General features: G+C 37.3%; 66 protein-coding genes and 2 riboswitches. Of the genes, 54 read left to right on the top strand and 12 right to left on the bottom strand.

The genetic code is table 11. The features are described 5' to 3' along the window. Window positions 1–3 precede the first annotated feature (3 nt). Complete coding sequence (locus HNQ80_RS26070) at window positions 4–432, bottom strand: hypothetical protein (protein ID WP_243183407.1); 429 nt, start codon at window positions 430–432, stop codon at window positions 4–6. 32 nt (window positions 433–464) lie between these two features. Continuing rightward, a complete protein-coding gene (locus HNQ80_RS18880; RefSeq protein WP_184312239.1) occupies window positions 465–908 on the bottom strand; it encodes a cell wall hydrolase in 444 nt (147 codons plus the stop codon). A 278-nt stretch (window positions 909–1,186) separates the two neighbouring features. Between HNQ80_RS18880 and HNQ80_RS18875 the strand changes: the two genes are divergently transcribed. From HNQ80_RS18875 to HNQ80_RS18845, 7 genes are all read left to right on the top strand, one after another. Beyond that, a complete protein-coding gene (locus HNQ80_RS18875) occupies window positions 1,187–1,633 on the top strand; it encodes a GNAT family N-acetyltransferase (protein WP_207727095.1) in 447 nt (148 codons plus the stop codon). A 34-nt stretch (window positions 1,634–1,667) separates the two neighbouring features. Further along, window positions 1,668–3,038, top strand: coding sequence for a D-serine ammonia-lyase (locus HNQ80_RS18870; RefSeq protein ID WP_330602956.1), 1,371 nt, complete (start codon window positions 1,668–1,670; stop codon window positions 3,036–3,038). Window positions 3,039–3,163: 125 nt separating this feature from the next. Beyond that, window positions 3,164–4,324: a DEAD/DEAH box helicase gene (locus HNQ80_RS18865; RefSeq protein ID WP_184312237.1), complete on the top strand. Its 1,161-nt coding sequence runs from the start codon at window positions 3,164–3,166 to the stop codon at window positions 4,322–4,324. Between the two features lie 33 nt (window positions 4,325–4,357). Continuing rightward, a complete protein-coding gene (locus HNQ80_RS18860) occupies window positions 4,358–5,299 on the top strand; it encodes a phosphoglycerate dehydrogenase (protein WP_184312236.1) in 942 nt (313 codons plus the stop codon). A 38-nt stretch (window positions 5,300–5,337) separates the two neighbouring features. Then, on the top strand, window positions 5,338–5,715 hold the full coding sequence (locus HNQ80_RS18855; RefSeq protein WP_184312235.1) for a CoA-binding protein: 378 nt from the start codon (window positions 5,338–5,340) through the stop codon (window positions 5,713–5,715). 153 nt (window positions 5,716–5,868) lie between these two features. Further along, the gene (locus HNQ80_RS18850; protein ID WP_184312234.1) at window positions 5,869–6,822 is read left to right on the top strand and encodes an ROK family protein; all 954 of its coding nucleotides are present in this window, start codon (window positions 5,869–5,871) and stop codon (window positions 6,820–6,822) included. Window positions 6,823–6,845: 23 nt separating this feature from the next. Further along, window positions 6,846–8,189, top strand: coding sequence for a glucose-6-phosphate isomerase (locus tag HNQ80_RS18845; RefSeq protein WP_184312233.1), 1,344 nt, complete (start codon window positions 6,846–6,848; stop codon window positions 8,187–8,189). A gap of 327 nt (window positions 8,190–8,516) precedes the next feature. On the opposite strand, the gene HNQ80_RS18840 is transcribed toward HNQ80_RS18845, so the two are convergent. Continuing rightward, window positions 8,517–9,098, bottom strand: a complete 582-nt coding sequence (locus HNQ80_RS18840; protein ID WP_184312232.1) for a YdcF family protein — start codon at window positions 9,096–9,098, stop codon at window positions 8,517–8,519. Window positions 9,099–9,102: 4 nt separating this feature from the next. Next, complete coding sequence (locus HNQ80_RS18835) at window positions 9,103–9,597, bottom strand: GNAT family N-acetyltransferase (RefSeq protein WP_184312231.1); 495 nt, start codon at window positions 9,595–9,597, stop codon at window positions 9,103–9,105. 392 nt (window positions 9,598–9,989) lie between these two features. Between HNQ80_RS18835 and HNQ80_RS26530 the strand changes: the two genes are divergently transcribed. The 15 genes from HNQ80_RS26530 (at window position 9,990) to HNQ80_RS18760 (ending at window position 20,696) form a co-directional block, all read left to right on the top strand. Further along, window positions 9,990–10,232, top strand: coding sequence for a carboxymuconolactone decarboxylase family protein (locus tag HNQ80_RS26530; RefSeq protein ID WP_184312230.1), 243 nt, complete (start codon window positions 9,990–9,992; stop codon window positions 10,230–10,232). Between the two features lie 18 nt (window positions 10,233–10,250). Next, window positions 10,251–10,520 carry a carboxymuconolactone decarboxylase family protein gene (locus HNQ80_RS18825; RefSeq protein ID WP_184312229.1) on the top strand — a complete coding sequence of 90 codons (270 nt, stop codon included), beginning with the start codon at window positions 10,251–10,253 and terminating at the stop codon, window positions 10,518–10,520. A gap of 133 nt (window positions 10,521–10,653) precedes the next feature. Beyond that, on the top strand, window positions 10,654–11,373 hold the full coding sequence (locus HNQ80_RS18820) for a zinc dependent phospholipase C family protein (RefSeq protein ID WP_184312228.1): 720 nt from the start codon (window positions 10,654–10,656) through the stop codon (window positions 11,371–11,373). A gap of 90 nt (window positions 11,374–11,463) precedes the next feature. Next, the gene (nfsA, locus tag HNQ80_RS18815) at window positions 11,464–12,201 is read left to right on the top strand and encodes an oxygen-insensitive NADPH nitroreductase (protein ID WP_184312227.1); all 738 of its coding nucleotides are present in this window, start codon (window positions 11,464–11,466) and stop codon (window positions 12,199–12,201) included. Between the two features lie 79 nt (window positions 12,202–12,280). Further along, window positions 12,281–13,039 (top strand): peptidylprolyl isomerase, encoded by a 759-nt coding sequence (locus HNQ80_RS18810; RefSeq protein WP_184312226.1) that lies wholly within the window; start codon window positions 12,281–12,283, stop codon window positions 13,037–13,039. A 120-nt stretch (window positions 13,040–13,159) separates the two neighbouring features. Further along, window positions 13,160–14,845: a LytS/YhcK type 5TM receptor domain-containing protein gene (locus tag HNQ80_RS18805; RefSeq protein WP_184312225.1), complete on the top strand. Its 1,686-nt coding sequence runs from the start codon at window positions 13,160–13,162 to the stop codon at window positions 14,843–14,845. 18 nt (window positions 14,846–14,863) lie between these two features. Beyond that, window positions 14,864–15,631 carry a LytR/AlgR family response regulator transcription factor gene (locus HNQ80_RS18800; protein ID WP_184312224.1) on the top strand — a complete coding sequence of 256 codons (768 nt, stop codon included), beginning with the start codon at window positions 14,864–14,866 and terminating at the stop codon, window positions 15,629–15,631. Then, the gene (locus tag HNQ80_RS18795) at window positions 15,628–15,963 is read left to right on the top strand and encodes a hypothetical protein (RefSeq protein WP_207727094.1); all 336 of its coding nucleotides are present in this window, start codon (window positions 15,628–15,630) and stop codon (window positions 15,961–15,963) included. Before HNQ80_RS18800 ends, HNQ80_RS18795 begins: the two co-directional genes overlap by 4 nt. Before the next feature lie 324 nt (window positions 15,964–16,287). Further along, the gene (locus tag HNQ80_RS18790) at window positions 16,288–16,782 is read left to right on the top strand and encodes a YajQ family cyclic di-GMP-binding protein (RefSeq protein ID WP_184312222.1); all 495 of its coding nucleotides are present in this window, start codon (window positions 16,288–16,290) and stop codon (window positions 16,780–16,782) included. Window positions 16,783–16,872: 90 nt separating this feature from the next. Then, on the top strand, window positions 16,873–17,793 hold the full coding sequence (locus HNQ80_RS18785; RefSeq protein ID WP_243183404.1) for a DMT family transporter: 921 nt from the start codon (window positions 16,873–16,875) through the stop codon (window positions 17,791–17,793). A gap of 106 nt (window positions 17,794–17,899) precedes the next feature. Further along, window positions 17,900–18,145 carry a DUF1292 domain-containing protein gene (locus HNQ80_RS18780; RefSeq protein ID WP_184312221.1) on the top strand — a complete coding sequence of 82 codons (246 nt, stop codon included), beginning with the start codon at window positions 17,900–17,902 and terminating at the stop codon, window positions 18,143–18,145. A 19-nt stretch (window positions 18,146–18,164) separates the two neighbouring features. After that, window positions 18,165–18,575 (top strand): DUF6762 family protein, encoded by a 411-nt coding sequence (locus tag HNQ80_RS18775; protein WP_184312220.1) that lies wholly within the window; start codon window positions 18,165–18,167, stop codon window positions 18,573–18,575. A gap of 94 nt (window positions 18,576–18,669) precedes the next feature. After that, window positions 18,670–19,719, top strand: coding sequence for a 23S rRNA (adenine(2503)-C(2))-methyltransferase RlmN (gene rlmN / locus HNQ80_RS18770; protein ID WP_184312219.1), 1,050 nt, complete (start codon window positions 18,670–18,672; stop codon window positions 19,717–19,719). A gap of 154 nt (window positions 19,720–19,873) precedes the next feature. Continuing rightward, window positions 19,874–20,287 carry a hypothetical protein gene (locus HNQ80_RS18765; RefSeq protein ID WP_184312218.1) on the top strand — a complete coding sequence of 138 codons (414 nt, stop codon included), beginning with the start codon at window positions 19,874–19,876 and terminating at the stop codon, window positions 20,285–20,287. A gap of 61 nt (window positions 20,288–20,348) precedes the next feature. Beyond that, window positions 20,349–20,696: a hypothetical protein gene (locus HNQ80_RS18760; RefSeq protein WP_184312217.1), complete on the top strand. Its 348-nt coding sequence runs from the start codon at window positions 20,349–20,351 to the stop codon at window positions 20,694–20,696. Window positions 20,697–20,717: 21 nt separating this feature from the next. Here HNQ80_RS18760 and HNQ80_RS18755 read toward each other — a convergent pair whose 3' ends face one another. Next, complete coding sequence (locus tag HNQ80_RS18755; RefSeq protein WP_184312216.1) at window positions 20,718–21,548, bottom strand: RMD1 family protein; 831 nt, start codon at window positions 21,546–21,548, stop codon at window positions 20,718–20,720. 192 nt (window positions 21,549–21,740) lie between these two features. Between HNQ80_RS18755 and HNQ80_RS18750 the strand changes: the two genes are divergently transcribed. From HNQ80_RS18750 to HNQ80_RS18740, 3 genes are all read left to right on the top strand, one after another. Next, window positions 21,741–21,941 carry a cold-shock protein gene (locus HNQ80_RS18750; RefSeq protein ID WP_184312215.1) on the top strand — a complete coding sequence of 67 codons (201 nt, stop codon included), beginning with the start codon at window positions 21,741–21,743 and terminating at the stop codon, window positions 21,939–21,941. Between the two features lie 140 nt (window positions 21,942–22,081). Then, window positions 22,082–22,912, top strand: a complete 831-nt coding sequence (locus HNQ80_RS18745; RefSeq protein ID WP_184312214.1) for a nitroreductase family protein — start codon at window positions 22,082–22,084, stop codon at window positions 22,910–22,912. A gap of 12 nt (window positions 22,913–22,924) precedes the next feature. Further along, complete coding sequence (locus HNQ80_RS18740) at window positions 22,925–23,728, top strand: PepSY domain-containing protein (RefSeq protein WP_184312213.1); 804 nt, start codon at window positions 22,925–22,927, stop codon at window positions 23,726–23,728. A gap of 14 nt (window positions 23,729–23,742) precedes the next feature. On the opposite strand, the gene HNQ80_RS18735 is transcribed toward HNQ80_RS18740, so the two are convergent. Further along, entirely contained in the window at window positions 23,743–23,988 is a 246-nt protein-coding gene (locus HNQ80_RS18735; protein ID WP_184312212.1) for a hypothetical protein, read from the bottom strand. A gap of 185 nt (window positions 23,989–24,173) precedes the next feature. Between HNQ80_RS18735 and HNQ80_RS18730 the strand changes: the two genes are divergently transcribed. The 4 genes from HNQ80_RS18730 (at window position 24,174) to gap (ending at window position 28,644) form a co-directional block, all read left to right on the top strand. Continuing rightward, window positions 24,174–25,424: a M14 family metallopeptidase gene (locus HNQ80_RS18730; protein ID WP_330602953.1), complete on the top strand. Its 1,251-nt coding sequence runs from the start codon at window positions 24,174–24,176 to the stop codon at window positions 25,422–25,424. A 194-nt stretch (window positions 25,425–25,618) separates the two neighbouring features. Next, window positions 25,619–26,026: a universal stress protein gene (locus HNQ80_RS18725; RefSeq protein WP_184312210.1), complete on the top strand. Its 408-nt coding sequence runs from the start codon at window positions 25,619–25,621 to the stop codon at window positions 26,024–26,026. A 127-nt stretch (window positions 26,027–26,153) separates the two neighbouring features. Continuing rightward, window positions 26,154–27,110 carry a TIGR01212 family radical SAM protein gene (locus HNQ80_RS18720; protein WP_184312209.1) on the top strand — a complete coding sequence of 319 codons (957 nt, stop codon included), beginning with the start codon at window positions 26,154–26,156 and terminating at the stop codon, window positions 27,108–27,110. A gap of 523 nt (window positions 27,111–27,633) precedes the next feature. Continuing rightward, a complete protein-coding gene (gap, locus tag HNQ80_RS18715; protein WP_184312208.1) occupies window positions 27,634–28,644 on the top strand; it encodes a type I glyceraldehyde-3-phosphate dehydrogenase in 1,011 nt (336 codons plus the stop codon). Window positions 28,645–28,676: 32 nt separating this feature from the next. On the opposite strand, the gene HNQ80_RS18710 is transcribed toward gap, so the two are convergent. Further along, window positions 28,677–28,904 (bottom strand): SelT/SelW/SelH family (seleno)protein, encoded by a 228-nt coding sequence (locus tag HNQ80_RS18710; RefSeq protein ID WP_184312207.1) that lies wholly within the window; start codon window positions 28,902–28,904, stop codon window positions 28,677–28,679. A 225-nt stretch (window positions 28,905–29,129) separates the two neighbouring features. On the opposite strand from HNQ80_RS18710, the gene HNQ80_RS18705 reads away from it, so the two are divergent. The 5 genes from HNQ80_RS18705 to HNQ80_RS18685 all read left to right on the top strand — a co-directional run bounded on the left by HNQ80_RS18705 (window position 29,130) and on the right by HNQ80_RS18685 (window position 34,135). Then, window positions 29,130–29,627: an AbrB family transcriptional regulator gene (locus HNQ80_RS18705; protein ID WP_184312206.1), complete on the top strand. Its 498-nt coding sequence runs from the start codon at window positions 29,130–29,132 to the stop codon at window positions 29,625–29,627. A gap of 31 nt (window positions 29,628–29,658) precedes the next feature. Continuing rightward, window positions 29,659–30,990, top strand: coding sequence for an MATE family efflux transporter (locus tag HNQ80_RS18700; protein ID WP_184312251.1), 1,332 nt, complete (start codon window positions 29,659–29,661; stop codon window positions 30,988–30,990). 272 nt (window positions 30,991–31,262) lie between these two features. After that, window positions 31,263–32,540, top strand: a complete 1,278-nt coding sequence (locus HNQ80_RS18695) for an ArsB/NhaD family transporter (protein WP_184312205.1) — start codon at window positions 31,263–31,265, stop codon at window positions 32,538–32,540. A gap of 161 nt (window positions 32,541–32,701) precedes the next feature. Beyond that, a complete protein-coding gene (locus HNQ80_RS18690; RefSeq protein WP_184312204.1) occupies window positions 32,702–33,505 on the top strand; it encodes a GTP pyrophosphokinase in 804 nt (267 codons plus the stop codon). A 30-nt stretch (window positions 33,506–33,535) separates the two neighbouring features. Beyond that, complete coding sequence (locus tag HNQ80_RS18685) at window positions 33,536–34,135, top strand: kinetochore Spc7 family protein (protein WP_184312203.1); 600 nt, start codon at window positions 33,536–33,538, stop codon at window positions 34,133–34,135. A 61-nt stretch (window positions 34,136–34,196) separates the two neighbouring features. Here the strand turns inward: HNQ80_RS18685 and HNQ80_RS18680 are convergent, their stop codons facing one another. Further along, on the bottom strand, window positions 34,197–34,775 hold the full coding sequence (locus HNQ80_RS18680) for a flavin reductase family protein (protein ID WP_184312202.1): 579 nt from the start codon (window positions 34,773–34,775) through the stop codon (window positions 34,197–34,199). Window positions 34,776–34,961: 186 nt separating this feature from the next. Here HNQ80_RS18680 and HNQ80_RS18675 point away from each other — a divergent pair, with 186 nt between their 5' ends. From HNQ80_RS18675 to HNQ80_RS18650, 6 genes are all read left to right on the top strand, one after another. Beyond that, on the top strand, window positions 34,962–35,657 hold the full coding sequence (locus HNQ80_RS18675) for a metallophosphoesterase (RefSeq protein WP_184312201.1): 696 nt from the start codon (window positions 34,962–34,964) through the stop codon (window positions 35,655–35,657). Window positions 35,658–35,828: 171 nt separating this feature from the next. Further along, entirely contained in the window at window positions 35,829–36,269 is a 441-nt protein-coding gene (locus HNQ80_RS18670; RefSeq protein WP_184312200.1) for a hypothetical protein, read from the top strand. Between the two features lie 74 nt (window positions 36,270–36,343). After that, complete coding sequence (locus HNQ80_RS18665; protein WP_243183399.1) at window positions 36,344–37,498, top strand: N-acetylmuramoyl-L-alanine amidase; 1,155 nt, start codon at window positions 36,344–36,346, stop codon at window positions 37,496–37,498. 268 nt (window positions 37,499–37,766) lie between these two features. Then, window positions 37,767–37,845: riboswitch (ZMP/ZTP riboswitch) on the top strand. A 282-nt stretch (window positions 37,846–38,127) separates the two neighbouring features. Next, on the top strand, window positions 38,128–40,356 hold the full coding sequence (pflB, locus tag HNQ80_RS18660; RefSeq protein WP_184312199.1) for a formate C-acetyltransferase: 2,229 nt from the start codon (window positions 38,128–38,130) through the stop codon (window positions 40,354–40,356). A gap of 19 nt (window positions 40,357–40,375) precedes the next feature. After that, window positions 40,376–41,107, top strand: coding sequence for a pyruvate formate-lyase-activating protein (gene pflA, locus HNQ80_RS18655; RefSeq protein ID WP_184312198.1), 732 nt, complete (start codon window positions 40,376–40,378; stop codon window positions 41,105–41,107). A gap of 249 nt (window positions 41,108–41,356) precedes the next feature. Then, window positions 41,357–41,911 (top strand): hypothetical protein, encoded by a 555-nt coding sequence (locus HNQ80_RS18650; protein ID WP_184312197.1) that lies wholly within the window; start codon window positions 41,357–41,359, stop codon window positions 41,909–41,911. A 28-nt stretch (window positions 41,912–41,939) separates the two neighbouring features. Here the strand turns inward: HNQ80_RS18650 and HNQ80_RS18645 are convergent, their stop codons facing one another. Next, entirely contained in the window at window positions 41,940–42,710 is a 771-nt protein-coding gene (locus tag HNQ80_RS18645) for an SDR family oxidoreductase (RefSeq protein WP_207727092.1), read from the bottom strand. 137 nt (window positions 42,711–42,847) lie between these two features. Here HNQ80_RS18645 and HNQ80_RS18640 point away from each other — a divergent pair, with 137 nt between their 5' ends. The 3 genes from HNQ80_RS18640 (at window position 42,848) to uraA (ending at window position 45,161) form a co-directional block, all read left to right on the top strand. Further along, window positions 42,848–43,177 carry a DUF1904 domain-containing protein gene (locus HNQ80_RS18640; protein WP_184312195.1) on the top strand — a complete coding sequence of 110 codons (330 nt, stop codon included), beginning with the start codon at window positions 42,848–42,850 and terminating at the stop codon, window positions 43,175–43,177. A 79-nt stretch (window positions 43,178–43,256) separates the two neighbouring features. Further along, window positions 43,257–43,808 carry a DUF6648 family protein gene (locus HNQ80_RS18635; RefSeq protein WP_243183398.1) on the top strand — a complete coding sequence of 184 codons (552 nt, stop codon included), beginning with the start codon at window positions 43,257–43,259 and terminating at the stop codon, window positions 43,806–43,808. Between the two features lie 99 nt (window positions 43,809–43,907). Continuing rightward, on the top strand, window positions 43,908–45,161 hold the full coding sequence (uraA, locus tag HNQ80_RS18630; RefSeq protein WP_184312193.1) for a uracil permease: 1,254 nt from the start codon (window positions 43,908–43,910) through the stop codon (window positions 45,159–45,161). Window positions 45,162–45,208: 47 nt separating this feature from the next. On the opposite strand, the gene HNQ80_RS18625 is transcribed toward uraA, so the two are convergent. Further along, complete coding sequence (locus HNQ80_RS18625; RefSeq protein WP_184312192.1) at window positions 45,209–45,403, bottom strand: PHD finger domain-containing protein; 195 nt, start codon at window positions 45,401–45,403, stop codon at window positions 45,209–45,211. A 189-nt stretch (window positions 45,404–45,592) separates the two neighbouring features. Here HNQ80_RS18625 and HNQ80_RS18620 point away from each other — a divergent pair, with 189 nt between their 5' ends. The 3 genes from HNQ80_RS18620 to HNQ80_RS18610 all read left to right on the top strand — a co-directional run bounded on the left by HNQ80_RS18620 (window position 45,593) and on the right by HNQ80_RS18610 (window position 46,959). After that, window positions 45,593–46,303 carry a PrsW family intramembrane metalloprotease gene (locus HNQ80_RS18620; RefSeq protein ID WP_184312191.1) on the top strand — a complete coding sequence of 237 codons (711 nt, stop codon included), beginning with the start codon at window positions 45,593–45,595 and terminating at the stop codon, window positions 46,301–46,303. 179 nt (window positions 46,304–46,482) lie between these two features. Next, the gene (locus tag HNQ80_RS18615; RefSeq protein ID WP_243183396.1) at window positions 46,483–46,689 is read left to right on the top strand and encodes a spore coat associated protein CotJA; all 207 of its coding nucleotides are present in this window, start codon (window positions 46,483–46,485) and stop codon (window positions 46,687–46,689) included. A gap of 12 nt (window positions 46,690–46,701) precedes the next feature. Further along, window positions 46,702–46,959, top strand: a complete 258-nt coding sequence (locus HNQ80_RS18610) for a spore coat protein CotJB (RefSeq protein ID WP_184312190.1) — start codon at window positions 46,702–46,704, stop codon at window positions 46,957–46,959. Window positions 46,960–47,097: 138 nt separating this feature from the next. Here the strand turns inward: HNQ80_RS18610 and HNQ80_RS18600 are convergent, their stop codons facing one another. Next, window positions 47,098–48,543: a recombinase family protein gene (locus HNQ80_RS18600; protein ID WP_184312188.1), complete on the bottom strand. Its 1,446-nt coding sequence runs from the start codon at window positions 48,541–48,543 to the stop codon at window positions 47,098–47,100. Window positions 48,544–49,026: 483 nt separating this feature from the next. Beyond that, window positions 49,027–49,113: riboswitch (cyclic di-GMP riboswitch) on the top strand. A 142-nt stretch (window positions 49,114–49,255) separates the two neighbouring features. Between HNQ80_RS18600 and HNQ80_RS18595 the strand changes: the two genes are divergently transcribed. The 4 genes from HNQ80_RS18595 (at window position 49,256) to HNQ80_RS18580 (ending at window position 52,028) form a co-directional block, all read left to right on the top strand. Next, window positions 49,256–50,221, top strand: coding sequence for an HD-GYP domain-containing protein (locus HNQ80_RS18595; protein WP_184312187.1), 966 nt, complete (start codon window positions 49,256–49,258; stop codon window positions 50,219–50,221). Between the two features lie 265 nt (window positions 50,222–50,486). Beyond that, entirely contained in the window at window positions 50,487–50,798 is a 312-nt protein-coding gene (locus tag HNQ80_RS18590; RefSeq protein ID WP_184312186.1) for an ArsR/SmtB family transcription factor, read from the top strand. 48 nt (window positions 50,799–50,846) lie between these two features. Next, a complete protein-coding gene (locus tag HNQ80_RS18585; protein ID WP_184312185.1) occupies window positions 50,847–51,338 on the top strand; it encodes an SRPBCC family protein in 492 nt (163 codons plus the stop codon). Between the two features lie 324 nt (window positions 51,339–51,662). Then, window positions 51,663–52,028 carry a DUF3221 domain-containing protein gene (locus HNQ80_RS18580; protein ID WP_184312184.1) on the top strand — a complete coding sequence of 122 codons (366 nt, stop codon included), beginning with the start codon at window positions 51,663–51,665 and terminating at the stop codon, window positions 52,026–52,028. Between the two features lie 198 nt (window positions 52,029–52,226). On the opposite strand, the gene HNQ80_RS18575 is transcribed toward HNQ80_RS18580, so the two are convergent. Continuing rightward, window positions 52,227–52,691 carry an HD domain-containing protein gene (locus HNQ80_RS18575; protein ID WP_184312183.1) on the bottom strand — a complete coding sequence of 155 codons (465 nt, stop codon included), beginning with the start codon at window positions 52,689–52,691 and terminating at the stop codon, window positions 52,227–52,229. A 608-nt stretch (window positions 52,692–53,299) separates the two neighbouring features. Here HNQ80_RS18575 and HNQ80_RS18570 point away from each other — a divergent pair. From HNQ80_RS18570 to HNQ80_RS18555, 4 genes are all read left to right on the top strand, one after another. Continuing rightward, complete coding sequence (locus HNQ80_RS18570; RefSeq protein WP_184312182.1) at window positions 53,300–54,586, top strand: SPFH domain-containing protein; 1,287 nt, start codon at window positions 53,300–53,302, stop codon at window positions 54,584–54,586. A gap of 28 nt (window positions 54,587–54,614) precedes the next feature. Further along, window positions 54,615–55,325 carry a hypothetical protein gene (locus tag HNQ80_RS18565; protein ID WP_184312181.1) on the top strand — a complete coding sequence of 237 codons (711 nt, stop codon included), beginning with the start codon at window positions 54,615–54,617 and terminating at the stop codon, window positions 55,323–55,325. Between the two features lie 40 nt (window positions 55,326–55,365). Next, window positions 55,366–56,052, top strand: coding sequence for a hypothetical protein (locus tag HNQ80_RS18560; RefSeq protein ID WP_184312180.1), 687 nt, complete (start codon window positions 55,366–55,368; stop codon window positions 56,050–56,052). A 560-nt stretch (window positions 56,053–56,612) separates the two neighbouring features. Continuing rightward, window positions 56,613–57,516, top strand: a 904-nt coding sequence (locus tag HNQ80_RS18555) for a DNRLRE domain-containing protein (RefSeq protein ID WP_184312179.1), incomplete at its 3' end; no start/stop codon positions are given.

Below are 57,516 nucleotides of genomic sequence, written 5' to 3'. Positions count from 1 at the left end.
GGATTAATAGTAAATTCTTACAAATTTAATAGAATATATGTCACACAATACCAAATCGTCGGTTTCAGGCTCTCTGATAATGACATAACTGATGCCTACATCGACGAGGGTACCTTCTCTATCGACGAACATATTTGTGCCAATAAGAAAGTCAATTTTTACATACCTGCCAATTTGTGTCTTAAGATATCCTTGTGTATAGCTAATATCTTGCTCGACTGGGGCGCCTGGTTCGATTTCAAAGTCAGGTGGAATGGTAGTGTCAATTGGTGTTGGCAAAGGAACTGGGGGAACGGCGGTGGTACCTGGTGTGGCAGGGGTCATTGGCATCATTGGCATTATGGGCATTCCTGGTGTCATGGGCATACCAGGCATCATAGGGCCCATAGGCATCTGACGGTAGTAATAGCTTGGATAATCTTGACGAAACATATATCATCCTCCTTAAATATAATTATGATTGATTATGTCTGTGCATAAAGCTCTGTTGGATTATAGAAGCAGTGTTGTATTACACGTACCTGGAAGGTACCAGAACCGTTGCGTGGGAATGTTTGTATGCATGTAGGCTGAAACGGGTTGAAGTACCATAAGGAATAACCCACAGTAAACAATCGGTTGCCAGCTATGGCCCAATCGGCAATATCATAGTGAATCTGCTCTGGTGGGTTTGACCAGATCGTTTGAGGATTGGGTTTACCTGCTAAAACAGAGCGCATGCAATCAAATTGTCCTTTTTGATACATTACTTTTCGGAGATCACCTTGGCCGATACGGTGGTATTCGCCATAGGGAACCCGGACTCTGTTCATGATGACAGTAGCAACGGCTTTCATACCATTTTCTCCTTCGCCACCTGCTTCACATCGAATCATTCTTGCCAGCAATTCTCTGTCGGAATAAGCCATGATTTTATCACCTCGATTTCTCGTATACGCAAAAAATCTATACTACCCAAAGATAGAACAAAACATAAAATGCATTCAGGGAACCATAAGGAAGCTGTCTTGCAGCCATCGAGAAAAACATAGGGCTTCCTCAATAAATTGACGCAGTCAATTTTGTTCTGATACTACTACAATATTCATTATGATTGAAAAAAGTACTAAATATTATGGAGGAATCTACAAGAAATCAGGGAAATATATATAGGGATATTACATTTCAAGATATAGCGTCGAGGGGGATGAAAAGGAGCATGACATTGAGGATCAGAGTGTTTAACGATTCGCTGGAGGATGCGACCCAATTAAAGGGAATAGATCAATTGACATTCCAGGACTGCAAATATAGTGAAGAGAAAATTATCGAAATCGCCAAGGATCAGCGAAATAAGATATTTGTTGCAGAAAAAGATAGAGAAATAGTAGGATTTATCAGTCTCTTACAGGTACAAACCTTACACTATAGAGGATTATGGGTAGATTTGATCGCTGTAGCACCTGCTTATCAGCATATGGGCATAGCCACCAAGCTATTGGAACAGGGGAAACAATATAGTGAGGAATTGGGTGTGGATTTTGTTAGTGGATTGGTAGCTATCCAAAATATTGGATCTCAAGGAACATTTAAAAAGAGCGGCTTTCGCCCTCAGGAGAAGGATTTTAATCTGTTCGTGTGGGAAAGAAAATAATAAAGAAGTAGATAGACAAGTAAGGATTCAAAAAATGAAAAAGAGACAGAGAAAGGATGAAGTATACATGGGACAAGGCTATATTTATAATAGGACCCTAAATGAATGGAGGATAGATTTTCCATTACTTAAGGAGCTGATGGCATATGAACCGATCCTCTGGGAGAACCCTAAAAAAGATACAGTGAAAAATCACCTTCCCTCTCTAACTCTGACAGAAGAGGATATCATGGATGCAGAAAAAAGGTGGCAGAGATTTGCACCCTTAATTCAAGCGCTTTTCCCAGAAACAGAGGGTAGCCAAGGTATTATCGAATCTCCTCTAAAGGAGATTTCTAAAATGAAGTTATATTTGGAAAGTAAAAATGAAATGAAGATTCCAGGCAGATTATTCCTCAAATGCGATAACGAGCTGCCAGTGGCAGGCTCCATCAAAGCCAGGGGTGGGATCTATGAAGTACTGAAGCATGCGGAGACCCTGGCGATAGAGCATGGTCTATTATCCCATAAAGATAATTATGCCATCATGGCATCAGAAGACTTTAGGAGATTTTTTCAGAAATATGGAATCGCCGTTGGCTCCACAGGTAATCTAGGGCTGAGCATTGGAATTATCAGTGCAGCCATTGGCTTTCGCGTAACAGTTCACATGTCTGCTGATGCCAAGGAGTGGAAAAAGGTTCTTTTGAGAAAAAAAGGTGTTCAGGTGATTGAATATGCGTCGGATTATAGCAAGGCTGTAGAAGAGGGGAGAAAACAATCGGATCAGGACCCCATGAGTTATTTTGTTGATGATGAGCAATCAAAGGAATTGTTTTTAGGCTATAGTGTTGCAGCCTATCGTCTAAAAAAGCAGCTAGAAGAAAACGATATTAGGAGCGATAAAGATCACCCTTTGATTCTTTATTTGCCCTGCGGTGTTGGTGGTGCTCCGGGTGGTGTTACCTTTGGTGCGAAGCTCCTTTTCGGGGAAGATGTGTATTGCTTCTTTGCAGAACCCACCCACTCACCCTGTATGCTATTGGGTTTGATGACAGGCCTTTATGAAAAGGCAAGGGTTCAGGATTTCCATATGGATAATGTGACGGAAGCCGATGGTCTTGCGGTAGGAGCACCCTCAGCTTTGGTAAGTCGGATGGTAGGGCCTTGGATTGACGGGGTTTATACTGTGGATGATTCAGAGCTATATTCCATCGTGACCAAGCTGAAAGATTTAGAGGATATTAAGATTGAGCCATCCTCCGCTGCCGCCCTCCTAGGATTTAAACGTTTTAAAGAGAATAGTGCTTCCATAGAAAAAATTGCCCTGGAAAATGCAACCCATATTGCTTGGGCTACGGGAGGGCTCTTTGTACCTGAAGACCTCATGGAAGAATTCTATAAAAGAGGTATGGAAAAAAGATAGGAAATGATAAAAAGATTCATTGAAAAATAGAGAGTTTTTTAACTTGACTTTGCAAAAACATGGTGGATATGGTATAAAGCTTTATAGGGTATAATAGATTTATAAAGCAGAAAAGGAGAATGTCTGTGAGAACATTTAAAGATTATAAACTGAAGGAATTCATAGCAAAGAACTTAGAAAAAATAGATATCATACAGCCTAGCGAAATACAGGAAAAGACGATCTTACCCATTTTAGAGGGGAAAGATGTAATTGGTAAGGCAAAAACAGGTACGGGTAAAACTTTGGCTTATTTGCTGCCGATGATTCAGAAGATTGATCCTCAAAAAAGAGAGTTACAAGCGTTGGTTTTGGCACCAAGCCGTGAGCTAAGCTTACAAATTCAGAGAGAAGCTGAAAATATCATTCAGGATACGGAAATCAGGATTCAGTCCATCGTAGAGGGGATGGATATCGAACGTCAATTGGAAAAGCTAAAAGAAAAGCCTCATGTGATCATTGCGACACCAGGAAGGCTAGTACATATCATTGGTCTCAAAAAAATAAAGATGCATGGAGTGAATATTATTGCTTTAGATGAAGTGGACCAGATTTTGGAACAAGGATTGGGTGAAAAGGTCAATGCAGTGATACAAAGCACATTAAGGGATAGACAATTGCTGAGCTTTTCAGCCACCATGTCCGACGCAGCCAAGGAGGTTTTGTATCAACTGATGAAGGAACCCCAATATATCAATTTAGATGAAGCGCAACCGATCCCTAATAAAATTGAGCATCAGTATGTTGTAAGCAAGACCCCGAAAAAGACAGAAACCTTAGAGGAATTGCTACAAGCGATTAAACCTTCTAAAGCACTTATCTTTATTAATAAAAATGAGAACGTGGATCGTTTTGTAAAGGATCTTCATCGAAAGGGATATTCCATCGGAGGAATTCAAAGTAGGACGAAAAATCAGGACAGACAGCATTTGCTGGCTTCTTTTCAAAAAGGAAAGCTAAAGCTATTGGTTACCACTGATTTATTTACAAGGGGAATGGACTTTAGAAATGTATCTCATATTTTTAATATGGATCTGCCTTTAAATAAAATTGATTATCTCCATCGAGCGGGGCGAACAGGCAGAATGCATAGAGAAGGTGTGGTTATTAACATTGTAAAGGACCGAGAAAAATTCATCATGTATAAAATGATGAAAGAATTGAATATACAAGTGAAGCCAGTGACTATTATCAATAGTAAAGTGGTTCCAGTGGATAAAATCATTCAAAGGAAGAAGAAGGATTAGCGATTTTAATCATGTATAGTGGGGGAGAAAGAAATGAAGGTTTTGTTTACCTATGATTATGGTCAAAAAAAGATGTCTTGTGTTCAAGATTTGGGTTATGAGGTTGTTTATGTCTATGAAAAGGACGTAAGGCTGAATGAACAGACAAAGGATGCAGAAATTCTCGTTTGCTACAATCCGTTCCCTCACCTGGATATTCAAAGGATGGAGAGCCTAAAATGGATTCAACTCTCCAGTATTGGTATTGATCAAGCGCCCGTTGCATATATCCAAAGGACAGGGATTACTTTGACAAATAACAAGGGTGGCTATAGTATTCCTATAGGAGAATGGATTGTCATGAAGATCTTAGAGTTGCTGAAAAACAGTGGTAAGCTCTATGGACTACAGCAACAGAAAAAATGGGCTTTGGATACAACTCTCCTTGAACTCTATGGAAAAACCGTAGGATTTATTGGTACGGGAAGCATTGCAGGGGAAGCTGCCAAAAGACTTCAGGGTTTTGGAACGCGGATATTAGGGTTGAATACATCGGGTAAAGACACACCTTTTTTCCTTCGTTGCTATCCCATGGATGAAATGGAAGAAATGCTTAAAGAATGTGATATTGTCATACTGACAATTCCATATACGGAGAAAACCAAGCACTTAATCAATGATCAAACCCTTGGTTGGATGAAGGATCCAGTATATTTTATCAATGTATCACGGGGAAACATTGTGGATGAGGGTGCGCTGATAAAAAATCTAAACAATGGAAAGATTAAAGGTGCGGCCTTAGATGTTTTTGAAGAGGAACCCTTACCTGTTAGCCATCCTTTTTGGGACTATAAAAGTGTTATTGTAACACCTCACAATTCTTGGATATCTGAAATGAGAAATGAGCGACGATTTGCTTTGATCCTTGAGAACTTGCGACGATATAAAAACGAGGAGGCACTCCTAAATGTGGTGGATTTACAGAAAGGCTATTAGGGATAAAGAATATATAAATTGAGATAGGAGGCGTGTTTATGCTAGGTCAAGAAATGCTGAATGAAAAGAAATGGGCGGTGGTAGGGGATGTGTTAAATCCTTCAAAGTTTGCCTGCATTATCAAGAATAGGCTGATTGGCAACGGTTACCAAGTATTTCCAGTGAATCCAAGAAGTCAGAGTCCAGAGGTATACCATTCCCTTGGTGAGATCAAAGAAGGCATTGATGTCATTGATCTTTGCATCAATCCTCACACTGGGTTGGATATTGTCAAAGAGGCAGCTGCATTAGGCATAGAGAAGATATTTATACAACCCGGTGCTGAGAGCGAAGAAATTATTGACTTTTGTAAAGAAAAAAATTTGCAAAATTATTTGGGATGTGTTCTCGTAGAACTGTCAAAAAGGGGAATGTAGACGTTGAAGAGCAGGGAGAATCCTGCTCTTTATATTTCTTAAACAATAAGATTTTTCTGGGACACTTTTTGACCTATATGTCCTTATCTGTTACCATATGATATAATGAATTATAATATTTTGGAAATTGTTGAAGGGGTAGGAGGAATCAAAATGTTTATTGGTGTAGATTTGGGAGGCACAAGCATCAAAGTAGGTGTTGTTAGCCTAGATGGAAAGATACTTTATCAAAATTCGAAGCCTACATATGCGGGAAGGGACTTTCAACTGATTATTCGTGACATGATTGAACAGATTGAAGATGCCATAGATTGTGTGAATATTGGCATAGACGAAATAAGATCCATTGGAATCGGTGTGCCTGGCATTGCGGAAGCCCACACAGGTAAGGTAATCTATTGCACAAATTTATCCTGGTATAATATTCCTCTAGGTGAAGAAATCTCACGACATTTTGGAAAACCCGTTTATGTTGAAAACGATGCCACAGTGGCTGCCTTGGCAGAATATGTTGCTGGATCTACCAAGGGAATAAAAAATTCTGTCTTCTTGACGATTGGTACTGGAATCGGTAGCGGCATCATTATCAATCACAAAATCTATAGCGGAAGCCACAGTGCTGGTTCGGAATTTGGTCATATGATTATCGGAGAAAATTTCTATAATTGCAATTGCGGTGCCAATGGCTGTTTTGAGACCCTAGCTTCAGCAACGGCTTTAATTCGATATACAAGAAAGAGAATTGAAGAGGGGTATAAAGATACAAATATTTTGAGAATGGCCAATGGCAAGATAGAAGATATAGATGCCAAGATTATCTTTGATGCTGCCAAGGCAGGAGACTCCCTGGGAGTAGAGGCAGTAGATCGAATGATCAAATATTTATCTATTGGAATAGTTAATATCATGAATAGCTTGGATCCAGATCGAGTTGTGATTGGAGGCGGGGTATCCAAGGCAGGGGATTATTTCATCCAACAGGTAGATGATGCAGTTCGGAAATTGGTATTATGTAAAGAAATACAATATGGAGATATCGTTTTAGCCCAGTTGGGGAATGAGGCTGGCATCATTGGAGCTGCATTTATCGGTGAAAATATTATATAAAGACAAGGCTAGGAGGAAAAAGGATGAAGGAGATTCAATTTAGGTATGATAATGCCAACATAAAGGATCATGAGATCAATTATTATGGAGAAAAGGTGAAGCAGTGCCATAGAGCCCTCCACGACAAAACTGGCGCGGGAAATGATTTTTTAGGATGGGTGGATTATCCATTAAACTATGATAGAGAAGAATTTAGCAGAATTCTTAATGCAGCCCAGAAGATCGAAAAAACTTCAGATGTATTTATTGTAGTAGGCATTGGAGGGTCTTATGCTGGTGCAAAAGCAGCAATAGAGTTACTAGGGCACACTTTCCACAATATAGTGTCAAAGGAAAAAAGAACTTCCCCAGAAATCTACTTTGTAGGGCATAACTTAAGCGGTACATATTACAATCATTTGATGGAAGTATTAAAGGACAAGGAAATCAGCCTTTGTGTTATTTCTAAGTCCGGAACCACTACAGAGCCTGCCATTGCCTTCCGTTTATTAAGAACCTATATGGAGCAGAGGTATGGAGAGAATGGAGCAGCAGAGCGCATTTATGCCATTACGGATGCCAAGAAGGGTGCATTGCGCCAACTGGCAACAGAAAAGGGCTATGAGACCTTTGTAATCCCCGATGACGTGGGAGGAAGATATTCTGTTCTCACTGCCGTAGGGTTACTGCCCATAGCAGTAGCAGGAATTGATATTAAACAAATTATGGAGGGTGCCAAGGATGCCTATGATCTATACGGCGTAGACGATCTATTTCAAAATCCTTGTTATCAATATGCTGTGCTAAGGAACATTCTTTATGGAAAAGGAAAGGAAATAGAAGTATTGGCTAGTTACGAGCCTTCTCTTCGTTACGTGGCAGAATGGTGGAAGCAGTTATATGGAGAGAGTGAAGGTAAGGATGGAAAGGGAATTTTCCCTGCATCCGTAGAATTTTCTACGGATCTGCATTCCATGGGACAATTACTTCAAGATGGAAGAAGAAATATTTTTGAGACCGTGCTCACCATAGAGTCACCTAGAGAGGATATTGTAATTCCGGAAGACGAGCAGAACCTAGACGGATTGAACTTCTTGGCAGCTAAATCCCTAAATCAAGTGAATCATCATGCTTTTGAAGGCACCATGCTTGCTCATACGGATGGTGGTGTGCCGAATTTAGTCATAGGCTTGCCGGAAGCAAATCCTTACTATTTTGGAAAACTGATTTACTTCTTTGAAAAGGCCTGTGGCATGAGTGGGTATCTCTTAGGAGTGAATCCTTTTGACCAGCCTGGGGTAGAGGACTATAAGAGAAATATGTTTGCGCTTTTGGGAAAACCAGGATATGAATCCTTGGGGAAAGCGTTAAATGAGAGATTAAAATAAGACGCTGTTAACATTCTCGAATAATATAATGAATGCGTATTTGTAGAATGATAGGGCGAAATAACATCGGTTGGATAGGGGGCGTCCAACCCTACAAAAGATCGATAATTGCTGAACATCAATAGGATGCGCTAATAATAAAAACCAGCCAAAATGGCTGGTTTTGTTAATATATAGGAAATTATGGTTTTCAATTTCTTAGATATGAGGTGTGCAGAGGGGATTCCCCTTTGCCGTATTCAGGAAGGTCCTCAGGAACCTGCATTGCAGGCGTCGAAGGAAACCTAGGGTTTCCTAGCGAAAACAAATTGCCGATAGGCAACTTTGTTATTTTTTTATGATAAGAAATTTAATTACGGCAAAAAACTCCCTTACATAGTACTTTAGCTTTGTAAGCATGGAGGGATGCATTTTTGCTGGTGAGCCGCTGACGGGAATGGAAAAGTGTTTTCCGATTTCTAAGGCTCTGTAAACATGAAAAGTATTGGTTACGATGACAGCACTCTGAAAACCTTCTCGATCCATGATTTCCTTGCTATACTTCATATTTTCGTAAGTGCTATAGGAGTTTTCCTCCAGATAAATGATGTCTTTTGAAATATTATGACGCATCAAATAGGCCGCCATAGCATAGGCTTCTGTTGCTAATTCATCGTCACCCTGAGCGCCACTGACAATAATATATTTCCCGTACCCTTGGCGATAGAGGGCGACAGCTTGGTCCAAACGATACCTAAGCAAAGGACTTGGTTGATCACCCCATAAGTGGGCACCTAAAACGATGATTACATCGGAGGGGCGAGGTTTTTCATTGGCAGCTGTGTACAGGATATTTGCTTCAATAATGGCAAAAACACTAATGAAAAAAGCAGTGATTAGAATAATAGATACTCTAAATCCCTTTCCCATGACTCTACTTAATAAAATCGGATTCCATAATCTGGAATAGAATCTCGTCATAGAATTGATTGTTTCTAAATATACTTTCTTTAAGTCTACCTGCCTCTTTAAAACCAATAGAGGTTAATGCCCGAATAGATCTCTCATTGTTGGAATGAACAAAAGAAATCACACTATGAAGCCGCATTTCTTGGAATGCGATGGACAATAGGGACCTAATAGCAAAGCCTCCATATCCTTTTCCTATATTTTCATGATCGAATATATAGACATCCATCTGACACTTCTTATCAGTACGGTTAATATTCTTTAGAAAACAGATACCAATGGTGGTTTTGTCATCCATGATGTAAAAATATCGTGAGCCCTCCTCCAAAACAGCAACCAGATATTTATAAAAGGAATAAACTTCGTCAAATCTTGGGGTATAGGCGGATAGTTTTGTTAGACGATGATAAATATCCTCTGTTTCTCGATAGGTAACATGTTGAATTCGCTTGAGCTCCAAAATATGCATCTCCCTTACATGTTTATGTAATAATAATACTATTATTATATTGAATTGCTTATGGATTGTAAATTGAAGAAACCAGTGATTATGAACGATAACAAGGCTTGAGGGATCAAATAATGAAATGATTACCCAAAGAACCCAGATATACTCCAAACCTAGTCATATCGTTTCACCTTTCGTCAAAGGTTATTCTTTTTCATTGATCTTTATGAATGAGGGGCAATAGATCTAAAGAAAGAAAAAAGTCAAAATAAACTCATTTATATCATAAAATATGGAAGTCATAGATTTGACACATAAGAAGCTTTGTGAGATGATTGAAAAGAGAGAACCTTCATGTCAAGATAGAATATAGGAATTAAACATGAAACGAGGAGGGATTTCTAGTGGCGAGAATTAAGCCCTTGACACCGCAAGAGGTTGATCAGGAAAGCAAGGAGATATTCGAGACTTTTTTGAAGCAGCGGGGAAATGTACCAAATATGTTTAGAACCCTAGCCCATAGACCAGAACTTTTAAAAACTGCGTATAAACACTTTTCTACAGTATTGAATACAGGGACGGTAGACATCCGATTAAAGGAAATGGTTGCAGTGAGAGTATCTCAGCTGAACCAATGTGAGTACTGACTGGCATCTCATACTGTTTTGGCAAAACAGTTTGGTGTATCAGAAGATGCAATCTACGCAATGGCAGATAAGGAGGATAATCCAGCCCTTTTTACGGATAGGGAGCTGGTGGCTCTAGAGTTTGCAGAGGTAATGTCCAAAGACGCTAATAATGTTAGCGATGACCTATGGAATCGATTGAGATTACATTTTGATGAAGGCGAAGTCGTTGAAATCGCTTGTGTTATAGGTATCTTCAACTATTTTAATCGTTTCAACAATGCATTGAATGTGGATGTAACAAAGTAATCGTTTCGCAATGAATACATAATCTGATGATGATAATAGCCAAAAAACTTCTGCCTTAGCATAGAAGTTTTTTGGCTATTATGCTATGAACGAGGGATACTAACAGTAATAAAACGAAATGAAGGGTGATCATATGAGCATTTTAGAAACAACCTATGGCAATTTTCTTCAGGCTGCTTTTACAGTACTAAATCCATTTAAAAAAGCAGTGATCAGAACCCAATGTAAGGTTCATAAATACCTTAATGTCCAGGCGCTGGAGGTTTTGAAGAATGATGGCTATAAAGAAGAGTACAACTTTTTTAGCAGCCATATTATGCCCATCAATGATGGAGCCTATTGGGCAGATCAGGATTTTAAAAGCAGTGGGCATTTTTATAATCCCCATACCAGAAAAGGATTATATGGAAGGGAAAATGCTGCTAATCTAGGGAAAGAGTATTATGAGAGAGCTCTATTTCTTTGGAGTATTGGAGAATTTGACAAGGCCATGTTCTATTTTGGTGCAGCTACCCATATCATTCAAGACATGACAGTCCCTCAGCATGCCAATATTAGATTATTGGATAATCATCGTCAATATGAAACATTTGTGAAGCGCACCTATCGCTATATAAAGGAATTTAAGGCAGAAAAAGGAGCCATATTATTTGACACGATCAGTGAATATATAAGATTTAATGCCAGGGTAGCCATGAAGATATATAAAAAATTTAGAGTCATACAAGAAAATGAACACCGATATTATCGTACCACCAAATGTATATTACCCTTAGCTGAGAGAACAACCGCTGGGTGTATGGTGATGTTTTATAAAGATATAATTATAAAACCCCATGAAATTAAGCATTAAGTGAAGGAAAAGAATAGACCACCCTCCTTTGAACTTTTTCTTCCAATCGGATATAATGAACATAATTGATAGGAAAAAGGAGGAAATACAATGAATGATGTGATAAGACTGTTAAAGTCCCATCGTTCTATCCGTAAGTTTACGGATCAAGGAATTGATGAGTCAGTGATACGGGAGATTATTGAATCCGCTCAATGGGCTTCTAGCTCTTCTTTTGTTCAAGCATATTCCATTATCGGCATTAAAGATCAAGCAAACAAGAGATTACTCGCTCAATTATGTGGAGAGCAGTCTTATATTGAGACGTGTCCTGTTTTTTTGGTATTCTGTGCCGATTTAAATCGTTTGGAAATGGCTTGTACAGTTCACGGGATGAAGATGGTAGGAGAATACACGGAGTCCTTCATTATGTCCACCGTAGATGCAGCTTTAGCAGCTCAGAATGCCATGATAGCAGCTGAATCCCTGGGACTGGGAGGCGTTTATATCGGTGGGATTCGAAACAACCCTGAGGAGGTTAGCAAGCTTCTAAAGCTGCCTGAATTTGTTTATCCTGTTTTTGGTATTTGCTTGGGATATCCTGCGCAAGATCCTGGAAGCAAGCCAAGGCTGCCCTTAGCGGTGATTTATAAAGAAGAATTTTATAACAATGAAAATGATTTGAAGAAAATTGAAGACTACGATCAAAAAATCAGTGCCTATTATGTAGAGCGAACTCAGGGTAAGAGAAGCGATTCATGGACCCAGCAGATGGCTGAAAAAATGCAAGCGGAAACAAGACCTCATATGAAAGAATATCTAAGAAATAGAGGATTTGAAATGAAATAAGGATAGAAAAGGATGTTAGACGGATTCAAAGCATTGTGCTATGATAGAGTAGAAAAATAATACATAAAGGAGATTAGGCATGACAAAACAGATTATTGCCACAGTAGGTAGCAAAGAAATTACTAAGGATGATTTAAATATTGCACTGCAGCATGCCCCGAAGAATCAAGCCATGCAGTTTAATACACCAGAGGGTAGAAAATACTTGTTAAGTGAAATGATAACTCAAGAAATGCTGTATTTAGATGCAAAGGATAAAGGGTTAGATCGCAATGAGGACTTTTTAAAAGAAGTAGAAACGATGAAGGAAAATCTTCTAAAGCAATATGCCATTAATTATTTGTTAAAGGATGTAACCGTATCTGAGGTGGAAGTAAAGGCATACTATGATCAGCATCCAGAGCAATTTGTTGCAGAGGAATCCATGCGTGCTCGACATATTTTAGCCAATGACGAAGCAACAGCGAAAATGATTTTGGATGAAATCCATGGCGGTAAGAGTTTTGAAGATGCTGCAACTCAATATTCTGAATGTCCTTCAAGGGCCCAAGGTGGAGATTTAGGCCACTTTGAAAGAGGAAAAATGGTACCAGAGTTTGAAGAGGCAGCTTTTGCCCTTGAAGTGGGTGCAATAAGCGATTTGGTAAAAACTCAGTTTGGATACCATATTATAAAGGTTGAGGAACGAAAAGGTCCTCAAACAATTGCCTTTGATGAGGTAAAGGGACAGATCCAAGATTATCTCCTTAGAAATAAACAAAATCAGCTGTATAGAGAGTATACCAATCAGCTTAAAAATCAGTATGAGATCGTAATCAATGAAGAGTTACTGAAGTAATGAAAAAAATCACCAGAGAGCATCTGGTGATTTTTATTGTGCAAAAAAACAATTGCTTTTGAATATCCATTTAAAAAAAACTGGAATATGATAAAATGGAATTAGGCGAGGGGGTGGACCATGGAGGTTTCTAAGATTGTGGTTGCATTGACGGATAAGATATCCGTTATTTTAGTGGTCGCTTTTTTGCTGTCAAAAACAAAGCTCTTTAGGATGACATTGGTAAAGAGTAAATTTATGATAAAGGATAAATTTTTTTTGACAATTATTTTCTCAATATTCGGAATAATAGGGACTTATTTTGGAATACCTATTCACAATGCCATTGCCAACAGCAGTATGACAGTGGTGGCAGCAGCGGGTTTGCTAGGCGGCCTAGTAGTAGGAATTGGAACAAGCCTGATAGTAGGTATATACCGTCTTTATATGGGGGGATATGTAGCGTTTGCCAGTGCCATTACCACATTGCTGGCCGGAATCGTTAGTGGTATGCTAAATCAACATTTTTTAAAGCAGAAAAAGAAAGGTACTTATGGATTCATTGTAGGCCTTAGTTCACAAATACTTCTTTTCGGAATGATCTTACTTTTTGCCAAACCGTTTGAAGCTGCTTGGACTCTTGTAAAAATTATTGCACTTCCCATGATGGCAGTGAATTCCTTTGGAGTAGCCATATTTATTTCTATCTTGGATAATATTTATCAGGAACAGGATCGCATCAGCGCCAAAGCGGCTCAGCTGGCCTTAGAGATCGCCAATAAGACCCTTCCCTATTTGAAGCATGGATTGGATTTTAATAGTGCTCAGCGAGCGGGTGAAATTATTTATCAAATGGTAGATCATATTTCTGCTGTAGCCATCACAAAGGAGGATACCATACTGACTCATGTGGGCCTGGGGATTGATCACCATAAACCAAAGGATCATATTATGAATCGTAGTACGAGAGCGGTTCTGGAAATGGGAATCTACGGCGTGCTTCAGAATAGAAAGGAGATTGGATGCAGTTGTAGAGACTGCAAGCTCATGGCAGCTGTTACAGTGCCTCTAAAAATGAAAGAGGAAATCATCGGTACTTTGGTTTTATATAAGGAAATAGAAAATAGTATTACAGATGTGGATATTCAATTGGCATTAGGGTTGGCCCAGTTGTTCTCAACACAGCTTGAAATTAGTGAGGCAGATGAAAAAATTCGTTTACTGGAAAAGGCAGAGCTTAAAGCATTACAAGCTCAAATTAATCCCCATTTCTTATTTAATGCCATAAATACCATTATTTCTTATACACGGACGGACATCGCCATTGCGAGAAAGCTTCTTTTAGATCTAGGGCATTACTTTAGAAATAATTTACAAAAGGTAGATGAGTTTATCGACTTTTATGATGAAATCAAGAACGTGCAATCTTATTTAGCCATAGAAGAAGCACGATTTAGCCATAGATTAAAGGTAAATTATGATATCGGACAAGATATTCGGTGCCAACTACCACCCCTGATCATACAACCTATTGTCGAAAATGCCGTAAAACATGGCTTACTTCCGCGAAAGGAAGGTGGAACCATTCAAATTATAGCCAGCCAGAATGAAATGGGCACTCATATTGCCATAGAAGATGATGGAATGGGTATGGATGAAGAAAAGATAAAGAACATTTTAGATGAAAACTGTAACAATAGTGGTATTGGTATTCGTAATGTGGATAGACGCCTTAAAAAGATCTATGGCATCACCTGCGGATTGTCAATGATGAGTGAAATAGGAAAAGGCACAAAAGTGCATTTCATGATTCCTAGGGATGAATAATAGAAGGGGGATAATCACTTGCGTACGATTATAGTAGATGATGAACTGCCTGCGGTAAGAGAGCTTAAGTTCCTGTTAAGTAAATATCCTGAAATTGAAATTATAGGGGAAGCCTATGATGGGGAAGATGCGCTGGAATTGATAAAGAAACAGAAACCTGATATTGTTTTTTTGGATATACATATGACCAACAGAGATGGGATTGCAACGGCACGGGAACTAATAACCTTGAAGTCAGTACCTTTTATTGTTTTTGCTACTGGTTATGATCAGTATGCCTTGCAGGCTTTTGAATTGAATGCTACAGATTATCTTCTAAAGCCCTTTCGGGAAGAACGTATTGAAGCCACCATTGTCAGGATCATGAATCAAATTGAAAAAAAGAAAACTATGGCGAAGGGGTTATCAGAAAAGGATACGGAAAAGCTGCTGCATCAGACGATCAACCTAAAGCTTGCAGATAAGCTGGCTGTGTGGGAAGCTGAAAAAATCAAGATCATTGATTATCATGAAATTCTTTATATCTCGGTGGACGGAAGACAGTGTACAGTCCATACCCAGCAGGAAAACTACATGGCCTATATGAATCTGAAGGACTTAGAATCTAAACTGCCGAAGGACAGGTTTCTTAGAACCCATAGGGCGTATATCGTAAATCTAAGTAACATTGATGAGATAAAGCTGTGGTTCAATCATACTTTTCTAATCCAAATGAAGAATTGTAAGGATCAAATTCCAGTAAGCAGAACTTACATCAAGGGTTTTCGAAATGCAATCGGCCTGTGACAGCTTTATGGCAAGACAAGGGCATTTTATGCCTTAATTTTATCGTTCTATGTTATAAAATCCATCTTTTAAAAAGAATCGACTATGATAAAGTAGAAGATCATATGAAGGAGATGGGTAAAATGGTGGCAAAGCTTCATGAGATCAATGGAGATACAGCAACAATTGTCACAGAGAAAAATTATACCGTCATCATACCAGTTCAAATGATTCCCCAAGGTGCAAAACCAGGTGATCTTATATATTTAGAGTTTAAAGCTGAGCCCAATCATGAAATGAGCTTTAAAAGAATTATTGAATTGGAAAATGACTATATCCATCGCTATTATTAAAACATGGATTCTTCTGTATGAAACTTTTGTCGGATATTTTGGAAGTAAAACCTATAAGTCGAAGATATCGTGCAGCACGTAAATCGTGAATTATGATATCCAGAAAGACTTATCTGTAGCCTTCCAGGGAAGTATCTGACGAAAGTTTTTTATCTAAATATTCTATATTTCTTGGGAAATATTGCAGAGAAAGAGTGAAATTATGGGAAGATGAGAAGCTAATAACTGTATAAGTATGGAAAAAAAGCAGGATAATAATTGTAATTATTCCAAGAATTCATTAAAATAGAACTAAGGATAACTAAGAAACAAGGAGGATTTTTCATGGCAAGTAACTGTTCATTCGATGTTGTTTCAGAAGTAAATCTTCAAGAAGTAGACAATGCAGTAAACCAAGCGAAAAAGGAACTAGCTCAAAGATATGATTTTAAAGGAAGTAAGGCAGAGATTGATTTAGATAAAGATGAGATTAAGATTGCTGCAGAAGATGAGTTTAGGATTAAAAACATCATAGATATAGTACAGTCAAAAATGGTGAAAAGAAATGTACCGTTAAAATCATTGGATTACGGAAAAATAGAGCCTGGTTCTGGAGGTTTAGAACGGCAGATTATAAAGATCCAAAGAGGGATTTCAAAGGAAAAGGGAAAGGATGTAGTAGCTGCTATCAAGGCTTCGAAACTTAAGGTACAGGCTCAGATCATGGATGATCAGGTACGGGTAACAGGCAAGAACAAAGATGATTTACAAGCTGTCATCCAATTGCTAAAGGAAAAAGATTTTGGTGTAGAATTGCAATTTACAAACTTTAGATCATAATCATTACGGGGCCCTAAATATTAGGGCTTTTTATTTTTATTTTATACGGTACAATAGAGATAGAAGACATAGATAAAAAGGGGGAGAAGTATGGGAAAGGATCAACATAGAATACATATGCTGATGGTGCTGTGTACAGTATTTTGGGCAGGCGCATTTATTGCTGGGAAAATAGGAATAAGGGAATTTCCGCCATTTTCTTTGGCATTTTTTAGATTTCTATTTGCTACCATGGTTATTTTTGTTGTGATGATCAAATATGAAGAAAAAAGTTGGAGATTGCAAAAGGAAGATTGGCCATATATGCTGGCCCTGGGACTTATTGGTATGTTTGGCTATCATGTATTATTTTTTATTGCTTTGAAATATACTTCTGCTATGAACTCTTCTATGATTGGTGCAACCAATCCGCTAATCACTGGCATTCTTGCTGCTATATTTCTAAAAGAACATTTAAGCCTAAAGAGATTTGGGGCAATTTTACTGGCATTTTCAGGGATTGCATTGACGGTTTCCAACGGAGATATAACGGTGTTCACATCTTTATCCTTTAACATAGGAGATTTATTGATGCTTTTAGCGGTATTATGCTGGGCTGTGTATTCCATTATCAGTCGAAAAATAACGGATCGTTATTCCCCATTGATCTTAACTTCCTATAGTTTCCTGGTATGTTTGATCCTGCTGATTCCTTTTGTTCTATGGGAGAAACCATTGGAATATCTTCCGAAGGTAACCTGGATGGGATGGACTTCTGTATTGTATATGGCTATTTTTGCATCTGTTATTGGATATTTGGTACAGCAGATTTCTATCAAAACCATCGGTGCCAGCAAAACGGCAGCTTTTATCAATCTGGTACCCGTGTTTTCTATCATTTTATCAGCATTGATTTTACATGAAGAGATTACGAGTATCAAGCTGTTGAGTGCAGTGATTATCATAACAGGCGTCTATTTAAATACGAAGTTAAAGAGTATAGGTGCGGATGTTTTAAGCAACAGCAAGTAATCATTATAAATATCTTTCTTTCAAAAAGATTTTCCTTATAATTTACTAGACCTCTGGACAGTTTATAGGTATAATCATTATACAGAAACAGGAAAGGTGGATTACCATGGAAGAGAAAAAAATTGTAACCTTCGTAGATGAGGACGGAAAAGATGTGGAATTTGAAGTAGTTGATTATGTGGAGCTGGAGGATGACCGATATGCTCTTCTAGCACCCGTAGGAGACGAGGATGATGCCTATGTCTATAAAGTTGTTGAAGTAGATGGCAAAGAAGAATATGTGGTTGTTGACGATGATGATGAATTCGAAAGAGTGTTAGAAGAATATGAATCCCTTTTTGATGTAGAATAGAATCTAGGAGGAAACAGTGTTGGAAGCTTTGGTGTTGATGTTGATGGAAAAAGATCCTGAGACGGGTGTATTTTCCAATGAGGTCGGAAGTTATACGATCCAGGAGCATGGTAACTTGGTCGAAGGTATTTATTTGATACATAAAGAAGAGCAGGACTTGGTGTTTCTAAAACTCACAACGGATCGAGACGTAGATGATTGGGAATACGATGCTGTCCTTGATTATTATGACATGGATGTTATGAAAGAGACTGTCTTATCTATTGAAGAGTCAGAGGGATATAATCCTGTTTGGGAAGTGTCTTTTGAATTTATGGATTCTCAAGATGGAATGGAGAGCCTGTTAGCTGCAATTTTAGGAAAACATAGGCTCATTCTTGATGAGGTTTATGAGGCCATAAAGGACAAAAAAGAAGAGTATGAGGAATAGGAATAAAACCTTGGGAAAGATTCTTTCCTAAGGTTTTTGTTTATACAACAAAGGAAATAATAATATAAAGATGGATAGACAAGGAGTAAGACAGATGGAAAAAATTGATTTGAAAAATTATACACTAGAAGAACTTGAGGGATTCTTAGAAAGTCTGGGTGAAAAGAAATTTCGTGGAAAGCAGATTTTTCAGTGGATACATAAGGGTACCATAACCATAGAGGAGATGACCAATCTATCAAAGGAACTACGGGAGAAGATGCAACAGAAAGCCTACATCGGAAATTTAAAAACAGAGAGTGTTTTGATTTCAAAAGTAGATGGAACTAGAAAATATTTATTTGTTTTAGAAGATGGGAACATCATAGAAAGTGTACTCATGCGATATGAACATGGAAATACCGTATGTGTATCTTGTCAGGTGGGTTGTCGGATGGGATGTACATTCTGTGCATCTACCCTAGAGGGCGTTGTTCGGAACCTGACGGCAGGGGAAATTTTAGATCAAATCATCGCCATTCAACGAGATATCGGAGATCGAGTTTCCAATGTGGTTCTCATGGGGAGCGGTGAACCTTTGGATAACTATGAGGAAGTATTGAAGTTTTTAGCTTTGGTTAATCACCCGGAAGGGCTAAATATTGGATTAAGGAGCATCACCATATCTACGTGTGGACTTGTTCCTAAAATGATGGATTTGGCAGATCGAAAAATACAAGTTACCTTGGCGATTTCTCTGCACGCACCCAATGATATATTAAGAAACACAATGATGCCTGTGAATAGAAAATATCCCATTGAAGAGCTACTAAAGGCTTGTAAGTACTATGTGGGGCAAACAGGGCGCAGGATAACCTTTGAATATGCCATGATTCGAGATGTGAACGATTCAGAAAAGCATGCTTCGGAACTAGCAGGGCGAATTAGGGGATTATTATGTCATGTAAATCTAATTCCACTAAACAAAGTCGATGAAAGAGAATATGAATCAGCGCAGCTGGATCGGGTTCGGAAGTTTCAAAGCATTTTGAAAAAACATGGAGTAGAAGCTACCATCCGAAGAGAGTTAGGCAGTGATATCAATGCGGCTTGCGGGCAATTGAGAAGAAGATATATGAAGGAACAGAGTAATCGTCAAGGATAAATAATTTGTAAAAAAATGTCGCTGTTTTGATGAAATAATATATTTTCAGGAAGGATTTTTCAGTGGGTTATAGAATAATACTGTAAAGAATATTATGAATATATAATATATTCTTTATGGTAAGTACTCAATAATTCCAAAGGGGGAGATTAAAATGGTTAAATTAATTACCGGAGGACTAGGTACTGGCAAGACGAAATGCATGATTGAAATGGCGAACAATCTGGCATCTCAAGAGAAAGGCAATATAGTCTTTATTGATGATGACAATCGGCATATGTACGATCTGAAGCATCAAGTTCGATTTATTAGTTTACATGAATACCCTATCAACGATACAAAAGGATTTTTAGGATTTTTATGTGGTGTCATTTCTGAAGATCACGATATCCGAACAATATTTATTGATGGGTTGATGAAAATCGGAAATATTTGTATTGATGAGTTGTCCAGTGTTTTGAAGGAGATAAAAACGCTTTCCCAAAGGTTTGATATAGATTTTGTTTTGAGTGTAAGCTGCGATGATTACGATTTGCCTGAGGAATTAAAAGAGTATACTGTTGCGTAAAATAGGGCCATAAGCCCTATTTTATATTGCAAGGAATAAAAGAGAAAGGTTGGAGCAATAGATGAATTATAAAAAAGGTGATTTTGAGCTTGAAAGTGATTACGAAGTTAGAGTGCTTCGAGAAGAACAGGGGGATCTAGATCTTTATATGGATATGGATGACCGAGTCATTAACCTTTTTTTACCTTCGAGCAATGGAAACCCCATATCAAGGTTACAGTTACCAAAGGTAAAGGGTATTTTGATAAGGTTCTGGGACCATGAGGATAGCCATACTGCCACGGTACATTTCCTAAGAAATATTGATTTGCAATCCCATTTTCTGAACTTTGAGCTTCAATACAAAGGATATAAAATTGTTATACAAAACAAAGCGTATTATATAGATTTTATTTGTAAAGAAAAATAAGCAGATATCATTAGAGATCGTTTAGCGCAATGCATGAAATAGTTTTTCCCCAAGACTAAATAAGATCTCAAATAGAATCAAGAAGATAATCATCCATTCCAAACGGTTGCTCCGCTTTGCATGGGTTAAGCTACCAAAGGCCTCGGTGATATCACCGAGGATCTCTGTTTTATGACGAATGTTTCCATAGCGATCTTCTAGTTCAAACAACTCACTTAATTGACTAAAAAGTTGGGCTGCTTCATCATTATTCCAAGTGATTTCTGGCTTGTCCAGAAGCATGATATAAGAGATGGTATTGTATTTAAAACCTAAGATGCGTGACCAAATTTTAGCTAGCTTTTCTTCTGATAGCTTTAATTGGCCCTTTGCTAAGAAATCCATGATATCTTCGATTTCATCAGATAGAATCTCTAATCCAGCTTCGATTTTTTCTAAAGCCACGGATTTTGCAAGAACTGTAGCAACGATTTCTAAGTAATAGTTCTTTACCTCTGGGACAATCATAAATTCATTACCAATGGAAAAGGAGTCTTCTATACCAAGATCAATTCGATAATCATCGACGAAAGAAAAAGAAGCGTGGTTGTTTAAGCTTTTCTCAATTCGTTTTAAATAATTAATGATATCCATAATCTCATGGTGCGTTAGATTAATAAAAACAATACTGCCAAAATGATAGATATATACCAGTTTATTTGCCGGTTCTTTTAAAATACCCTTTAAGAAGTTTTCATTGAGAAAGAGGGGATCTTCCCACTTGAATTTTTTGTGAATGCCAAAGTGCTCTGCAATTTTATTTAGACTGATCTCGTTTGACAATACTACAGCTTTGAGATTTGCTGAATTCATCATATCATCCTCTCAACATCTTTACAGAATTAGAATCATTGTTTATTAACATTGTATCCATATTAATACATCCGCCATTCATGTAGAAAAAAATATAGATATGGGTTTATTTTCTATGGAAAGGGTAATAATAAGAGATATAAAAAACTGTAAATTATTGTCTAGTAAGACGCATTAGGAGGAGTTTGTAAAATGAAAGAAGGAACAGTAAAGTGGTTTAACAATGACAAGGGATTTGGCTTTATAGAAGTGGCTGGAGAGCCAGATGTTTTTGTACACTATACGGCCATCACTGGTGAAGGATATAAAAGCTTGAATGAAGGTCAAAGAGTCCAATTTGAAATTGTTCAGGGAGATCGGGGACCACAGGCTGCCAATGTAGTTAGATTATAAAAACTTGAAAGATCTCACAGTTTAGAAACTGTGAGATCTTTTTGATTGATTATGAAATCTTCTTAACATGCCAATTCATCAAAGGAATTTATACATCTATCTCGAAATAAAATATATAAAGAGTTTGAGGAGGGAATGGCATGTTAGAGGCCATAAAGAATAGAAAATCAGTACGACAATATGAAGCACAAGATATTGACGAAACATTATTCCAAAAAGTGAGGGATTGCGTAAATACTGCAAAAGTATTATATAATGATATAGGACTCCGAATTGAAGTGGTCCAAGATGGTACAAAAATTCATCAGGTCATGAATGGTTTTTTAGGCAGCTACGGGAAGGTGAAATCACCCCATTATCTAGTGGTTATTTCTGAAACAAAAGAAGGCTACCATGAAAACGTGGGTTATACAATGGAAGAGATTGTGCTCGGAATGACAGCCTTAGGATTGGGAACATGCTGGATAGGTGGTTTCTTTGATCGTGAATTAATTAAGAGGGTTATTTCTATGGCTGCAGGAGAAAAGGCCGTGGTGATTATTGCCTTTGGTTATGAAAAAAGAGGGATGTGGGGGGAAGCTGTTCGAAACTTTGCGGGTTTTGCCAAACGTAAGATGATTGAAGAGATTGCCTTTCATCAAGAACTTGGTAAAAATATAAATGAATTTCTTGAACAAAATCCCTTGTGGCAGGAAATACTTGCATGCGTGCGATTGGCGCCCTCAGCAGTAAATTTACAGCCTTGGCGCATGATTTTTAAAGAAGATAGGATTGATCTATATGCAAAATCCAATATTTCGGTGAAGTCCAGCGAGGATACGAAAATGCATCGAATCGACCTAGGTATTGCCATGAAGCATCTAGAAATAGCTTGTCAGGCCTATGATATACCAGGTGTATTTAAAAGGCAGGAACATGATCTCATTCAGGGTCATGAATATATTTCATCTTTTAAACTCTTAAAAAGGTAAGGAGCGAAGGTTTTGAAGAAAATACTTTGTTTGATGATGCTACTGATCATTGGTGTAATGAGCGTTGGATGTAGCAAGTCTCAAGAGGATTTTAATGGGGCAATCAAGCCATCCGCCAATGAAAAGGGAGGAATGATTGAGCGAGAAGAAGCCCTTAAGATCGCAGAGGCCCATCCAGAGCTGAAGGCTTTAGGGGATGTAAAGCTTAAACTAGAAGAAGTTATTGAAGCCACAGAAGAGCAGCCTATTTGGGAGCTTCACTACAGGGAAGAAAAAAGCCAGTTGACATATGCATTGATTATCAATGCTTTTACAGGTGAAGTACTGAGCATGCATGTAGAGGATGACCATGAGACGGACGAGGAAGTTCTAAAAGATGAAATGCTGAGACATGTGCAGTGGACCTTTGAACACTGGCAGAGTTTTCAATATGATAATTATGAGCCTAGTCGATATGGATTGGCCTTTTCCTTAAATTTTAGAATTCCATATTTGTTTGATAATTATGAAGAAAATAAAGCATTTGTTCTTGAAAACAAAATTATTTCAGATGTCAAAATCAAAGAAATAAAAGATGTGGCTATGGTCTTTCGAGAAGAAGATGAAACCATGTATAGCCAGATGCGCGTGATTGCTGATTATCGTCAAGAAGTACAAGGAAAAGAGATAAATGAATCGGTAGAGGTGTCCATTTTCGCAAAGAACGCTTTGCATGGGGACGAAGGGTGGCAGATTACCAACGTAGATATGTATCCTATGTCTCAAGAGACAACGGGATTTGAACAATTATTTTTTGGATTTCGTAAGAATAGCTAGTCGTTCATGACTAGCTATTTTTGTAAAAATTTCTCCCCTAAATACCGTTTGATGTCTTCAGGGCTGCTTTCTGGCGTGACGAGTACCTCACGATCTGTTTCAAAAAAATAAACAAGTATTTCTGTATCTCCCTCAAGAAAGTACTTGGCTACGGTATCTTCTTTCAATTCCCGAACTTTGACCTTATTTTTTTTCTTTTTTTCATACTCCTTTGTGAAAAAGTATCCTGTTAGTTGAATGACTTTTGTACATCGTTTCATGGTAACCCTCCTTGATTGCTTTCACATTGTTAGTATATCATATTTTCTAAAATATAATATATTGAGAATTATGAGCACATCTAGCTGTACGAGTCAAAAATAAAGACACCAAACAAAACCTCCTACGATAAAATGATATTAGTAAAGTATGTGAGGTGATATGATTGAGAGTCTTAAGATTAGGAATGAGAGGGACAGATGTCATGGAAATCCAGGCGCTCCTTCAAAAAATAGGATATTATCCCGGGAGCATTGATGGCATCTTTGGACCTCAAACCCAGCAGGCAGTTATTGCTTTTCAAAGAGATAATGGATTAACGCCGGATGGCATTATTGGTCCCAATACCTATCGTTTTCTGGAGCCATTTTTGTTGGGCTATAGGCGATATACAATCCAAGCTGGAGATACCATATATAATCTAGCGAGGAGGTTTTACACAAGTACAGCTAGAATTGTAGCAGCTAACCCTGGACTTAATCCATATAATTTGCGAATAGGTCAGCAAGTCATTATTCCTTTTGGCATAGATGTGGTGGATACCAATATTGATTACACCTATGAGATCATGGAAAGAGATATTCAAGGGTTAAAAGCTCGATATCCCTTTTTAGAAGTGGGCATAGCTGGTAAGAGTGTATTAGGGAAAAACCTTTATTATATTAAGATTGGCAATGGGCCCAACCAAGTATTTTATAATGGTGCCCATCATGCACTAGAATGGATTACTTCCCCTCTTTTAATGAAGTTTATTGAGAACTTTTCAAAGGCTTATGTTGAAGAGAGAAGTATTCGAGGTTATGACGTCAGAGATATCTGGGATCAAAGTAGCATTTACATTATACCCATGGTGAATCCAGATGGTGTTGATCTCGTATTAAATGGTTTACAGCCTGACAATCCATATTATAATGACTTGATCCGCTGGAATAATGGAAGTACCAACTTTTCTCAGGTATGGCAGGCTAACATTCGAGGTGTAGACTTAAACCATAACTATAATGCTCTTTGGCAGCGATCCAAAGAGGCAGAAGCTCAATATGGCATTACAGGCCCAGGTCCAACAAGGTATTCAGGACCCTATCCAGAATCAGAACCCGAGTCAAAGACTGTGGCTGATTTTACAAGAAATCACAACTTCAGGCTTGTCCTGGCATATCACAGTCAAGGAGAGGTTATCTATTGGAATTTTCAAAATATGGCACCACCTGTAGCTAGAAGAATTGGAGAACTATTTTCTCAAGTCAGTGGGTACCTATTAGATGTAACCTATGGTATTGCATCCTATGCTGGTTATAAGGACTGGTTTATTCAGGAATATAGAAGGCCTGGATACACCATCGAAGTAGGAAGAGGAAGAAATCCGTTGCCGATTCAACAATTCGATAAGATTTATAATGACAATGAAGAGATGCTTTTGCTGGCTGCGGTTGTATAATTTAAGCCCCCTTAAGGGGGCTTAAGGTGTTTAAGGGTTCATAAATCCTATGGATGTTTTTCATGTATACATGACAAAAGTGATTCATTCTATAGTATAATAAAAATTGAATGGAGATTATTGTGATATATGCTTGTAAATGGGTATAAGATAAAGTATATGGGTTACTCTTACCATTTGAAAGGAGTCTATACATGAAATCAGCAAAGAATGTGATGGTATGCGTTACACAACAGAAGACATGTGAAAGATTAATCCGAAGAGGCGCAGAATTAAGAGATGCCTATGAAGGCCAACTGTTTGTAGTTCATGTAACACAAGAAGGTTGGAATTTCCTTGGTAAATCAAAAGAAGGAGATGCTTTGGAGTATCTTTTTGAAAAATCAAAAGCCCATGGGGCCAACTTAACGGTACTTCGATCGAATGATGTCTTAACCACCCTAAAGGAGCAGGTAGAAAAAAATAATATTGATATCATTGTAATGGGCGAAGCCGGAGGAGATTACGAGGAAAATAGCATTATAAGCAGCCTAGGAAAACGTTTGCATGAGAATGTTATTTTTGAAGTGGTCCCTGCTAAATTGAAGAAAAAAGTTGTATAATAGAAGGAAGTGCATCCCCTAGGGGGATGCACTTCTGCAATCATGGGCAATTATTATTTTGCTATTTGGACAAAATGAATATTATGCAGATAAAGAAACTTAAACAATAAAATAAGGGGATATGTAAATGGACAGCAAAGAAAGATATCGGGTATATTCCCAATATTTAAGAGAACGATATGGAGAAAAAGTATACAAAATTCCAATAAACCTTCCTGTAACATGCCCCAATAGGGATGGAACAGCAGGCTGTGGTGGATGTATTTTTTGTGGAGAAGAGGGGGCAGGATTTGAAACACTCTCCAAATTTATCCCGGTTGCAGAACAATTGGAGACCAACATCGCTTATATACGGAAAAAATATAAGGCTCAGAAATTTATTGCCTATTTTCAAAACTATACCAACACATATCTATCATTGATGGATTTCGAAAAATACATGGCAGAAGCATGCAGGGAGGATGTGGTTGAAATCGCCATTTCTACCCGACCAGATTGCATTCATGATGATTATTTGAAATATCTTCAAGAATTAAAAATACGTTATAACTTAACGATTACCATCGAATTGGGATTGCAAACTGTAAATTATCACACTTTGAAAAAGATAAACCGGGGGCACACCTTGGCAGAATTCCTTGATGCAGTATTGAGAATAAAAAATTACGGATTGGAGACTTGTGTTCATTTAATTTTAAATTTACCATGGGACGATGAAGCGGATGTGATTGAGGATGCAAAATTCCTCTCTGCCCTTGGGATTGAACAAGTAAAACTTCATTCATTATATATTCGCAGGGATACAGTGATGGGCAAGATGTATGAACAGAGAGAGTTTGAGATCATCTCCATGGAGGAATATGTCCATCGAGTAATCCTGTTTCTTGAATATTTACGCCCGGAGGTGGTGGTGCAGCGTTTAATTGGCAGGGCACCAGAAGAAAATAGTCTCTTCTGTAATTGGAATACAAGCTGGTGGAAGATTAAGGATCGTATTGATGAAGCTATGGCAGAATTAGACTCATTTCAAGGGAAACGGTTTGATTATTTACATGGAAGAGCATTAAGAGAAAAACACCGATAAAAATAAAATATCGAATGAAGAGAAATGTAGAAAGATTGCGATAATCCTTAGGAGAATGCTCGGGGACTATGGTAATCTTTTTCTTTTTTCTCTTAATGGTCCCGGGGAGTTTACATAAAATTTGGACAAGTTAATAAACAAAAAACCACAGCATTTTCGATGGGGAGAAAATTTATGGCGATTTTTGTACATAAGAAATCTGACAGACTTTTTTCAATGAAAAAATGATCTAAAATATTTGCTGAATCTCCGTGAAAAAAGCTGTCAAAGAAACGAAGTTGATTTTATGAAAAGAGTAAATAACTAGGTTGTAGAAAAAAGGATCCATGTTGGAACAACAGGTAGGTTAAAAATGCTACTTCGACAAAATTATTAAAAAAAAGTAAAAGTAGCATAATGGTGTATACAATATAGCTTAATTATGTTAATATATGAATGCAGTATATCACAATAAGCAATATGACATACAAATTGATACATATTATATTTATAATCATATACTAATATCAGGAAGGGGATTAATATGTCAATCAAAATAGGTATTAATGGTTTTGGAAGGATAGGAAAAAATGTATTAAAAGCCTGGTTGGAAAGAGAAGAAGATATAGAAATCGTGGCAATCAATAGTACGAGTGGGCCGAAGGAACATGCGCATATTTTCAAATATGATTCTTTATATGGTATATTACCTCAGGAAGTAAAAGCTACAGATCAATCTATCATCATAGGCGATAAGGAAATCGCTTTCACAGCGTATAGAGATCCAGCACAAATTCCTTGGAAAGAAATGGGTGTAGATATTGTTGTGGAATCCACAGGGATATTTACGGATAAAGAAAAAGCCATGAAACATCTTGAGGGCGGCGCGAAAAAGGTAATCATTTCCGCTCCAGGAAAGAATGAAGACATTACTATCGTTATGGGTGTGAATCATACGCAATATAATGCTGAGACTCATCATGTTGTATCCAATGCGTCTTGTACAACCAATTGTCTCGCACCAGCGGCCAAGGTGATCCATGAGAACTTTAACATCCTAAAGGGACTCATGACAACCGTTCACGCCTATACCAATGACCAGAGAATACTGGACCTGCCCCATAAAGATTTACGGAGAGCAAGGGCTGCAGGAGAGTCGATTATACCTACATCGACAGGAGCCGCCAAAGCTATTGGCTTGGTCATTCCTGAACTAAAAGGGAAATTGAATGGCATGGCCATGCGCGTTCCAATTCCAGTAGTATCTGTAGTGGATTTGGTGGTGGAGCTTGAGAAAAATACTTCAGCGGAGGAAGTCAATCAAAAACTAAAAGAAGCTGCTGCAGGTTCCCTACATGGGATTCTGGGTTATTGCGAAGAACCTTTGGTTTCCATTGACTTTAAGAAGGATTATCGATCATCCATCATCGATGCACCCTCAACTATGATGGTGGGGGAGAATATGCTGAAGATAGTTGCTTGGTATGATAACGAATGGGGCTATTCAAATAGAGTAATTGATCTGGCTTCCTACATGGGAAAAAAGGGGTTGTAAGATAAAAAAATAAGTCTTGCTATATGCAAGACTTATTTTTTTATCTTATTTTCCACTTCATTTTCTTCTGGGAAACGGCCCAAATCTTTCTTGGAAAAGACGAGATTGTCATCTACCATAACCTCAAATACACCGCCGGAAGAAGGTATAATATTTAAGGATGCGATGCTATTTTTATGGATATGAAGCAAGTTCTCAGCCAAACCTATGGCTTTTGGAAGATAGCCTCAGCCTGTACAGTATTGAATAGTGATTCTCATAAAATAACCTCCTTATATCACCTTAATTGGATTAATTATAGATTACCCTTATAATACTATGCCTAATCATTAGTTCTATCAATAATCTCCTAAAAAACAAAAAAATCTTTTAAGATAAAATGCTATAATAGAATGAGGATGTCCAAAAAAATTTATATGCAAGATTTGAAGGCTAAAGGATTGACTTACGAAGCTTAATAATATTATAGAGAATGGGGGTTATATATGGAAAGAGTCTTGATTACATTATTGGTTGCCTGCGCAGGAGGTATCGTTGGAATGAAGCTAAAGATCCCTGCAGGAGCAATGATTGGTGCCATGATTGCAGTGGCGGCCTACCATATTTGGTGCGGAAAAGGGGAAATACCTGCTAATTTTAAGATTGCAGCCCAGATTATCGTAGGAGGTATGCTGGGATTGAATTTTTCAATGGATACTCTATATGGGTTGAAGGAGATGGCACTGCCAGCCATCGTGATGCTTATGGGATTAATGGTATTGAGTGTTGTCCTGGGTATTGTGGTTGCAAAGACAACGGGCATGGACTTAATTACTGCGCTATTCAGTAGTGCTCCGGGCGGGATAACAGAAATGACGCTGGCGTCGGAGGCTTATGGGGCAGATACACCGAAAGTAGCGATTCTTCATCTAATGAGGCTGATCAGTGTAATTACTATTTTACCAATTGTCATTAAAAGCGTACTAAAATGGATGATTTCTTAATATAGAAAATGGGGTAGGGATTATTGTGAAAATGAAGTTGAGTAAAGAGCTTAAAAGTATCTGGAACCTCTCCTGGCCTGTGATTATAGGGATGATCCTTCAGTCTCTTTTAGGTACGGTAGATATGAAATTCATTTCTATGATTGGTACAGCTGAAAGTGCGGGTGCTTCTATTAGCAACTCAGCTTCAGGTGTGGTTTTTGTTATGAGTGCATTGGTAGCTTCTGGAACAGTAGCTATTGTTGCAAGAGCTTTTGGTGAAGATAATCAAGATGAGGTAAAGAGAATCGGCAGTCAATCCATTATATTAGCCGGTATAGTAGGCAGTGGGATTGGTTGGGTTTGTAGTTGGAATACCTATGGAATCTTGCAAGGTATGTTCAATCCAGAGACCAGTGTATTGCAAAGTGCAGCAGCATATTTGAATATAATTTTTCTAGGTACGGTTTTCGTGTTTGTAAACTATACAATTCGCAGCATACTACAGGCATTGGGGGATACCAAAACGCCTTTGTATATTTTTGGTGCAGCTAATGTTCTGAACGCAATATTAGATCCAATCTTTATTTTTAGCCTGGATTATGGGGTGAAGGGTGCGGCTATCGCAACAGTGCTTTCAAATATTTTTGCATTTTTTATGATATCATATATTTATTTGAAGAAGGTTCACGAAGGTCGACTAATGGAGTACTTTAACTATGGAAGATTACGTCTTAGGGATACTCTGCGAATACTACGAATCGGCCTATGGTCTTGTCTTCAGCAAGTGTCTCGACCCATTACTGGTATGATGATGTTTCGGATCGTCAGCGAGGTGGGAAAAAAAGAAGGGATTGCAGCCTTTGGTATAGGGGGACAACTGTTCAACTATACATTTATATTGTTAACGGGACTTACAGTGGCAGTATCTGTAATGGTAGGACAAAATTTGGGGAGAAAAGATCTAGAGAAAACAGATGAAATTATTCGAGAGGGTTTAAAGGTAGCCATGATCAATATGGCAATCTTTGCAATTCCCTATATGATTTTTCCTCGATATATCATTCAATTTTTTCTCAATGATGAAAAGGTGATTCAACTAGGCATAGAATATTTACGGATTGTATACATAGGTGTTATTTTTGTAATCTTCCCAACTGTCTATGGTGGAGCATTTCAAGGGGCAGGAGATACTTTTCCACCCATGGTTTCATCTATATTTGCCAATGTCCTTGTGAAGCTGCCATTGGCCTATTTTCTTGCAAAAAATCTTGAGATGGGAACCGATGGTGTTTGGTGGGCAATTGCCATATCTGTGATGATAGAAGCAGGAATGATTTGGTTTTATTTTCACAGAGGTACTTGGAAAACAAAAAAAGTATAATGTATTTTCTGTAGAAAATGACATATAAATTGCAAAGAAATGGATGAATGGGCTCTTCATATGGATGAATATCTAATTTTAATAAATTACAAAAATTACTTCTCGAAAGAGGAGTATTTTTTGTTAGAAGAAAAGCAAAGCATGTTTTTCTAAGGGTCGCGTACATACTTTCAATAAAATAAGCTCAAAATAATATCATTAGTGGTCTCAAAACAAAGCAGTTTATCTTTCTGCTTATTAAGGAAACTATCAAAAGAAAGAGAGGAATTTGAATGATTGCTATTATTTCTCTATTAGCATTAGTTATCGCCATCTATATTGGTTTTAAAAGAGGGATCAATACTGGATTGGTAAGTATAACAGGTGCGTATATTCTGGGTTTTTTTGTCCTAGAGATGAATGAAAAACTGGGGAAAGAAATACCTTTGTCAGATCCAACGGGCAAGTTTACAACCTTGGTTTCAGGATGGCCAAACTCTCTATTTTTTATCTTATTAGGTGTTACCCTATTGTTTGGTATTGCGAAAGTAAATGGAACATTGGTACTTATTGCTAGAAAAAGTGCTAGACTTGCTGGTGGAAACAAAAAATTGATTCCAATTATCTTTTTTATTTTGGCAACAGTTATTGCGGCCATAGGACCTGGTAATATTGCTGTATGTGCCTTGCTGCTCCCCATCGCCATGAGTGTCGCCCATGAGGAAAAAATCGGAGCGTTGTTAATGGCCGGTATGGTTATTGCTGGATCTAATGCTGGTGGTTTGTCACCCCTTGCACCTACAGGGATTATTGGTGTAACCCTATCAGAAAAAATAGGTCTTGCCAACGTGGGGATGAGGATTTTTTATAATATGGTTATTGCCCAAGTAATTATTGCTGCAGTAATATACATTGTCCTTGGGGGCTTAAAGCTTTCATCGCGTTCCGAAGGGACAAAAAGCGCTGTAGAAGCCTTCGATGGAAGACAAAAAGCAACGATTTTCGTTATCCTATTGGTTGTAGTGGCAGTCATCGTATTTAAAGCACATCTAGGACTCGTAGGATTTGCAGGAGCAACGATACTGCTACTTATAAGGGCGGCGGATGAAAAAGAAGCAATTCTTAGTGTACCTTGGTCAACGTTGTTATTGGTATGTGGGGTTGGGGTACTTGTAAATGTTGTCAGCTTAGCGGGTGGAATTACAACATTAACAGATGCTTTGTCTAGCTTTATGAATGCTAGAACTGCAGCACCTATTATGACAATCATCGGAGGCCTGATGTCTGCTGTATCTTCGGCATCTGGAGTTGTAATGCCGACCTTGATTCCGACTGTACCTGGATTGATTGAAAAACTAGGTGCCCAAGTGACACCTACTGCTTTGGTTTCCGCCATCATTTTAGGAGCCCATGTGGTGACAAACTCACCATTATCTACCCTAGGAGCTCTTGCAATGGCATCGGCTGGAGACGAAGTGGACAGGGGAAAACTATTTAGAGAATTACTGGTGCTTGGATTTGGTGGAATTCTGTTTGGTGCATTGATCGTTTTCCTTGGTATTGTAAGATAAAAATTAATCTGATATAGCATTATAAAAAAAGTGATCAAAATCTACAGATCACTTTTTTGTATGAAAGAAAATAATACCTTCATTCTTGTTACAATTTTATTATCAAATGCCAGAAAAAATGGTAAAATAATAACTGTAAATTGTGCATGGAGGGGATGATAGTGCAAGATCTTCAATGGAATAAATTTTTAATTCCTTATGAGCAAGCGGTTGAGGAATTAAAGGTAAAGCTAAAAGGAATTCGTAATGAGCTAAGGGCAACCAGTGAATATTCCCCCATTGAATTTGTTACTGGGAGAGTGAAAAAGGTATCTAGCATTTTAGAAAAGGCAAAGCGATACGGTTTTTCCCCAGATGAGATTGAAGAAAAAGTCGAAGACATTGCCGGGATTAGGATCATGTGTCAGTTCTTAGATGATATCTATAAAGTAAGGGAGCTCATTCGGCAAAGAGATGGAAAAGATTTATATATCGTATATGAGAAGGATTATATAAAGAATAAAAAGGATAGTGGATATCAGAGCTACCATGTGATTATTAAGTATCCAGTGCAGTCAGCCTTTGGTGAAAAAGAGATTTTGGCAGAAATTCAAATCAGAACACTAGCCATGAATTTCTGGGCTACGATTGAGCATTCTTTGAATTATAAATATAAGGAAAACATACCAGAAAATATTAAAGAACGATTGAAAATTGCTGCTGAGGCCGCCCAAAGACTTGATATGGAAATGTGGCAAATCAGGGATGAAATTATCAATGCACAGACCTTATTCGAAACCAAATCCAATACAGTAAGCAGTATTGTAAATAATATTCAGATGTTAAGTCTTATGGGAAAGAAATCGGATGCTAAGGATTTTCAGGAAAAATTTGAAGCTTTATGGGAAAAAGGCAGCCCTGAGGAGCTCCATGAGCTAGCAGATCGTATAAGATATAGAATCGCCAGGTATCAAGTGTTTGAGTGATACAACAAACTTCAGCAGGGAGGAAGATATGTGAAATACATAAGAAAAGTAGTGGCATTGATTCTACTTTCTGTGACACTGACGGGATGCAATAGTGCTGAACTTGATAAATTACGGGATCAAGTAGCGATGTTTCAACAGGAAAAGGAGCAATTTAAAAAGGAAGTTACTGCTTTGAAAGATGATATACAGAAGAAAGATCAGAGGATTCAAGAGTTAACAGCTATTATTACAGATTATGAAACCCAGTATGATGTATCCATTGAAGAGGTTCAGTTCATTTCAGAAGATATGTATAAAGAAGGAGATAAAGTTGGACATATCTATGGTAGATTTAATGTGGCTGTGACGGTAAAAAATAATACAGACCGTGAAATGAATAATGTAAAGATTACCGCTAAGCTAGAATCTAGCTTTAACAACTACCCTAAAGCTGCTCCCAAGACGACAGCGTCTAAAATGGATGTAATTAAACAAATGGGCTCTGGTGAAACAAAAGAAGTGTTTTTTTCTGACTTAACCGTGGACCACCCAGAGGTAGTCCAAGAACTATTTATTAATGTGGTAGACCAAGGTGAAGCAAAGAAAATAAAGGTACCTGTGGCGTTCCCACCAGGAAGTCAGGATTAGAAATAGAGATGTGCCTAGGCACGTCTCTATTCATTTTGTATAAGAATTTATATTTTGGTTGCTATCTTTTTCTTTTTTTCTTCTTTGCGACGGAGAAGCCAAAGCCTCCCAGTGATTTTTTTAGTCCGTAATATTGCCCATGAGAATAGCAAATAGGGTTGGCCCAATCCAAATGGAACTTGTTCTTATCATCCATATACTGATCGTCTACATTTACAGCCACAACCTTGGCAAGAAACATATGATGGGTGCCGAGTTCTAGTACCTTGGTTACTTTGCATTCGATATTAATAGGACTTTCTTTGATTAATGGCGCACTTACCTTGCTAGCCTTTTCTGGAGTAAGCCGCATTTCTTTAAACTTGTTGATATCTCTGCCCGATTTTACGCCACAAAAATCCGTAGCTTTTACCAAATCCTCTGTAGCTAGATTGATGACAAACTCCTTTGTTCGGTTGATCGCTTCATAGGAATGGCGTTCAGGTCGAATAGATATGTAGGTCATGGCAGGGTCAGAGCATACAGTGCCTGTCCATGCAACGGTAATAATATTATAATTTTCTTCAGCATCTCCGCAAGTTACTAAAACTGCCGGCACAGGATAAACCATCGTGCCGGGTTTCCACGTTATCTTTGCCATAAAATCACTCCCAAGCTTTATTTCTGTTCTATATTATTTTATCTTAAAGTTGGAAAAAATAAATGTTTAATTTTCAGTATTCCATTATTTCTTCCTATGGTAAGATAAGTATACAAAGTTTCTATGCAATAATGGAAAGCAAGAAGATACATAATAAGACTAAAGAAAGAAAAAGTTGGTGAACATATGGCGTTATATGCAATTGGTGATTTGCATTTAAGTGGTGGAGTCGATAAGCCCATGGATATCTTTGGGGAACAATGGCTACGTCATCACGAAAAAATAAAGGAAAACTGGCAGCGTTTGATTACTGATGAAGATACCGTATTAATCCCTGGAGATGTTTCCTGGGCAATGAATATGGAGCAGGCAAGAGTTGATTTAGAGTGGATTCACGAGCTCAAAGGGAAAAAGATTCTCCTACGAGGAAACCATGATTATTGGTGGAGCTCTGTAACAAAGCTAAATCTTCTTTTCGAAGATATGTCTTTTTTGCAAAATAATTTTTACGAATATAAAGAGTATGCTATTTGCGGTACGCGAGGTTGGATTTGTCCAAATGAAAATAAGTTTGAAGCCCAAGATGAAAAAGTTTATCAGCGAGAGCTTCAAAGACTGAAGCTTTCTTTGGATGGAGCGAGAAAAAAGGGCTTTAGTAGGATCATTGTCATGACCCACTATCCCCCAACCAATGATAAATTGGAGTCTTCTGGTTTCACACAGATTTATGAGGATTACGGAGTGGATAAGGTGATTTATGGGCACCTTCATGGCAGTGAATCCCATGAGTATGCACTTCAAGGAATGATAAATGGAATCGAATATATATTAAGCTCCTGTGACTATATTGCTTTTTCACCCATAAGGATTCTGAATGAATGAAGGGATGCCAAACTGTATCAAAAATAGGAAAAGATACCTATAAAATAATGCAAATTTACTCAAGCCTCTATGCGGATAGTATTGTATAATGGATTAAAGGAAATAATTGCAAAGCAAGGGGCCTAAACATTTGTATACAATGGGAAGGTAAGTATATATGGGGGTGAGAAGATGACAAGAAAAAATTATAGTAATATCGTTGTGAGAACTTGTAAAAAATGCAAAAAAGCCATTGATGAGAGATCACTCCATGATTATTGCCCAGACTGCTTTCGTATTATCGATGAGGTTTTTGAAAAGATCAGAGCGTACCTGAAGGAATATCCAGGTGCCACTGCCTTTGAGATTGAGTTAGAAACAGGGATTCCTTACCATGTGGTCAATAATTTTGTACGTGATGGTCGACTGATTGAAATTGAGAATAATCTTATCAATATTGAATGCAAAAGATGTGGTTGCTTGCTGCTTTCCGCCAATCATAAATACTGCCCAAGATGTAGGGATGAAATACAGAGAGAGATGGAACATGCAAAGGAGCAACTACAAGCACCAATGCCCATAAAGGAAAAGGCGAAAATGCATTTTCAGGTAGCTCGTAGAGATAAATCATGATTTTTATCAAAAAATTATTAAATTAAATATCATTTTGAATAACTCCGCATATTTAATTATGAGGGGGTGTAAAAATGAGAAAGTTTCAAAGTTATACGGTAGAAAGTTATCTGACGTACTTAAGGAGTATAAAAATTACCCGAGAAATCAAGGATATTCACTTGCATCATACGTGGAAACCAACAAAAAAGAGCTATCAGTTGGCTAGCAACAAGGAGCAGGTTATCTATGGCATGTGGCGGTACCATACGGAAACATTAGGATGGCAGGATATTGGTCAGCATGTTACAGTGTCTCCAGACGGGCTGATTTGGGATGGCAGAGATGTGAATCAAATGCCAGCCAGCATTACAGGTCATAACCAAAAAGCTTTTGCTATTGAAATGATTGGGAATTTTGATAAGGGACAGGAAACCTTTGAAGGTGTGCAATATGAAGCAATGGTTAAGTTGGTTAGAGGATTATTTACTATTTTTAAAACAAAAAATCTTATTTTTCATCGAGAACATTCCTCGAAAACATGTCCGGGTTCTTCCTTAGACAAAGTCTTGCTGTTAAACAGAATCCAGAACAAGATAGAAATATTGGGCAAGGCTGTGGCAACCCACGGTCAAATGAAGCAGTACTTACTTTCCATCAATGCCTCTCCTAAGATCAATTGCTCTGTAGATGCTTTGATTAACTATTACTTAGAAGAGGGAAACATAGAAGGCGTAAGGGGAGATATTGCCTTTGCCCAGGCGCTGAAGGAAACAGGTTTCTTTCGATACGGCGGTATTGTGACTCCTGAACAAAATAATTATGCTGGTTTAGGAGCGCTAAATGGAAACAAGAAAGGTGAGGGTGCCAGTTTCCCAACCCCAAGGATTGGTGTCAGGGCCCATATACAACATCTGAAGGGGTATGCCACAAAAGTGGCATTGAAGCAACCTGTGGTTGATCCAAGATATGTTGTTTTGCAAAATGCAGGATTATTGGGTACGGCACCAACTGTTACAGATCTAAATGGAAAATGGGCAGTCCCTGGAACCGGTTATGGAGAAAGCATTTTAAAAATTCTTGAAAAAATATTAAGTATGCCTGCTACAGGAAATGATAATATCATAGGAAACACAGCTTTATTAGAAGAAGCAAAACGCTTAAAGGATAAAATTAGTACCCTGGAGCTTGAATTAGATAAATATAAGGGACTCCTTAACGATATTTTGAATCAAATTAAGGAAATGTAGAACTGTTGATGAAAATCAGCAGTTTTTTTATAGTATAAGAAAGTATACTTTCTTATACTATAAAAAAAGCAGGGGTGCTCAGGCTGCTTTGCAGCCGTCGAAGGGGAACTAGGTTCCCCTAGCGAAGCACATGTAGTGTGCCTTTTTTATTTATAAAAAGAGAACTGTAAGCTTATCGTACAATCAATTATCAAAATAGGAAGGACATTACAATGATAGATGTATTTTTCTCTTGATTGAAAAGAAAGATTATTCTATAATAAATATAATGAAATCACACGACTGGCGGAAGTGGAATAAACCACGGGGAGTGTGATAGAGAAAAGCCGACCGCCTGGGCATAGAGCCCAGGCGGTCTTTTTGTTTGGAGAAAAAGAAAAGTGGATAGTTTAAAAGATTTCGAAAATGTAGGAAGGTATTGCAATTGGATAAAAGTTATTGTATGATAATAAAAAACACAGTATATTGTATACATTGAGAAATAATTTCAATTACTGTGATTCATATCACAGTATCGGACAGTTTTTTATCATAGAATAAAGATAACCAGCAAAGGAAGGCTAGAAAAGTACTTAAACGCATTATAAGAAAGTTACTGAAAGAAATATCAAATACAAGGAGTGATCGCAGTGAAAGGTTGGAATGGGTTTAAGCAAGGAAATTGGAAAGAAGAAATTAATGTAAGAGATTTTATTTTAAAGAACTATAGGCCTTATGATGGAGACGACAGCTTTTTGGTTGAACCTACAGAAAAAACGAAAAAGCTTTGGAATAAAGTATTGGAATTATTCAAGCAAGAAAGAACTAAAAATGGGACATTAGATGTCGATACAGATGTAATTGCAAACATAGTATCCCATGGCCCAGGATATATTGAGAAGGAATTAGAGACGATTGTCGGTTTCCAGACCGATGCTCCCCTAAAAAGAGCAGTACAGCCTTATGGTGGCATTAAGATGGTAAAGGATGCTTGCGACGCCTATGGCTACAAATTGAATCCTCAAATCAATGAATTGTTTACAAAATATAGAAAAACGCATAACCAAGGTGTTTTTGATGTATACACTCCTGAAATGAAATTGGCTAGAAAAACGGGTGTGATCACAGGGCTTCCAGATGCTTACGGCAGAGGGCGTATTATTGGTGACTACAGAAGAGTAGCACTATATGGTGTAAACATGCTCATCGAAGATAAAAAGGCACAACTGGATTCGTTAGAAGTAGATTTCATGTCTGAGGATGTTATTCGATTAAGGGAAGAAATCCAAGAACAAATCAAAGCACTAAAAGAGTTAAAGGAGATGGCGGCAACCTACGGATTTGATATTTCTGAACCAGCGGTGGATACGAAGGAAGCTATCCAATGGTTATATTTCGCTTATTTAGCAGCGGTTAAGGAACAAAATGGTGCGGCTATGAGTATTGGACGTGTGTCTACCTTCTTAGACATATATATGGAAAGAGATTTGAAAAATGGAGTATATACAGAGTCTGAAATACAAGAGATGATGGACCATTTTGTCATGAAACTAAGAATGGTAAGATTCTTAAGAACACCTGATTACAATGAATTATTCAGTGGTGATCCAACTTGGGTGACTGAGTGCATTGGTGGTGTAGCTGTCGATGGAAGAAGCCTTGTAACGAAAAGCTCTTATAGAATGCTGCATACATTATACAATTTAGGTGCTGCACCAGAGCCAAATTTAACGGTTCTTTGGTCTGTAAATCTACCGGAGAACTTCAAAAAGTATTGTGCCAAGGTATCTATTGACACATCCTCTATTCAGTATGAGAATGATGATCTGATGAGACCATACTGGGGTGATGATTATGGCATCGCATGCTGCGTATCCGCCATGAGAATTGGTAAACAGATGCAGTTCTTTGGTGCAAGGGCAAACCTGGCGAAAGCATTGCTCTATGCCATCAATGGAGGTGTAGATGAGAAGCTTAAAGAACAAGTTGCACCAAAATTTGAACCAATTACTTCAGAATATTTGAATTATGATGAAGTAATGAATAAATTCGACACATTGATGGATTGGCTGGCAAAGCTTTATGTAAATACGCTGAACGTCATTCACTATATGCATGACAAATATGCTTATGAGAGAATCGAGATGGCACTTCATGATCGAGATGTATTAAGAACGATGGCTTGCGGTATAGCAGGATTATCTTTAGTAGCCGATTCTCTATCAGCCATTAAACATGCAAAGGTAAAAGTGGTGAGAAATGAAGATGGATTGGCTGTAGACTATATCGTAGAAGGCGAGTACCCTGCTTATGGCAACGATGATCCAAGCGCTGATGAAATTGCCAAGGATATTGTAAAAAGGTTCATGAACAAATTAAGAAAATGCGGCACATACAGAAACGCTGTACCTACGATGAGTGTATTGACCATTACTTCTAATGTTGTTTATGGGAAGAAGACTGGAAATACGCCAGATGGTAGGAAAGCAGGGGAGCCATTTGCACCAGGAGCAAACCCAATGCACAAGAGAGATAAAAAAGGTGCTATTGCATCTATGAACTCTGTGGCAAAGCTGCCATACGAGCATAGCCAAGACGGTATTTCTTACACCTTCTCCATCATACCGGCAGCCCTTGGTAAAACAAAGGATGCACAAGTTGCCAACATGGCAGGACTGCTAGATGGCTATTTCTCACAATCTGGACACCATATCAATGTAAATGTATTTGATAAAGAGACGCTGTTAGATGCCATGGAGCATCCAGAGAAGTATCCGCAGCTTACCGTTCGGGTTTCTGGATATGCTGTAAACTTCATAAAATTAACAAGAGAACAACAAATAGATGTAATCAATCGTACTTTCCATGAAATGATGTAACATTGTTGGGGTGATAGATATGGCAGTACAAGGAAAAGTTCATTCTGTTGAGACCTGCGGGACTGTGGATGGACCTGGCATAAGATATATATTATTCCTAGCTGGTTGTCCTCTCCGATGCAAGTATTGCCATAATTGTGACACTTGGAATGGCGGCGTTGGAGAAAGCATGACCGTAGATGCGATCATGGAGGATGTGAGAAGATATAAGCCATACTTTCGCTTCTCAAAGGGTGGAATCACAGTATCTGGTGGAGAGCCTACCATGCAGCATGATTTTCTAACAGCTCTATTGAGAAGCTGTAAGGAGGAGGAAATTCACACTTGCCTGGATACGTCAGGTTATTGTGATGAAACGAAGGCTGAACAATTCCTTCCTTTCACAGATATGGTTCTTTTAGATATAAAACATATCGATGATGAGAAGCATCGACGACTCACTGGGGTTAGCAATGAGAAAATATTAAAATTTGCTAAAATCCTAGAAGAAAAGAACATTCCTGTATGGATTCGACACGTAGTTGTTCCAGGCTATACCGATGATGATCAGGATATAGAAAAACTATGTCAGTTCATTCAAGGACTAAAAAATGTAGAAAAGGTTGAATTATTGCCCTATCATGCCATGGGAGTTCACAAATGGGAAAGCCTTGGATTGAATTACGAACTTCAAGATGTTCAATCTCCCACACCGGAACTCATGGAAAAGATAAAGAATATATTTAGTAAATATAATATTCATGTGAGCTAGTTTCTGCCCAAAAGGGCATTATATAGGAAATACGTACCATACTCCCTTTTCTCAAAGACTGCCTCTGGCTATATGCTGGAGGCAGTCTTTCTCTCTTTATATATCTTGACTATTTCTTAGGAAATATTATTTATATTTCTTCTATTACGCAATAAAGAAAAGAATAATTATAATACACTCATTTAAACATGAAATGGAACCCCTTTTATTGTATAATCAAGAAGTAAATAAAAGGCTGGAGGAGATCGAATGGACTATAAGGAAATTTATAAAAAAGCCTATGCATATATGAATGAAAAAGTGATTGAAGAGGATTGTGGTCTTCTTTGTAACAGCCATTGCTGTAGAAATTTTACCGAGGATGGAGAGGAGATCGGTATTTATTTAATGCCCCACGAATATGAAAGTGTCTATAAGGATACACCTCTAGAAAGAAGATTTCGTTTTGAAAAGCATACCAGCAAGCATTATTATATACCCCCTAAGGTGAAATATTTATATTACTTCCATTGTGATAAAAATGATGGTTGTATCCGGGACTTAAGGCCAATACAATGCAGAACCTATCCTTTTGAACCTCATTTGGAGGGAAATAAATTATCTCTGGTAGTGGAGAGGGAACAGATTCACCAATGTCCTTTGTTAAACAAAATGGATGAATTAAGAAAAGAGTTTGTAGAAGGCATATACCACGGTTGGAAGTTGATGATGGAAATCCCTGGGGTGAAGGATTTGATCCAATATGACAGCGATATAAGAAAGCGAAATCAAAATATCAGTTATATTGTGAGTAATTTTGAATAAGGTCTTGGGTAAAAAGACCCCAAGAACATTATTCTTCATAAATCATTTTTACCGTCATTCCACCATCGATGGTCAAATTGGTTCCTGTGATGAAGGAAGCATCTTCAGAGCATAAGAAGAGACATGCCTTTGCAATATCTTCAGGTCTGCCCACTCTTCCTGCAGGATGCTGCTTGTGGTCTTGATCAGACAATAGCGCCTGTTGGCGGGTTCCTTCTTTTCCATAAGCGCTCACATCGATCCAACCGGGACTAATGGCATTAACACGAATGCCATACTTTCCTAGACTGATAGCTAAGGAATGGGTAAGTGACAAAAGACCACCTTTAGATGCAGAGTAAGGCTCTGTATTTGGTTCAGACATTAGAGCGCGTGTAGATGCGATATTGATAATGGATGCTTCAATATTTTTCATGTAAGGCAAGCCATACTTGACAGCCATATAGGGCCCTGTAAGATTAACAGCCAGGGTATGATGCCATTCATCCATGGTACGAGTTTCGATATCCTTGCTAAAAGGCACAGCAGCGTTATTGACTAAGATATCAATGTGACCATATTTTTGACCGACGGTATCCATAAGTTGAACCACTGATGTTTCACAAGCTACATCGGTGGCAATGGATATGCATTTCCCTCCCTGCTGAAGAATATATGTTTCATTTTCCCTGGCGGCGTCCTGATCAATATCTGCAATCACCACCAAAGCACCTTCCTGGGCAAAAAATCTGGAGATAGCCATGCCGATTCCTTGAGCACCTCCGGTAATAATGACAACCTTTCCTTGAAATCTAGACAAAGTCAAAACCTCCTTATATATGTTCAATCTATCCATTGATAGTTCATAAAAGCATTCGTTTATGCATGTAAGTATATCATATTTTCCTTTGCTTTTGATAGTTTTAAGGATACAATAATAAAAAGGAGGTGGATTACATGCCCCAGATTAAGATGAGAGGCGTTGACTTGGAAAAAGTTTGTAATGCTAGTAAGGAACTAGTGGATGTCCTAGAAAAGATTGTTGGATGTCCGCGGGAATATTTTACCATTGAATGGATGCCTTCCACTTTTATTTGTGATGGAAGTATTGTGCCGGGCGATCCTTTTATAGAAGTTGCTTGGTTTGATAGAGGTCAAGACGTTCAAGACAAAGTGGCCAGAGAGATTACTCGGATCGTGCATGAAATGGGATATAGCAGTGTAGAAGTGTTTTTTCATGTGTTGCAAGAAAAATCTTATTATGAAAATGGAGAACGCTTTGCATAGTTGTAACGGATAATACATAATATAAAGAACTTCACCGCAAGCTATAAGCATAGACTAGATGAAATCGGGTGTGTTTACATTGAACTATCGTATTCAAGAAAATGTGTTTGACAAGTTCTTTAAACATCGGGAGTCTCTGTTCCGACAGTTCAAAAAAGGGGATATTACAAAAAGAGAGTTTATTGAAGAACATTATGCTTTCATACAAAGCCTAAACCTCAAACCGTATCAGAGAATTGATTCCTTTGAAAAAGGAATCTACAACTATCAGTACTATAATATGTTGGCAAAATACAACTACATGCGATCCAAGGATGCAAAGCTCATTCAAAAACATCCCAATATTGCTAAAAAAATGCTGGAAGAGGCCAATTATTTCTATCAACAAAAAGATAAGTCCACGCTAAAGCTTCTAGAATATTTAGATTTTTATAAGGTAGAGGCGTATTATATCAAAGTGAAATCAGAGAATTTAAAGGACAAGCTCTTTGAGATCGTTTTAAAGGACTATGAAAATGTAGTATTTCATTCAAAAAACCCCTGGCTGATGGAACGCTTAAAGGAAGAGGGCGTTTGGCTGGAAGGAAAGAGAAAATCAATTATTGAAAACTATATCAACGAGAGATATTGACTATGAGAGTCCATTGGCTAGCCCCAATGGACTCTCATAATTATAAGCCATTAGGGTCAAAATAAGATGAGGATGATAACGGAAAATAGGAGGGCATATATGAAAAGAAGAAAGATTGATGTAGAAGAAAAACTACCTTTTTGGGAAGCCTTGCCACTAAGTATACAGCATTTATTTGCTATGTTTGGCGCTTCCGTACTAGTACCTGCCATTTTTAAAATCAACCCAGCTATTGTATTATTATTCAATGGTATTGGAACTTTACTGTTTATTTTTATCACAAAGAAGAAGGTTCCTGCGTTTCTGGGCTCAAGCTTTGCGTTTATTTCTCCTGCTCTGGTCATCATGGGGAAATATGGATATAATACAGTGTTAGGCGGTTTCATTGTTTCAGGAGTTGTTTTCTCAGTGGTTGCCATTATCATCGGAACCATGGGTACAAAATGGATGGATGTGGTCTTTCCACCTGCAGCCATGGGCGCCATCGTTGCGATCATTGGCCTTGAACTGGCACCTGTTGCTGCAGAAATGGCCGGATTTACAGGGGAAACGATAGATACCAAGGTAATTACTGTATCTATTATCACATTTTTGATCGTAACGATAGGATCAGTGACCTTTAGAGGTTTTTTATCTGCAATCCCTATTCTTATTGGAATTATTTCAGGATATGTACTTTCAATTTTTATGGGAATTGTAGATTTTAGTGCAGTAGCCAAAGCCGATTGGCTTCAAATGCCTGAATTTTATCGGCCGATTTTTCAATGGGATGCTATTTTGATTATTCTGCCTGCAACCCTCGTCGTTATATCGGAACATATTGGTCACTTGATTGTGACAAGCAATATTGTAGGTCATGATTTAAAAAAGGATCCAGGGTTGCACCGCACGATGCTGGGGGATGGAATTTCAACCACATTATCAGGATTTTTTGGGTCTGTGCCCACTACCACCTATGGGGAGAATATTGGGGTAATGGCGATTACTGGTGTTTATAGCGTTTGGGTGATTGGCGGAGCTGCTATTTTCTCAATTTTATTATCCTTTATTGGAAAACTGACGGCAGCTATTCAGACCATTCCTACGCCAGTTATGGGAGGCGTATCATTACTATTGTTTGGAGTTATCGCTTCTTCGGGTATTCGCATGTTAGTGGAAGAAAAGGTGGATTATAGTAATTCTAAAAATTTAGTTTTAACCTCAGCAGTACTGGTGATCGGTCTAAGCGGGATCCATGTGAATATTGGTAATCTGGAATTAAAGGGCATGGCCCTTGCAACGATTGTTTCCATTCTGCTAAGCATTATATTTGAAGGATTTGAAAAGCTTCATGTGATCAGAATTGAGGAATAAAAATAAAAATGGTGAGAAGTAAATCTCACCATTTGACATAGAGATGATTAAACTGTAATATCTAGGCTAGTGAGGTCATCATTGATACAATCACTGCAAAACATTACCTTTTTTGATTGCCCATTTTTCTTATTTTTTTCTTTGTCTCCATGAACTTGTTTGTCCTCATGAATTAACTCACTAATATAGCCATTTACATCAGTATTATTTACGTAGCTAGCGTAGATTCTTCTTTCGTCCATCTGCAAAACCTCCTTACCTATATAGATTTATTATCCGTATTTTTTCAGAAATTACACGGGAAAGTAAAGGATTTTTTATCATAGATGGGGAAATAAAGAGAAAGCAAAATGATTGTAAATAATAACCTATTTTAATATTTCTTTCACATACAAATACTATGACTAGTTGAGAAAAGAGAGGATGATCATGTGATTACAAGGTTATTTATTATCGCAATTTCTCCAGGACTTGCATTGGCTTTGGCAGCATATTTGACGGACCGATATGATCGTGAGCCCCTACATCTATTGATGAAGGTATTTTTCTTAGGTGCTTTATCAGTAATTCCCACTGCTATTGTCGAACGTTTTTTATTATCTTTTAACATTTTTGGAGGTGTACTGTCTGCTGCCTATACTGCATTTATTGTGGCAGGTTTTACAGAAGAATTCTTTAAGAGAAGTGTGGTATTGAGAACCGCCTATTACCATAGGGCTTTCGATGAGAAGCTGGATGGGATCATATATGCAGTATACGCTGCTCTTGGATTTGCAACAATTGAAAACATCATGTATGTAGTATTTCGATTTGCAGCCAATCCTTATGTGGGTTTATACCGGGGAATTTTGTCTGTACCTGCCCATATGCTATTTGGCGTAACCATGGGATATTATCTATCTTTATCAAGATTCGCCAAAGATGAATCATCAAGAAAGCATTTTCTTCGCAGAGCATTATCTATTCCAGTGATACTGCATGGAATCTTTGACTTTATTCTGATGGCTAAGATTCCTGTTCTAATGGCGTTATTCTTTCCATTTGTTCTATATCTGTGGATTATCAATCTACGGAAGCTCAATGAATACAAAAAAGAATCTAGGGAGATTTATACAAGAGCCATGGAAGGACCAACAGATTGACATGAGTTCCCGTAAGAAATAAAAGAATGCTAAAATGAAAGCTGTCTGAAGTGATCAGGCAGCTTCTGTTATTGTTGAGGGGTAACTCCTGCAAAATTTCTACGAATAAGTTTCTAAATTTCTTTTTTTGAATATGATGGTATTGCAAGATAGAAATAATATAAAAGGGGGAAGCGCACTTGAAATATCTAGATCAAACCTATGAACATCATCCTGTTCCAGCTGAAATAGAACAGTTGAGATATATGCTTGCCAGGGCTTATGTACCTTACCAAATGTATATGCTTAAGTATCCATTGCCCATGGCATTACAAGTAGGTACCCTATTCCCAGAGCTGGTAAAACCTTGGCCACCATACTATTATGATGAAGATTATAAAGGATAGGGGGGGAATTTCATGAATAAAGAGAGAGCAGAGATGTTAAAAAGAATGCAGGAACTTGAATTTGCTTGTGTAGACCTAAACTTATATTTAGATACCCATCCAATGGATCAAAAAGCCCTTATGGATTACAACACATATACCCATCGGTTAATGATGTTAAAAACTCAATATGAGAGCTTATATGGTCCTTTGAAGAATTTCGGGTGTTCTCAAAGCCAATACCCATGGAAATGGGTTGAAGGACCTTGGCCTTGGGAAATTCAATACTAGAGGGGGAATAATTGCATATGTGGATCTATGAAAAAAAATTGGAATATCCCGTTAAAATTTCATGTAAAGACCCAAAAACTGCCCAATATATCATGACTCAATTAGGTGGTCCCTATTGCAACAGGATATGATATGTTTTTATAGGCAATACTCGATTTCTAAATCATCATTGGACTTATTATAAACTATCTCTGAAATAATAGTTCTGATAGACTTTTGTTTCTCGATCATGGGAACATCTTCTGAAATCAAGACGTTATAAACCAAATTAACCTTCGCTTTGTGCTCATCAACGTTCCTTTCATTTTGACTACTCACTAGCTCATCTATTCTTGCCTTTATTTGAAACTCTTCATTTTGTAAAAGCTCCTTAGTGGCTTTATATTCTTCAATAGTATCTACTGCAGATAGGAAGGCTTGTTTTGCCCTTTCAAGTTTGGTACTTATCTTATCCAATTGCTTTTTAAGAGACTCAATTTCGAGATCAGCGTTTCTATTGGTCCTAATGTTATAGTTTTTCATTTCTACGCTTTCCATAAATTCAAGCAAACCGTTCAGGATGGCATGTTCAATTTTTTTAACTGTGATACTATGGGATATGTCACACCTTCCGCCAGCGTATCCACGACACTGGAAGGTAGGCGCTTTTGTTGTAGTATAAACTAACGTGGAATCGCAATTACTGCATCTAACTAAACCCGATAGCCAGTGCTTGCATTCGTCTAAAGGTCTTTGTTTAGGTTTTTGAAATCTTGCCCTGGATAGTATCTTTTCTTGCACAGATTCAAACGTATCAAGGCTGATAATCGGCTCATGATCTGCATCGATAACTAGCGTGTTTTCATTGTCAAAATCTCTTTTCATACTGCCAGTGGGTGTCCAGCGTAGCTTTCCAATATACACAGGATTTCTTAAAATATACTCGACACCCCTATTGTCAAAGGATTTACCTCTCTTTGTAGAAGCGCCCATTTCATTGATTTTCTTTGCAATCCTATAGAAGCTCTCGTTATGTTTCAAAAACTGATCAAACATGTATTGTACTATTTTGGCTTCGCTTTCTACTACCGAAAGTTTACCTTTTTCTATCACTTCATAACCGTAAGGAGCCCCTGTTTGTAATCCACCGCGCTTTGCTTTCTCAGTCATGCCTTTCTTAACCTCATCTGATAGGTTAAGGGAGTAATACTCTGCCATGGCTTCCAACATAGATTCTAGAATAATGGAAAACTTGTCGTCCTCAATCTGCTCTGTAATGCTTATTACTTTAATTCCACAATCTTTCCTAAGAAGAGATTTATATACAACGCTATCCTCTCTAGAACGAGAAAAACGGTCAAACTTATGAACCAAAATCATATCAAAAGGTTTTGGTTTCCTTTTGGCCAACTTGATCATTTCCATAAAAGCCGGTCTTTTTTCTGCTTTACGGCCTGAGATACCTTCATCAATAAAAATATATTCAGAAGGTACAAGGATTCTATTTTTCTTAGCGTATTCCAGTAACGCTTTTTTCTGGGCAACCGGGCTGTACTCTGTTTGTTCGTCTGTACTTACTCTGATATATAAGGCAGCGGTTTGCATAGCATCACCTTCTTTATTTAATCGTTAATACAATTATAGCGGTATAAAAAAAGAAAAGCTATGATATGCATAGCTTTTTTCTAGTGATTATAATAAATGCATATTTAACGACAGAGTGGAACCACTCCTTTGCCGCATTGTATTAGAGTATTTTTAAATTATGAGTTGACCAAGCATAGGACTTTTGAACTATGATGCTCGAATTTAATGATACGTATTGTTAGAATACAGAACTTTGAAAATGCAAAACCTTTAATCAAAATTATTTAAAAGCTGTTTCGGGGGACCCAAAATTAATAGTATTTACGTAATCTCTAATAAACAAAAAAGAGGACGATTTATATGTCCAAAATTTATATGCCCCAAAAATACTGTCAATTATAATGGACTTGATTCTAGTCATCTTTTATTTGGTTAATTTTTGCTTAAAAAGTGAATGGCGGAATATAAAAAATATATCGATATAGCACAAAGTTTATATATCATTGATAAAGGCAAACTTATTGAAAGATAAGGACGCAAAGCCATGGGTCTACGGAAAGATTTTTCTATGATTGCCAGGTTGCCAAAACTGTTAAACTTCCTTATTAGCTGCTTGCTATAGTGTTAACTGATTAGGCACCTATGATTTTCATAGGTGTTTTATTTTTATATTTAATAATCAAGTTTATAGGAGGTGGATATTACAGTTTTAATACTGTGATAAAGATTTATGAGATTAGCAAAGCTAAATAAACAATTAATAGGAGAGAAATTAAGCATAGCTATTAAGACTGTTGATGGTAAAAAATTAGTTAATGGCAGCACAGAGATATCTGAAAAACTGCTTGAAAGATTAAAAAATTATGGGATGAATGCTATTTATGTAGAGGATGAGAATTCAGATATTACATTACAAGAAACCATCAATGAAGACAAAAGAGCTGAAATTTTACTTAAGCTAAATATAATTTACGAAAAAATTGCTAAACAGAACTTTTTTGATGAGTTTGAACTTGGTAAGCTTATTCGGTTAAGTATCATACCAGAAATAAATAATGAACCAGTTAGCATTCCTATCGGTACGAGAGCATCAGGCTATGACATTGCACAACATTCTTTAAATGTTTGCTTACTGTGTATTGTTACTGGCATTAACTCTGGACTTGGTATGGATAAAATTGAATTGCTCGCAAAGGCAAGCTTATTGCATGATATCGGTAAAATCATGAAGAACAGTGGAACCAATGTAGGACATGAACAGTTAGGATATAATTTTTTAAAGACAAAAACGCATTCAGTTTTTGTATATAACCTAGTAAGATTCCATCATGAGACCATCGATGGACAAGGACCGCAGAAGTTAGCGATGCAAAATCAAAATGAGCTGATTAAAATACTAAGCTTATGCAACTTTTATGAGAACATGTTAAGCCAAAAAAGCTTGACGCCAAATACTTGCTTTGAAAGTATCCAGGCTTTAGTCAATATAAAATTCGATCAGCAGATATATGAAGCATTTAGAAAATCTATTTATGTATATCCTACCGGTTTACCAGTAAAATTGAATAACGGTGAAGACGGAATTGTTATTAGACAAAACAAGGAACTGCCGTCGAGACCTATCGTAAGAAGTTCAAAATCAGAATATAATCTTCTAGAGCACTTATCGTTATTTATAGAAAGTGTAGCGCTCTAGAACTTATCAGATATATGTGTTAAATGAAATGCTAAGAGAGATTTATCGGTTAAGGGGGAGTTTTGCAAGGTATGCGAAAACTTCTTTGATTTCACAGTGGTAATAGGTGGACTATATCCAAATTACCAAAACAAATAATGGACTATAAAGTCTCTGAAAAGTAAGATGGATTAAATTAACCATCTCTATTGAATATGACGAATCATACTTGCATGTGTTCATCATATTCCTTGACGGAAATATAACTGACTGGTAATATAATAATATGAATACAAATAATCTATTTGAAGTATTGGCGGAGCCAAATAGAAGAAAAATCCTTGACTGTTTGCGTATTAAAGAGCGCTCTGTTGGGGAACTTGTCGCTTTATTATCATTAAGCCAACCTGGTATCTCGAAGCATCTACGGATTCTTCGAGAATCAAATCTCGTTATTTTACGAAAAGATGGACAAAGCCATATGTATCGTTTGAACGCAAAACCTTTGCAGGAAGTTCATGATTGGTTTGAGCCTTATCGAAAATTTTGGTCGAATAAACTGGATGACCTAGCAAAGCATCTTGACGAAGATGACTAGTAGCTTGGCTTAGTAAAAGTAACTATCTTATTATTGGGGAGGTATGACATGTTAGCTGTTTTACAACAAGTCCAAGACGGGTATATTGCTCGTTTTGAACGTCACTTTAAACACTCAGTTGAGAAAGTATGGTCTTCATTGACGGAAAATGATAAGCTATCGAAGTGGTTTTCTGAGTTGCAGGTTGACGATCTTCGGGAAGGGGGAACTATTCGATTTGATATGGGAGATGGCACGTTTGAGGAACTTAAGATTATTGAACTTAAAGCATATTCCGTTTTGGAATATACATGGGGTAATGATCGTGTGCGATTTGAGCTATATCCAGAGTCCGATGGCTGTCGACTGATCTTAATTGAAAAGATTAGCAAATTTACAGATCATCTTTCAAAAGATCTTGCCGGATGGCATGTATGCTTGGATGTAATTAACGCATTGTTGAATGAGAAGACACTCGAATCCCGTGAAAGTCAATGGAAAACATGGTATGAGCAATATAAAAAGGTTATTGAAAACTTCCATGAAGATCAAACTAGATAATACATAACGCTGAATATTAAACCGCCAAGATAGGGCGGTTTTTTCTTTTAAAGTTTAAAGGTTCTGAGTGACGGCGCGTTAATTTATATAAGAGTGGATTTACACCAATAACTTGGACACACAAAGTGAAAAGAGCGTTATTGGTGTAGATTAAATACACATTTCGTGATAACAATGTCGGGACTTAAGTTCTCGGCTTATTCATTTTGGGTAAAAATTCTGTGTTAATCACCCATGGTTATAATTGACTTTTGCTTTTGAGCTAGATATAATTCATCTATATTTGAAACATTTTAAATAATTTAAAAATATGGGGGTTAAATTATGAAAAAACTGTTGTTTTTATTTCTAGCTGTATCTCTGGTTTTGGGAACTCTTGGATGTAGTAAGGCTACTAATGTTAGTGAGAAAAAGATTGGGATTAGAGGAGAAATAAAGAAAGTTGTCCTTGATAGCAATTACAAAGTAGAAAGCATATATGTCGAAGGTAAAAAGGAAGCAGATACTGAGTACGATAAGGCTAATATTAAAATTACTGAGGATACTATATTTTTGCAGCATGAAAGTATGGGACATTCATCAGAAGATATGATGGGTAAGGGAAGTATGGTCGAAGTCATCTTTACGGGAGAAGTACAAGAGTCTAATCCTGTTCAAGCTACTGCAGAATCAATTAAAGCAATAGACTAAGTATATATCGATATGGCAGGTTAAAGCCTGCCGTATTTTTTATGCCTTTACGCAGAGCAGACATTCTATTGTAATAGAAGCAAATTATACAAAAGGCAATTTAATAACAAATGAGTAGGTGTTTGCCTACTCATTATTTTTTCATAAACACATATTTAGCGACGAAATAGAATTTCTCCCCTGTCGCATTTCATAATTTCACTCAATACCAAATTCAAGTTTAAGTTTTTCGTACCTGCTTCTTTCATGATCTTTGATTTCAAACATAGGGTTATATAAGCAGTGCTGAAATACATCTGCATCTATTAAAACTTCATTAAAACTAGAGTGAACGCCTTCTTTTGCACTGTGGGTATAAATAGCGTCACAAATCATTTTAGTTTCATCATCATTTGTTATCCGCAATGATGTCAATATTTCCTTTGCCAAGATGGCACCTTTATGAGCATGGTCTTTTGTATCCATTTTAGCGTATGAATATATATCGTGAAGCATACCAGCCATTGTTGCAAGTTCAGTGTTTTCTCCTCGCTTTAGTGCAATTAATGTACAAAATTGAGCCACACCATATAAATGCACATAAGCACATCGGCGTTCTTCCACATCTATTATATTTAGAAGTATTTCATCGATATGTTTTCTTAAAATTTCAATTCTGTTCATAATTGTTTTCCCCCTCAAAAATAAATTATCCTTATTTTCTATGTTCTACAATAGCGCCTTAAAACCTTATAATTTATTACTTCTCTACTATCCACAAATACCCTTCATAGAAGTAGATATTCTCTTACCATTACGCAAGATACATTATATGCAATAGAAAAAGCATGGTTGATCCTGCCTTATTAAATGAAATGCATATTTAGCGACAAAACGGAACCATCCCCTTGTCGCATAATGTATTCACTTTCCTATAGTTGGGTTGGAGTATTCTGGAGACGACTTTTAGACATACCAAAGAGATTATTCAGAATTGACTCATCGTCATTAAAATATCTATTGAAGAGGTATATGTATTTATGTCGAATTTCGCGGTTGAAAATTTGCGGAAAAGTTTAAATTTGTAAAGGAAAAAACAGAAACTATGTTGAAAAGATTAAAGGAAAAAATGTAAAGATGAAATACATAATGCGATAAAAATTTGATAAAAAATCACATAGATTCAAACAAGGTTGAATAAAAAATAAATAGTAATATCAAATCACTATTTGTTCAAGTTATAAGCGTTTGTAAATTTAAAAAATAACGAATTTAAAAAAGAGGTGTTTATAATGGCAATAATTGAGGTTGTAAAATATAATGGTAATCCCGATGTATTCGCATGGAAATATCCGAGTGAAGAGCTTGGAACTTGGACACAGCTTATTGTCAATGAGTCACAGGAGGCTATTTTGTTTAAGGGCGGGCAAGCACTAGATTTATTTCCAGCTGGAAGACATACTTTGGAAACTGCAAATATTCCACTTTTAAATAACATAATCAATCTTCCTTTTGGCGGGCGTTCACCTTTTGCTGCGGAGGTTTGGTATATAAATAAAATTTTCTCTCTGGATGTAAAATGGGGGACACCTTCGCCAATTCAGCTCCAAGATCCTAAATACAACATATTTGTTACGCTTAGATCATTTGGACAATTTGGAATCCAGATTGAGGATTCAAGAAGATTTTTGATGAAATTAGTTGGTACGCTTCCTGTATTTGATAAAGATAATCTACTAAACTTTTTTAGAGGATTGTATCTCACAAAGGCAAAAGATACTATATCTTCTTATCTAGTACATAAAAAAATAAGTGTTCTGGAGATAAATGCATACCTTATTGAATTATCTGAGCATATAAAGGAAAATATGATCCCTATAATGTCAGAGTATGGAATAAAGCTCGTAAATTTCTATGTAAATGACATAAATATTCCTGAAGATGACTCTACTGTAAAAAAACTAAAAGAAGCTTTAGCAAAACGAGCTGAAATGGATATTATAGGATATAACTATGCTCAAGAACGATCCTTTGATACTTTAGAAGGAGCTGCGACTAACCCTGGCTCAAGCCAGACTGGACTAATGGGTGCTGGGATTGGTTTGGGAATGGGAGTCGGCATGGGAGGCATTATTGGCTCTCAATTTAGTGGAATAGCAGAAAACATAAATACTACAACTAAAACAAAAAATTGTCCAAAATGTAATGCCATTATAGAAATAGAAAAGAAGTTTTGTAGTGAATGTGGATATTATGCTGGAAATGCGAAAGATAAAAAAGAAATTACATGTAGTAATTGTAATTATAAATATGATGAAACTGTAAAATTCTGTCCAGAATGTGGCACCCCATATAACCCTTGTCCAGAATGTAAAGAAGATGTCAAGATGGGTGCCGATAATTGCCATAAATGTGGAAGCTTAATGCCAAAGCCATGTGCTAACTGTGGTACTTTATTAAAAGAAAAAATGAAATTTTGCCCAGAGTGTGGAATAAGTCTAATAAAAAGATGTTCAAATTGTAATGTTGAAATAAAAGGCACTCCCAAGTTTTGTCCAGAGTGTGGTAACAAAATATAGAAATTTCTTTGCAATAAGGAGGGGTTAGATGGAAACGAGTAAAAGATTAGTTGCAAATATTACAATATGCTTGATAATACTAGCTATTACATTAGTGTTTTTTTTCGTGGGATTCTCACAAAATGAGAGAACAATCTTTGATTATACAGGCTTGGTTTTTGTGTTGATTTCTGAGTTTGCTCTGTTTACAGGGTTGATTCTACTCTCGATAAATAATATCTATATGAAAACTGCTTTTGTTAGGGCAGGTATGATTACAACATTAAGTGGCTATTGGATACTAACTACACTAATTTTCTTGTGCTTTAAAAGAATATTCACTGATAATCTAGGTGCATTTATTACAACGCAGATTATAATAATGGGTATTGCAGCTATTATTTGTATAAGTTTATTTGTAGCATCATCAAATGTTCAAAGCTCTAGTAAAGAAAATGTGAATAGAAGAGATTGGTTGCAGAATGGAGAAAATATTATCTTTTCCCTTAAGAATGACATAAAGTTTCAGCCATATAGACAGTATCTTGACGAGTTATATGAAACATTGAGAAGTAGTGATAAAATTGCTACGGATATAGCTCTAGATAAAGAAATTAATAATGAAATAATTATATTATCCGACTATCTAAAGAACGAGGAAGTAAAGGAAATTACAATGGAGCAGTACGCTGATAAGATTATTTCAATGATTAAAGAGAGAAATATGCTAACACTGCAATCAAAACGAGGGGCATTTTAAAAATATCCCATTAAAATAAAAAAGAGGAGGAGAAAGAGAAATGGGAGGAAATAATCTCAATTATAATACTAAAAATGATGAATTGTTTAAAGATCCCCAAATATCCTGGTGGCTTTCGTGGCCAGTAATTATCATTGCAACAATAGTATTTTGGCCAGTTGGGATATTTTTAATTTGGAAGAGAACTACTATTGATAAAAAGGTTGCAATGATTTCAGGAAATATAATTAATATAATTGGTTGGATAAGCATTGCGATTGCAGGTCTTGGGCTCTTAGTCAGTCTGTCAGAAGGTATTGGCAGTGACGATGTGTACATGATTATATTTTTTATAGTTGCAGGTGGTGCATTGATTTTTCTTGGTAGAGAGGTAAAGAAAAGTGCAGAAAAATTTAAAAAATACATAGCGATTATTGTAAACAATGAAGAAACGTCTATTGATAATATCGCAGCAGCTATACCTACATCATATGAAGTTGCTAAAAAAGATCTGCAAAAAATGATTAATAGGGGATACTTCGCTGGTGCATATATTAATGAGACATCTAAAGAGATTATTTTACCTAAAGAGCAAAAAGCATATAATATAGATACAAGTGAAAAGGTTAATTTAAATTCTAGTTTAGAAATGATTGTTGTTACATGTAAGGGTTGTGGTGCAAACAATAAAATTGCAAAAGGAAATGTTGATAAATGTCAATATTGCGGATCGCCTATTAGCGGTTAAGAAAGCAAAAAAATAATTAGGACAGCTGAAATTTAGTAAGTGAATACTTATTTAAACAGATTTGAGGGGATCGGTATACTGTCTCTGATATAGTTATATAAATAATTTACGCACTCTTTGTTTGGCTTATAAACACTTCTAGTTCAACGGTATGGTGAACCGTGCCATAAGTAGTCCTTAATTTATCAACCATATATTTGGTAGTATTGTTTAAGGTTTTCATTTTGCAGTGCTGGTGATAAACAAAACTGAATTTTAAATAATAAAGGTCAACAGACAAAATCTGTTGACCTTTATTTTAGCTTTTCTAATTTAAAAGTGAATCTATTCTTCAGATTGGGGATCCTCCCATTCCAAACCTACAGAATTATTAACCGCCCCCTTGTTGTCACGACATTACATATTTAGTGAGCTTAATATCGAAGAAGGTATAGCCGTTAAAGGTCAATTAGAACCATTCCCCTTATTTTTACTGCTGTCCTTTTGTATTAAATTATATTTAAAATTATGTAACCATAGCAGCTTATCCACATAGTATGAAATGGAAAGGAGAGGATGCTATGCCAACACTACTCTTAACCCCTATAGACGCAACGATTGTATCACAATTGCAGCCAAATCAGAACTTTGGTCCACAAGAGAATCTTTTTGTGGGACGATCAAATACGCCAAATGATGTATTTAGAAGTCTTTTAAATTTTGACATCAGCGCAATTCCACCAGGATCTATTATTACAGATGCTACATTAAGGCTGTTATTTTTTCAAAAGATAGCTCCAGGTATACAACCATTGACGGCACAAGGATTACTAACTAGTTTTTCACAAAATACGGTGACTTGGAATACACAGCCAGCCTCAGGCGGATACGTATATGAAACAAACTTAGCAGACAATCTTGTAGGTAATTACATCTATTTGGATTTGACAGGACTTGTAGAAAATTGGTATACAGGAGAATTTCCTAATAATGGAATTCTGCTTACTACCTTTGAAAATCAAACCAGCTTGATGGGATTTAGAGGATATGACGATGGCATTGTTCCTAATTGGCCTACCCTTATAATAGAATATATAAGTGCTACAGGGGTTACAGGTCCAACAGGAGCAACAGGCCCTGCAGGAGCGACAGGTCCAGCAGGAGCAACAGGAGCGACAGGTCCAGCAGGAGCAACAGGAGCGGCAGGCCCCGCAGGAGCAACAGGAGTGGCAGGCCCCGCAGGAGCAACAGGAGCGACAGGCCCCGCAGGAGCAACAGGAGCGACAGGTCCAGCAGGAGCAACAGGAGTGACAGGTCCAGCAGGAGCAACAGGAGTGACAGGTCCAGCAGGAGCAACAGGAGCGACAGGTCCAGCAGGTCCAACAGGAGCGACAGGTCCAGCAGGAGCAACAGGAGCGACAGGTCCAGCAGGTCCAACAGGAGAGATAGGTCCAGCAGGAGCAACAGGAGCGACAGGTCCAGCAG

Source organism: Anaerosolibacter carboniphilus (assembly GCF_014205875.1).
Lineage (GTDB): Bacteria > Bacillota > Clostridia > Peptostreptococcales > Thermotaleaceae > Anaerosolibacter > Anaerosolibacter carboniphilus.
The sequence above is the reverse complement of the archived record's forward strand: the minus strand, read 5'-3'. Positions and strand labels throughout refer to the sequence as shown.

Bases quoted from the DNA above. Each gene is read 5' to 3' on its own strand.
- HNQ80_RS18735 (WP_184312212.1), bottom strand. From the start codon at position 23,988: ATGAAACGATGTACAAAAGTCATTCAACTAACAGGATACTTTTTCACA.
- HNQ80_RS18575 (WP_184312183.1), bottom strand. From the start codon at position 52,691: ATGAACAGAATTGAAATTTTAAGAAAACATATCGATGAAATACTTCTA.
- HNQ80_RS18640 (WP_184312195.1), top strand. From the start codon at position 42,848: ATGCCCCAGATTAAGATGAGAGGCGTTGACTTGGAAAAAGTTTGTAAT.
- HNQ80_RS18765 (WP_184312218.1), top strand. From the start codon at position 19,874: ATGGTTAAATTAATTACCGGAGGACTAGGTACTGGCAAGACGAAATGC.
- HNQ80_RS18720 (WP_184312209.1), top strand. From the start codon at position 26,154: ATGGACAGCAAAGAAAGATATCGGGTATATTCCCAATATTTAAGAGAA.
- HNQ80_RS18730 (WP_330602953.1), top strand. From the start codon at position 24,174: ATGAGAGGGACAGATGTCATGGAAATCCAGGCGCTCCTTCAAAAAATA.
- HNQ80_RS18785 (WP_243183404.1), top strand. From the start codon at position 16,873: ATGGGAAAGGATCAACATAGAATACATATGCTGATGGTGCTGTGTACA.
- HNQ80_RS18700 (WP_184312251.1), top strand. From the start codon at position 29,659: ATGAAGTTGAGTAAAGAGCTTAAAAGTATCTGGAACCTCTCCTGGCCT.
- HNQ80_RS18805 (WP_184312225.1), top strand. From the start codon at position 13,160: ATGGAGGTTTCTAAGATTGTGGTTGCATTGACGGATAAGATATCCGTT.
- HNQ80_RS18820 (WP_184312228.1), top strand. From the start codon at position 10,654: ATGAGCATTTTAGAAACAACCTATGGCAATTTTCTTCAGGCTGCTTTT.
- HNQ80_RS18840 (WP_184312232.1), bottom strand. From the start codon at position 9,098: ATGGGAAAGGGATTTAGAGTATCTATTATTCTAATCACTGCTTTTTTC.
- HNQ80_RS18665 (WP_243183399.1), top strand. From the start codon at position 36,344: ATGAGAAAGTTTCAAAGTTATACGGTAGAAAGTTATCTGACGTACTTA.
- HNQ80_RS18680 (WP_184312202.1), bottom strand. From the start codon at position 34,775: ATGGCAAAGATAACGTGGAAACCCGGCACGATGGTTTATCCTGTGCCG.
- HNQ80_RS18860 (WP_184312236.1), top strand. From the start codon at position 4,358: ATGAAGGTTTTGTTTACCTATGATTATGGTCAAAAAAAGATGTCTTGT.
- uraA (WP_184312193.1), top strand. From the start codon at position 43,908: ATGAAAAGAAGAAAGATTGATGTAGAAGAAAAACTACCTTTTTGGGAA.
- HNQ80_RS18675 (WP_184312201.1), top strand. From the start codon at position 34,962: ATGGCGTTATATGCAATTGGTGATTTGCATTTAAGTGGTGGAGTCGAT.
- HNQ80_RS18625 (WP_184312192.1), bottom strand. From the start codon at position 45,403: ATGGACGAAAGAAGAATCTACGCTAGCTACGTAAATAATACTGATGTA.
- HNQ80_RS18755 (WP_184312216.1), bottom strand. From the start codon at position 21,548: ATGAATTCAGCAAATCTCAAAGCTGTAGTATTGTCAAACGAGATCAGT.
- rlmN (WP_184312219.1), top strand. From the start codon at position 18,670: ATGGAAAAAATTGATTTGAAAAATTATACACTAGAAGAACTTGAGGGA.
- HNQ80_RS18745 (WP_184312214.1), top strand. From the start codon at position 22,082: ATGTTAGAGGCCATAAAGAATAGAAAATCAGTACGACAATATGAAGCA.
- gap (WP_184312208.1), top strand. From the start codon at position 27,634: ATGTCAATCAAAATAGGTATTAATGGTTTTGGAAGGATAGGAAAAAAT.
- HNQ80_RS18705 (WP_184312206.1), top strand. From the start codon at position 29,130: ATGGAAAGAGTCTTGATTACATTATTGGTTGCCTGCGCAGGAGGTATC.
- HNQ80_RS18595 (WP_184312187.1), top strand. From the start codon at position 49,256: ATGAGATTAGCAAAGCTAAATAAACAATTAATAGGAGAGAAATTAAGC.
- HNQ80_RS18790 (WP_184312222.1), top strand. From the start codon at position 16,288: ATGGCAAGTAACTGTTCATTCGATGTTGTTTCAGAAGTAAATCTTCAA.
- HNQ80_RS18570 (WP_184312182.1), top strand. From the start codon at position 53,300: ATGGCAATAATTGAGGTTGTAAAATATAATGGTAATCCCGATGTATTC.
- HNQ80_RS18585 (WP_184312185.1), top strand. From the start codon at position 50,847: ATGTTAGCTGTTTTACAACAAGTCCAAGACGGGTATATTGCTCGTTTT.
- HNQ80_RS18810 (WP_184312226.1), top strand. From the start codon at position 12,281: ATGACAAAACAGATTATTGCCACAGTAGGTAGCAAAGAAATTACTAAG.
- HNQ80_RS18880 (WP_184312239.1), bottom strand. From the start codon at position 908: ATGGCTTATTCCGACAGAGAATTGCTGGCAAGAATGATTCGATGTGAA.
- HNQ80_RS18875 (WP_207727095.1), top strand. From the start codon at position 1,187: ATGAAAAGGAGCATGACATTGAGGATCAGAGTGTTTAACGATTCGCTG.
- HNQ80_RS18750 (WP_184312215.1), top strand. From the start codon at position 21,741: ATGAAAGAAGGAACAGTAAAGTGGTTTAACAATGACAAGGGATTTGGC.
- HNQ80_RS18780 (WP_184312221.1), top strand. From the start codon at position 17,900: ATGGAAGAGAAAAAAATTGTAACCTTCGTAGATGAGGACGGAAAAGAT.
- HNQ80_RS18590 (WP_184312186.1), top strand. From the start codon at position 50,487: ATGAATACAAATAATCTATTTGAAGTATTGGCGGAGCCAAATAGAAGA.
- HNQ80_RS18760 (WP_184312217.1), top strand. From the start codon at position 20,349: ATGAATTATAAAAAAGGTGATTTTGAGCTTGAAAGTGATTACGAAGTT.
- HNQ80_RS18695 (WP_184312205.1), top strand. From the start codon at position 31,263: ATGATTGCTATTATTTCTCTATTAGCATTAGTTATCGCCATCTATATT.
- HNQ80_RS18845 (WP_184312233.1), top strand. From the start codon at position 6,846: ATGAAGGAGATTCAATTTAGGTATGATAATGCCAACATAAAGGATCAT.
- HNQ80_RS18560 (WP_184312180.1), top strand. From the start codon at position 55,366: ATGGGAGGAAATAATCTCAATTATAATACTAAAAATGATGAATTGTTT.
- HNQ80_RS18725 (WP_184312210.1), top strand. From the start codon at position 25,619: ATGAAATCAGCAAAGAATGTGATGGTATGCGTTACACAACAGAAGACA.
- HNQ80_RS18600 (WP_184312188.1), bottom strand. From the start codon at position 48,543: ATGCAAACCGCTGCCTTATATATCAGAGTAAGTACAGACGAACAAACA.
- HNQ80_RS18870 (WP_330602956.1), top strand. From the start codon at position 1,668: ATGAAAAAGAGACAGAGAAAGGATGAAGTATACATGGGACAAGGCTAT.
- HNQ80_RS18610 (WP_184312190.1), top strand. From the start codon at position 46,702: ATGAATAAAGAGAGAGCAGAGATGTTAAAAAGAATGCAGGAACTTGAA.
- HNQ80_RS18850 (WP_184312234.1), top strand. From the start codon at position 5,869: ATGTTTATTGGTGTAGATTTGGGAGGCACAAGCATCAAAGTAGGTGTT.
- nfsA (WP_184312227.1), top strand. From the start codon at position 11,464: ATGAATGATGTGATAAGACTGTTAAAGTCCCATCGTTCTATCCGTAAG.
- HNQ80_RS18855 (WP_184312235.1), top strand. From the start codon at position 5,338: ATGCTAGGTCAAGAAATGCTGAATGAAAAGAAATGGGCGGTGGTAGGG.
- HNQ80_RS18565 (WP_184312181.1), top strand. From the start codon at position 54,615: ATGGAAACGAGTAAAAGATTAGTTGCAAATATTACAATATGCTTGATA.
- HNQ80_RS18580 (WP_184312184.1), top strand. From the start codon at position 51,663: ATGAAAAAACTGTTGTTTTTATTTCTAGCTGTATCTCTGGTTTTGGGA.
- HNQ80_RS18670 (WP_184312200.1), top strand. From the start codon at position 35,829: ATGACAAGAAAAAATTATAGTAATATCGTTGTGAGAACTTGTAAAAAA.
- pflA (WP_184312198.1), top strand. From the start codon at position 40,376: ATGGCAGTACAAGGAAAAGTTCATTCTGTTGAGACCTGCGGGACTGTG.
- HNQ80_RS18650 (WP_184312197.1), top strand. From the start codon at position 41,357: ATGGACTATAAGGAAATTTATAAAAAAGCCTATGCATATATGAATGAA.
- HNQ80_RS26070 (WP_243183407.1), bottom strand. From the start codon at position 432: ATGTTTCGTCAAGATTATCCAAGCTATTACTACCGTCAGATGCCTATG.